The sequence below is a fragment of the Nocardia sp. NPDC059240 genome, from assembly GCF_042753865.1.
Lineage (GTDB): Bacteria > Actinomycetota > Actinomycetes > Mycobacteriales > Mycobacteriaceae > Nocardia.
In genome coordinates this window covers 901,859-959,529 of sequence record NZ_JBHZAC010000002.1, presented here as the reverse complement: position 1 = coordinate 959,529, position 57,671 = coordinate 901,859, and the positions used below count along the sequence as shown (strand labels likewise).

At 67.5% G+C, this 57,671-nt stretch carries 49 protein-coding genes and 1 pseudogene (2 of these 50 running past the window's edge); 30 read left to right on the top strand and 20 right to left on the bottom strand.

Translation table 11 applies throughout. The features are described from left to right. The 6 genes from ACFXHA_RS10100 to ACFXHA_RS10075 form a co-directional block, all read left to right on the top strand. Positions 1-2,466, top strand: the 3' portion of a protein-coding gene (locus ACFXHA_RS10100; protein WP_379354918.1) for a DUF2126 domain-containing protein. Its footprint begins 1,131 nt before the window's first position; only the last 2,466 of its 3,597 coding nucleotides appear in the window; its start codon lies off the left edge, out of view; it ends in the stop codon at positions 2,464-2,466. Between the two features lie 23 nt (positions 2,467-2,489). Then, complete coding sequence (locus ACFXHA_RS10095) at positions 2,490-5,291, top strand: circularly permuted type 2 ATP-grasp protein (protein ID WP_379354916.1); 2,802 nt, start codon at positions 2,490-2,492, stop codon at positions 5,289-5,291. Positions 5,292-5,294: 3 nt separating this feature from the next. Beyond that, positions 5,295-6,182, top strand: a complete 888-nt coding sequence (locus tag ACFXHA_RS10090) for a transglutaminase N-terminal domain-containing protein (RefSeq protein WP_379354914.1) — start codon at positions 5,295-5,297, stop codon at positions 6,180-6,182. A 2-nt stretch (positions 6,183-6,184) separates the two neighbouring features. Next, on the top strand, positions 6,185-7,150 hold the full coding sequence (locus ACFXHA_RS10085; RefSeq protein WP_379354912.1) for a putative zinc-binding metallopeptidase: 966 nt from the start codon (positions 6,185-6,187) through the stop codon (positions 7,148-7,150). Between the two features lie 200 nt (positions 7,151-7,350). Further along, the gene (gene leuA / locus ACFXHA_RS10080) at positions 7,351-9,153 is read left to right on the top strand and encodes a 2-isopropylmalate synthase (RefSeq protein WP_379354910.1); all 1,803 of its coding nucleotides are present in this window, start codon (positions 7,351-7,353) and stop codon (positions 9,151-9,153) included. 139 nt (positions 9,154-9,292) lie between these two features. Beyond that, positions 9,293-11,116: a MinD/ParA family protein gene (locus ACFXHA_RS10075; protein ID WP_379354908.1), complete on the top strand. Its 1,824-nt coding sequence runs from the start codon at positions 9,293-9,295 to the stop codon at positions 11,114-11,116. Between the two features lie 57 nt (positions 11,117-11,173). Here ACFXHA_RS10075 and ACFXHA_RS10070 read toward each other — a convergent pair whose 3' ends face one another. After that, positions 11,174-12,163 carry an LLM class F420-dependent oxidoreductase gene (locus tag ACFXHA_RS10070; protein ID WP_379354906.1) on the bottom strand — a complete coding sequence of 330 codons (990 nt, stop codon included), beginning with the start codon at positions 12,161-12,163 and terminating at the stop codon, positions 11,174-11,176. Positions 12,164-12,218: 55 nt separating this feature from the next. Beyond that, positions 12,219-13,115, bottom strand: coding sequence for a LysR family transcriptional regulator (locus tag ACFXHA_RS10065; protein WP_379354904.1), 897 nt, complete (start codon positions 13,113-13,115; stop codon positions 12,219-12,221). Between the two features lie 342 nt (positions 13,116-13,457). Between ACFXHA_RS10065 and ACFXHA_RS10060 the strand changes: the two genes are divergently transcribed. The 7 genes from ACFXHA_RS10060 to ACFXHA_RS10030 all read left to right on the top strand — a co-directional run bounded on the left by ACFXHA_RS10060 (position 13,458) and on the right by ACFXHA_RS10030 (position 21,623). Next, positions 13,458-14,426 (top strand): EamA family transporter, encoded by a 969-nt coding sequence (locus ACFXHA_RS10060; protein ID WP_379354902.1) that lies wholly within the window; start codon positions 13,458-13,460, stop codon positions 14,424-14,426. Positions 14,427-14,552: 126 nt separating this feature from the next. Beyond that, the gene (locus ACFXHA_RS10055; RefSeq protein ID WP_379354900.1) at positions 14,553-16,316 is read left to right on the top strand and encodes an FAD-dependent oxidoreductase; all 1,764 of its coding nucleotides are present in this window, start codon (positions 14,553-14,555) and stop codon (positions 16,314-16,316) included. Positions 16,317-16,380: 64 nt separating this feature from the next. Beyond that, the gene (locus tag ACFXHA_RS10050; RefSeq protein WP_379354898.1) at positions 16,381-17,001 is read left to right on the top strand and encodes a pyridoxamine 5'-phosphate oxidase family protein; all 621 of its coding nucleotides are present in this window, start codon (positions 16,381-16,383) and stop codon (positions 16,999-17,001) included. Between the two features lie 77 nt (positions 17,002-17,078). Continuing rightward, on the top strand, positions 17,079-18,305 hold the full coding sequence (locus ACFXHA_RS10045; protein WP_379355063.1) for a MurT ligase domain-containing protein: 1,227 nt from the start codon (positions 17,079-17,081) through the stop codon (positions 18,303-18,305). After that, positions 18,302-19,012, top strand: a complete 711-nt coding sequence (locus ACFXHA_RS10040; RefSeq protein ID WP_379354896.1) for a type 1 glutamine amidotransferase — start codon at positions 18,302-18,304, stop codon at positions 19,010-19,012. Before ACFXHA_RS10045 ends, ACFXHA_RS10040 begins: the two co-directional genes overlap by 4 nt. A gap of 90 nt (positions 19,013-19,102) precedes the next feature. Then, a complete protein-coding gene (locus tag ACFXHA_RS10035) occupies positions 19,103-20,755 on the top strand; it encodes a GMC oxidoreductase (RefSeq protein ID WP_379354894.1) in 1,653 nt (550 codons plus the stop codon). 76 nt (positions 20,756-20,831) lie between these two features. Beyond that, entirely contained in the window at positions 20,832-21,623 is a 792-nt protein-coding gene (locus ACFXHA_RS10030; protein ID WP_379354892.1) for an ion transporter, read from the top strand. A gap of 3 nt (positions 21,624-21,626) precedes the next feature. Here ACFXHA_RS10030 and ACFXHA_RS10025 read toward each other — a convergent pair whose 3' ends face one another. The 3 genes from ACFXHA_RS10025 to ACFXHA_RS10015 form a co-directional block, all read right to left on the bottom strand. After that, complete coding sequence (locus ACFXHA_RS10025) at positions 21,627-22,835, bottom strand: low temperature requirement protein A (RefSeq protein ID WP_379354890.1); 1,209 nt, start codon at positions 22,833-22,835, stop codon at positions 21,627-21,629. Positions 22,836-22,860: 25 nt separating this feature from the next. Continuing rightward, positions 22,861-23,439: an SRPBCC family protein gene (locus tag ACFXHA_RS10020; RefSeq protein WP_379354888.1), complete on the bottom strand. Its 579-nt coding sequence runs from the start codon at positions 23,437-23,439 to the stop codon at positions 22,861-22,863. A gap of 204 nt (positions 23,440-23,643) precedes the next feature. Further along, entirely contained in the window at positions 23,644-24,222 is a 579-nt protein-coding gene (locus ACFXHA_RS10015; RefSeq protein ID WP_379354886.1) for a TetR/AcrR family transcriptional regulator, read from the bottom strand. Between the two features lie 72 nt (positions 24,223-24,294). Between ACFXHA_RS10015 and ACFXHA_RS10010 the strand changes: the two genes are divergently transcribed. Further along, the gene (locus tag ACFXHA_RS10010) at positions 24,295-24,870 is read left to right on the top strand and encodes a dihydrofolate reductase family protein (RefSeq protein WP_379354884.1); all 576 of its coding nucleotides are present in this window, start codon (positions 24,295-24,297) and stop codon (positions 24,868-24,870) included. Here the strand turns inward: ACFXHA_RS10010 and ACFXHA_RS10005 are convergent, their stop codons facing one another. Then, entirely contained in the window at positions 24,871-25,347 is a 477-nt protein-coding gene (locus ACFXHA_RS10005; RefSeq protein WP_379354882.1) for a MarR family winged helix-turn-helix transcriptional regulator, read from the bottom strand. Positions 25,348-25,443: 96 nt separating this feature from the next. On the opposite strand from ACFXHA_RS10005, the gene ACFXHA_RS10000 reads away from it, so the two are divergent. The 3 genes from ACFXHA_RS10000 (at position 25,444) to ACFXHA_RS09990 (ending at position 28,257) form a co-directional block, all read left to right on the top strand. After that, complete coding sequence (locus ACFXHA_RS10000; protein ID WP_379354880.1) at positions 25,444-25,869, top strand: SgcJ/EcaC family oxidoreductase; 426 nt, start codon at positions 25,444-25,446, stop codon at positions 25,867-25,869. An 86-nt stretch (positions 25,870-25,955) separates the two neighbouring features. Continuing rightward, positions 25,956-27,221 carry an aspartate kinase gene (locus tag ACFXHA_RS09995; protein ID WP_379354878.1) on the top strand — a complete coding sequence of 422 codons (1,266 nt, stop codon included), beginning with the start codon at positions 25,956-25,958 and terminating at the stop codon, positions 27,219-27,221. A gap of 4 nt (positions 27,222-27,225) precedes the next feature. Then, the gene (locus tag ACFXHA_RS09990) at positions 27,226-28,257 is read left to right on the top strand and encodes an aspartate-semialdehyde dehydrogenase (protein WP_379354876.1); all 1,032 of its coding nucleotides are present in this window, start codon (positions 27,226-27,228) and stop codon (positions 28,255-28,257) included. A 93-nt stretch (positions 28,258-28,350) separates the two neighbouring features. Here ACFXHA_RS09990 and ACFXHA_RS09985 read toward each other — a convergent pair whose 3' ends face one another. Next, positions 28,351-28,551 (bottom strand): hypothetical protein, encoded by a 201-nt coding sequence (locus ACFXHA_RS09985; protein ID WP_379354874.1) that lies wholly within the window; start codon positions 28,549-28,551, stop codon positions 28,351-28,353. Positions 28,552-29,005: 454 nt separating this feature from the next. Between ACFXHA_RS09985 and ACFXHA_RS09980 the strand changes: the two are divergent. Together ACFXHA_RS09980 and ACFXHA_RS09975 are read left to right on the top strand one after the other, a co-directional pair. Beyond that, positions 29,006-29,194: pseudogene (locus ACFXHA_RS09980) on the top strand (helix-turn-helix domain-containing protein); the annotation flags it as partial. 27 nt (positions 29,195-29,221) lie between these two features. Continuing rightward, the gene (locus tag ACFXHA_RS09975; RefSeq protein ID WP_379355075.1) at positions 29,222-30,241 is read left to right on the top strand and encodes an XRE family transcriptional regulator; all 1,020 of its coding nucleotides are present in this window, start codon (positions 29,222-29,224) and stop codon (positions 30,239-30,241) included. Positions 30,242-30,255: 14 nt separating this feature from the next. On the opposite strand, the gene ACFXHA_RS09970 is transcribed toward ACFXHA_RS09975, so the two are convergent. Beyond that, positions 30,256-31,608, bottom strand: coding sequence for a serine hydrolase domain-containing protein (locus tag ACFXHA_RS09970; RefSeq protein WP_379354872.1), 1,353 nt, complete (start codon positions 31,606-31,608; stop codon positions 30,256-30,258). A gap of 264 nt (positions 31,609-31,872) precedes the next feature. Between ACFXHA_RS09970 and ACFXHA_RS09965 the strand changes: the two genes are divergently transcribed. The 3 genes from ACFXHA_RS09965 to ACFXHA_RS09955 all read left to right on the top strand — a co-directional run bounded on the left by ACFXHA_RS09965 (position 31,873) and on the right by ACFXHA_RS09955 (position 35,743). Beyond that, positions 31,873-33,150, top strand: coding sequence for an AAA family ATPase (locus tag ACFXHA_RS09965; protein ID WP_379354870.1), 1,278 nt, complete (start codon positions 31,873-31,875; stop codon positions 33,148-33,150). Between the two features lie 23 nt (positions 33,151-33,173). Continuing rightward, positions 33,174-34,169: a tetratricopeptide repeat protein gene (locus tag ACFXHA_RS09960; RefSeq protein ID WP_379354868.1), complete on the top strand. Its 996-nt coding sequence runs from the start codon at positions 33,174-33,176 to the stop codon at positions 34,167-34,169. A gap of 113 nt (positions 34,170-34,282) precedes the next feature. Next, entirely contained in the window at positions 34,283-35,743 is a 1,461-nt protein-coding gene (locus ACFXHA_RS09955; RefSeq protein WP_379354866.1) for a catalase, read from the top strand. Positions 35,744-35,789: 46 nt separating this feature from the next. On the opposite strand, the gene ACFXHA_RS09950 is transcribed toward ACFXHA_RS09955, so the two are convergent. Continuing rightward, positions 35,790-36,368, bottom strand: coding sequence for a TetR/AcrR family transcriptional regulator (locus tag ACFXHA_RS09950; protein ID WP_379354864.1), 579 nt, complete (start codon positions 36,366-36,368; stop codon positions 35,790-35,792). A gap of 95 nt (positions 36,369-36,463) precedes the next feature. On the opposite strand from ACFXHA_RS09950, the gene ACFXHA_RS09945 reads away from it, so the two are divergent. Beyond that, complete coding sequence (locus ACFXHA_RS09945) at positions 36,464-37,210, top strand: SDR family oxidoreductase (protein ID WP_379354862.1); 747 nt, start codon at positions 36,464-36,466, stop codon at positions 37,208-37,210. 18 nt (positions 37,211-37,228) lie between these two features. On the opposite strand, the gene ACFXHA_RS09940 is transcribed toward ACFXHA_RS09945, so the two are convergent. Next, positions 37,229-37,972 carry a TetR/AcrR family transcriptional regulator gene (locus tag ACFXHA_RS09940; RefSeq protein ID WP_379354860.1) on the bottom strand — a complete coding sequence of 248 codons (744 nt, stop codon included), beginning with the start codon at positions 37,970-37,972 and terminating at the stop codon, positions 37,229-37,231. 156 nt (positions 37,973-38,128) lie between these two features. On the opposite strand from ACFXHA_RS09940, the gene ACFXHA_RS09935 reads away from it, so the two are divergent. Then, positions 38,129-39,664 carry an MFS transporter gene (locus tag ACFXHA_RS09935; protein ID WP_379354858.1) on the top strand — a complete coding sequence of 512 codons (1,536 nt, stop codon included), beginning with the start codon at positions 38,129-38,131 and terminating at the stop codon, positions 39,662-39,664. Positions 39,665-39,685: 21 nt separating this feature from the next. Here ACFXHA_RS09935 and ACFXHA_RS09930 read toward each other — a convergent pair whose 3' ends face one another. Both ACFXHA_RS09930 and ACFXHA_RS09925 read right to left on the bottom strand, forming a co-directional pair. After that, positions 39,686-40,711 carry a phosphotransferase family protein gene (locus ACFXHA_RS09930; protein WP_379354856.1) on the bottom strand — a complete coding sequence of 342 codons (1,026 nt, stop codon included), beginning with the start codon at positions 40,709-40,711 and terminating at the stop codon, positions 39,686-39,688. 2 nt (positions 40,712-40,713) lie between these two features. After that, positions 40,714-41,829: a hypothetical protein gene (locus ACFXHA_RS09925; RefSeq protein ID WP_379354854.1), complete on the bottom strand. Its 1,116-nt coding sequence runs from the start codon at positions 41,827-41,829 to the stop codon at positions 40,714-40,716. A 107-nt stretch (positions 41,830-41,936) separates the two neighbouring features. Between ACFXHA_RS09925 and ACFXHA_RS09920 the strand changes: the two genes are divergently transcribed. Beyond that, on the top strand, positions 41,937-42,539 hold the full coding sequence (locus tag ACFXHA_RS09920; protein WP_379354852.1) for a TetR/AcrR family transcriptional regulator: 603 nt from the start codon (positions 41,937-41,939) through the stop codon (positions 42,537-42,539). Positions 42,540-43,015: 476 nt separating this feature from the next. On the opposite strand, the gene ACFXHA_RS09915 is transcribed toward ACFXHA_RS09920, so the two are convergent. Then, the gene (locus ACFXHA_RS09915; RefSeq protein ID WP_379354850.1) at positions 43,016-44,170 is read right to left on the bottom strand and encodes a nitrate/nitrite transporter; all 1,155 of its coding nucleotides are present in this window, start codon (positions 44,168-44,170) and stop codon (positions 43,016-43,018) included. A 128-nt stretch (positions 44,171-44,298) separates the two neighbouring features. Here ACFXHA_RS09915 and ACFXHA_RS09910 point away from each other — a divergent pair, with 128 nt between their 5' ends. Then, entirely contained in the window at positions 44,299-45,894 is a 1,596-nt protein-coding gene (locus ACFXHA_RS09910) for a PKD domain-containing protein (protein ID WP_379354848.1), read from the top strand. On the opposite strand, the gene ACFXHA_RS09905 is transcribed toward ACFXHA_RS09910, so the two are convergent. Together ACFXHA_RS09905 and ACFXHA_RS09900 are read right to left on the bottom strand one after the other, a co-directional pair. Further along, on the bottom strand, positions 45,891-46,883 hold the full coding sequence (locus ACFXHA_RS09905; RefSeq protein WP_379355061.1) for a TIGR03617 family F420-dependent LLM class oxidoreductase: 993 nt from the start codon (positions 46,881-46,883) through the stop codon (positions 45,891-45,893). The genes ACFXHA_RS09910 and ACFXHA_RS09905 overlap by 4 nt on opposite strands. 158 nt (positions 46,884-47,041) lie before the next feature. After that, on the bottom strand, positions 47,042-48,667 hold the full coding sequence (locus ACFXHA_RS09900) for a GMC family oxidoreductase (RefSeq protein ID WP_379354846.1): 1,626 nt from the start codon (positions 48,665-48,667) through the stop codon (positions 47,042-47,044). Positions 48,668-48,862: 195 nt separating this feature from the next. Between ACFXHA_RS09900 and ACFXHA_RS09895 the strand changes: the two genes are divergently transcribed. Beyond that, positions 48,863-50,095, top strand: coding sequence for a cytochrome P450 (locus ACFXHA_RS09895; protein WP_379354844.1), 1,233 nt, complete (start codon positions 48,863-48,865; stop codon positions 50,093-50,095). A gap of 62 nt (positions 50,096-50,157) precedes the next feature. After that, positions 50,158-50,622, top strand: a complete 465-nt coding sequence (locus tag ACFXHA_RS09890; protein WP_379355059.1) for a glutathione peroxidase — start codon at positions 50,158-50,160, stop codon at positions 50,620-50,622. Here the strand turns inward: ACFXHA_RS09890 and ACFXHA_RS09885 are convergent, their stop codons facing one another. Both ACFXHA_RS09885 and ACFXHA_RS09880 read right to left on the bottom strand, forming a co-directional pair. After that, positions 50,623-51,984 (bottom strand): cytochrome P450, encoded by a 1,362-nt coding sequence (locus tag ACFXHA_RS09885; protein ID WP_379354841.1) that lies wholly within the window; start codon positions 51,982-51,984, stop codon positions 50,623-50,625. Positions 51,985-52,022: 38 nt separating this feature from the next. Further along, positions 52,023-52,586 (bottom strand): TetR/AcrR family transcriptional regulator, encoded by a 564-nt coding sequence (locus ACFXHA_RS09880; protein ID WP_379355057.1) that lies wholly within the window; start codon positions 52,584-52,586, stop codon positions 52,023-52,025. A gap of 119 nt (positions 52,587-52,705) precedes the next feature. Between ACFXHA_RS09880 and ACFXHA_RS09875 the strand changes: the two genes are divergently transcribed. Further along, a complete protein-coding gene (locus ACFXHA_RS09875) occupies positions 52,706-53,122 on the top strand; it encodes a hypothetical protein (RefSeq protein WP_379354839.1) in 417 nt (138 codons plus the stop codon). Between the two features lie 8 nt (positions 53,123-53,130). Here the strand turns inward: ACFXHA_RS09875 and ACFXHA_RS09870 are convergent, their stop codons facing one another. Next, positions 53,131-54,216 (bottom strand): hypothetical protein, encoded by a 1,086-nt coding sequence (locus tag ACFXHA_RS09870; RefSeq protein ID WP_379354837.1) that lies wholly within the window; start codon positions 54,214-54,216, stop codon positions 53,131-53,133. Between the two features lie 110 nt (positions 54,217-54,326). Here ACFXHA_RS09870 and ACFXHA_RS09865 point away from each other — a divergent pair, with 110 nt between their 5' ends. After that, entirely contained in the window at positions 54,327-56,027 is a 1,701-nt protein-coding gene (locus tag ACFXHA_RS09865; protein ID WP_379354835.1) for a DUF222 domain-containing protein, read from the top strand. A gap of 208 nt (positions 56,028-56,235) precedes the next feature. Here ACFXHA_RS09865 and ACFXHA_RS09860 read toward each other — a convergent pair whose 3' ends face one another. Both ACFXHA_RS09860 and ACFXHA_RS09855 read right to left on the bottom strand, forming a co-directional pair. After that, on the bottom strand, positions 56,236-57,375 hold the full coding sequence (locus ACFXHA_RS09860; protein ID WP_379354833.1) for a hypothetical protein: 1,140 nt from the start codon (positions 57,373-57,375) through the stop codon (positions 56,236-56,238). An 86-nt stretch (positions 57,376-57,461) separates the two neighbouring features. After that, on the bottom strand, positions 57,462-57,671 hold the 3' portion of the coding sequence (locus ACFXHA_RS09855; protein ID WP_379354831.1) for an LLM class F420-dependent oxidoreductase. 651 nt of this gene lie beyond the right edge of the window; the window shows 210 of its 861 coding nt (coding positions 652-861); its start codon lies beyond the right edge, outside the window; the stop codon is at positions 57,462-57,464.

Here is a 57,671-nt window from a genome sequence, read left to right as displayed (position 1 = left end):
TACGCCCCGACCGGTCTGGTGCAGTACCGGCAGGGCAAGTGGTATCCGGGAGAGCCCTTGCCGCGCTGGGAAATCGCCCTGCTGTGGCGCGACGACGGCGAACCGCTGTGGCGGCATCCGGAATTGCTCACCCACCCGTTCTCGATCGACCCCGATCCGAAGCCCGACACGGCCGACACGACAGGGCCGCTCGAGACCGATACCGCCCGGCCGATCGCGACCGACGGCCCGGTGGCGCAAGGCAATGGCGGTACGCGGCGGCGCAAGAACGGAGTGCAAGGTCGTCGCATCGATGCCGCGCCGATGCGCGGCGCGAGCGATGCGCCGGGGCCGCGCGGTGCTGCCGCGGAGCCTTCCGGGCATCGGGCCACGTCCGGATTGTCGATCTCCGCGACCACCGTGGAGGACGCGCCGCAGACCGCGGACGCGCAGGCCGCGCGAGCGCTGATCGCCCACCTCGCCCAGGGTTTGGGCCTGCCCGACAGTCAGGTGCGCCCCGCCTACGAGGATGCGCTGCTGCGTCTGGCGGCGAAAGCCGCGGTTCCACACGGTGATCCGGTCCGGGCCGACGAGGATCTGGAGGCGGGCCAGGATTCGCTCTCGGCGCGCCGGAAACTGCTGGCGCGGTTGGACAATGCGGTCGACGAGCCCGCCGCCTACGTGCTGTCGCTGTATCGCCGCGATGACGAGGCGGGTTGGGCGAGTGCCGACTGGCGACTGCGCCGGGGCCGAATCATGTTGACGGAGGGCGATTCTCCGGCCGGTCTGCGCCTGCCGTTGGGTTCGATCACCTGGAACGCGCCCCCGCCGCGCCCCGAGGCGGACCCGTTCGCGCCGCGCCGGCCGCTGGGCGAGGACGAGCCGCCCGCGGTGGTGGAATCCGCCGAGCGCGCGCCCATCACCGCCGTGGTGGCCGAGGTGCGCGGCGGTCGGCTGTTCGTATTCCTGCCGCCCATCGCGGAATTCGGCGCCTATTGCGATCTGGTGCGCCGGGTGGAGGAGGCGGTCGTCGCCCTCGGGCGGCCGGTCGTACTGGAGGGCTATCCGCCGCCCGCCGACGGCAAGTTGCACACGCTGTCCGTCGCCCCGGATCCGGGCGTGATCGAGGTGAACGTCCAGCCCACTTCGGGTTTCGCCGAGCAGTCTCAGCTGCTCGACACCCTCTACGAACAGGCCCGGCTGGCCCGGCTGAGCACCGAATCCTTCGATGTGGACGGCACCGACCGGGGCACCGGCGGCGGCAATCACATCACACTGGGCGGTGCCACCCCGGCGCGGTCGCCGCTGCTGCGGCGACCGGATCTGCTGGTCTCGATGCTGACCTATTGGCAGCGGCATCCGGCGTTGTCGTATTTGTTCTCGGGGCGCTTCGTGGGTCCGACGTCGCAGGCTCCGCGCGTAGACGAGGGGCGCGAAGACGCCTTGTACGAGTTGGAGATCGCGTTCGCGGAGATCGCCCGGCTCAACCGTGCCGACGATTCGGACGCCGTCGCCCCACCCTGGGCGGTCGACCGCGCGTTGCGGCACCTGCTCACCGATCTCACCGGCAATACCCACCGTGCGGAGTTCTGTATCGACAAGCTCTTCAGCCCGGACTCGGTGCGCGGCCGCCTCGGCCTGGTCGAGTTGCGCGGGTTCGAGATGCCGCCGCACTTCCGCATGGCCATGGTGCAGTCGCTGCTGGTGCGCGCGCTGGTGTTGCGCTTCTGGGAAGACCCGTACACCGCGCCGCTGATTCGGCACGGCGCGAATCTGCACGGCCGTTATCTGTTGCCGCATTTCCTGCAGGCCGATATCGCCGAGGTCGCGGCCGATCTGCGCGCGCACGGTATCGAATTCGATACCAGTTGGCTCGATCCGTTCTCCGAGTTTCGTTTTCCGCGCTTCGGCACGGTGGTACTCGGGGATATGGAAATCGAACTGCGCGGGGCGATCGAGCCGTGGAACACGCTCGGCGAGCAGACCACCGTCGCCGGGACCGCCCGCTATGTCGACTCCTCGGTGGAACGCCTGCAGATCCGGGTGACCGGGGCCGACCGGGACCGCTATGTGGTGACCTGCAACGGTTTTCCGCTGCCGCTGATCGCGGCCGGCCGGGCCGACGTGCAGGTGGCGGGCGTGCGCTATCGGGCCTGGCAGCCGCCGGAGTCCCTGCATCCGACGATCACCGTCGACGCGCCCCTGGTCTTCGACGTGATCGAACTGGAGACCGGTCTGTCGCGGGGCGGCTGCACCTATCACGTGAGCCATCCCGGCGGCATGTTCTATGCCGGACCACCGGTGAATTCGGTGGTGGCGCAATCGCGGCGCAACCGTCGCTTCGAATCCACCGGCCACACCCCGGGTCCGGTGGATATCGCCGATTTGCGTGCCAAAATGGCTATACAGGCGACAGACATCGGCGCACCCGGGATACTCGATCTGCGTAGGGCGCGGACCGTGTGGGGCATCGTCGGCGATCGATAGGCATACCCGGGGAAGTGGTAGCGGTGACAGTGCTCGACGCAGTGCCGCCCGGGGACGCACGTCGCGAAGTGCTCGGTGAATTCGCGAATTACCGTGCCGCCGCGGCCGACACCGGCGCACGGGACGCCTGTGGCATACCCACCGGCGGCTACTACGACGAACTCGTCGATCGCGACGGCCGCCTGCGCAGCATGTGGGCCGACCTGTCCGCCGAGTTCCTCGACCAGGGCCGCGCCGGCCTGCACCGGATCGACGATCGGGTCCGCCGCCTCATCGAGGACGACGGCATCACCTACACCGAACTCACCACCGGCGAGGAACCCGCCACCCCGTCACCGTGGCGGTTGGATCCGATCCCGCTGCTGCTGTCCGACACCGACTGGGCCACGCTGGAATCCGGTGTGGTGCAACGCTCCCGGCTGCTGGACGCGCTGCTCACCGACATCTACGGCCCGCGCCGCACCCTCGTCGAGGGCCTGCTGCCGCCCCGGGTGGTGTTCGCCCACCGTGGGTATGTGCGTGCGGCGCACGGCATCTCGTTGCCGGGACGGCATCAGCTGTTCCTGCACGCCTGCGATGTGAGCCGCTGGAGCGACGGCGGTTTCCGGGTCCTCGCCGACTGGGCGCAGGCGCCCTCCGGCGCGGGCTATGCGCTGGCCGACCGTCGGGTGGTCTCCGCCGCCATCCCCGAGGCCTTCGAACTGGCCAGCCCGCGCCCGCTCACCCCGTTCGTGCGGGCCATGCGCCTGATGCTCATCGAGGCCGCCCCGCAAGCCGCCGACGAGGATCCGGTGGTGGTGGTGCTGAGCCCGGGCGTGCACTCCGAAACCGCCTTCGACCAGGCGTATCTGGCTTCTGTACTGGGCTTCCCACTGGTCGAGAGCGCCGACCTGGTGGTGCGGGACGGCCGGTTGTGGATGCGCTCGCTGGGCACCCTGAAACGCGTCGACGTGGTGTTGCGCCGGGTGGACGCCGAATTCTCCGATCCCCTGGACCTGCGGCCGGATTCGCGTCTGGGTGTGGTCGGTCTGGTGGAGGTGTTGCGGCGCGGCGCGGTCACGGTGGTCAACACCCTGGGCAGCGGGCTGCTGGAGAACCCCGCGCTCTCCGCGTTCCTGCCCCGACTGTCGCGGCGGCTGCTGGACGAGGAACTCACGCTGCCCGCAATCGACTCCTATTGGGGCGGTGACGATTCCGAACGGTCCCACCTGAGCACCAACCTGCACCGCCTGATTCTGCGCTCCGCGGTCGACGACACCACTGTCTTCGGCCCCCTGCTCACCGCCGTCCAGCGTGCGGAGTGGCGTGCCCGCATCGAGGCCGAAGGCTGGAAGTGGGTCGGCCAGGACCCGGCCCGATTCTCGGTCGCCCCGGCCGTCGACCCTGCGGGCGGACTGGCCGCCGCGCCCGTCGAGTTCCGGCTGTTCTCCCTGGCCGGCCGCGTCGGATACCGCGTCATGCAGGGCGGTTTGGGGCAGCTGCATCAACGCGGCGGACCCGACGGCATGATCGGCGAGGCCGCCGCCAAGGACGTCTGGGTGCGGGCCGCGCCCGCTGCCGTCCCGGCCGTGCCCGCCGTCGAGGTGCCCGAGGAGCGGGAGCGTCGCGTGGCCGCCCTCACCCCGGTGGATGTGGTCAGCTCGCCGCGCGTGCTCAACGACCTGTTCTGGCTGGGCCGCTACGGTGAGCGCGCCGAGGTGACCGTGCGCCTGCTCAGCGCCATCCACGACCGCCACCAGGACTACCGCTACCGGCCGTGGATGGAGGGCGCGGAGGCCATGCCGATCCTGATGGCCGCCCTCGGCCGGATGACCGGAGCCCCCTTGCCCGCACCGAAGCGAAGTGTGGCGCAACGTGAATCGGCGGAGCGGCGACGCACCCGCCGGCGTCAGGCGCAGAGCCAATCGCAGGGGCAGTCGCAGTCGCAGTCTCAGTCTCAGTCTCAGTCTCAGTCTCGAACGAAGCCCTCGGGCCGCCGCGAGTACTCCGACGAGCCGACCGTCCCGATCGCGCTGCCCGGCGCGTCCCGCCGCGATCACGACTACCTGGTCTCGCTCACCATCGACCGTGAACTCGCCGGTTCCGTCGCCTATTCCGTGGAGCGCTACGCGAAAGCCGCACGCGCCGTGCGTGATCAGCTCTCACCCGACACTTGGATGGTGCTCGGCGCCATCGACCGCGCCCTGGCCGAATACCGTGGCGGGCGCGGCGATCGTGGTGCGGCACTGTCGGCCGTGCACTCCAAGACGCTGTCGGGTCTGCTGGCCCTCACCGGCATCGACGCGGAGTCCACCGTGCGCGACACCGGCTGGCACGTCATGGATATCGGCCGCCGCATCGAGCGCGCGCTGGCGCTCTCGGCGCTGCTCGCCTCGGCCCTCACCGACAGCTACCCGCCCGAGTCCGGCCGGGTGGTGACCGACGCCGTGCTGGCCGCCACCGTGTCGGCGGTGAGTTACCGTCGCCGCCACCGGGATTCGGTCCGGATCGCCGCGGTGGCCGGGCTGCTGCTCTTCGACGAGCACAATCCGCGCTCGCTGGCCTATCAGCTGGACCGCCTGGACGCTGACTTCCTGTCCTTGCCCGGGGCCTCGGGATCCTCACGCCCGCAACGACTCCTGGCCGATGCCCAGCGCATGCTGCGCCGCGTGGACCCCGCGGACCTGGAGGCCACCGACGCCACCGGCCGCCGCACCGACCTGGCCGAACTGCTCGACGGCGTGCACCTGCGGCTGCGCAAGCTGTCGGACTCCTTCGAGGCGACCCGGCTCGCGGTGCCCCGCGACATCCAGCCCCTGTGGGGCTCCACCAGGGTGGTGGGCTAGCTCATGCGACGGCTCCGGGTGCTGCACCGCACCGTCTACGTGTACTCGGATGTGGTCAACAGCTCCTACGGCCGTGCGTATCTCACGCCGCGAGAGTTTCCGGGCCAGCGGCTGCTCTCGCACGACATCCGCGTTGATCCGGTCCCCTCGGACCGGTCGGTGGGCACCGATGTGTACGGCAACACCACCCTCTATTTCCATGTCACCGCCGAGCACCGCCGCCTCGAGGTGACCGGTGAATCCCTCGTCGAGATCACGCCCCCGTCGGCCCCCGACGACCAGCCCGCCTGGGAACAGGCCCGCCCCACCAGCGAAAACGGGCCGCTCGCAGTCGAATTCACGCTGGATCTGACGCCACCGGAGATCATTCCCGAGGTCGCCGCCTACGCGGCCGAGACCTTCCCGCCCGGCCGCCCGCTCCTCGACGCGATCAAGGAACTGACCGCGCGGATCAATACCGATTTCACCTACGAATCCGGGTCCACCACCGTCAGCACCCGCGTCGCCGACGTGTTCGCCGACCGCCGCGGTGTCTGCCAGGACTTCGCCCGCCTGGCCATCGCCTGCCTGCGCTCGCAGGGCCTGGCCGCCCGCTACGTCTCCGGCTACCTCGCCACCGACCCGCCGCCCGGCAAGGAACGCATGGTCGGCGCGGACGCCACCCACGCCTGGGCCGCCGTCTGGCTGCCCGGCGGCCATGGCGCCGACGGCGAGCCCGGCCACTGGATCGGCTTCGACCCCACCAACAATCAGTTCGTCGACGACCGCTACGTCACCGTCGGCTGGGGCCGCGACTACGCCGACGTGCCGCCGCTGCGCGGCATCATCTACACCGACGCCAAAAAATCCACCATCGCGGTCTCCGTGGACGTCGCCCCGGTCGAGGACTGATCATGCGCGATTTCGCCTGCCCCCACTGTGGTCAGCAACTGGCCTTCGAGAACACCGTCTGCCTCGGTTGCGGCGGCAACCTCGGCTTCGACCTCGCCGCACGGGCTTTGCTGCTCGTCGAGCCGGACAAGCAGGCCATGTGCGCGAATCAGTACCTGGCACAGTGCAACTGGCTGGTCCCCGCGCCACCCGACGGCACCGAACCCGAGTTGTGTGAATCCTGCCGCCTCACCCGTCGTCGCCCGGCTGCCCCGGAAGGCAAGTGGCTCACCGCCTTCGGCGAGGCCGAGGCCGCCAAACGCCGCCTCGTGCTCGAACTCACCGAACTCGCCCTGCCCCTGACCGGCCTCGCCTTCGACCTGCTCTCGAGCGCCGAGGACCCGGTCATCACCGGCCACGCCGACGGCGTCATCACCCTCGACCTCGCCGAGGGTGACGATCTGCATCGCGAACGCCTGCGCCTGGAGATGGACGAGCCCTACCGCACCCTGCTCGGCCACTTCCGCCACGAGATCGGCCACTACTACTTCGGGGTCCTCGTCACCGACCCGGACCGCTTCCACACCCTGTTCGGCGACCCGGCCGCCGACTACCAGCAGGCCCTCGACCGCCACTACGCCGAGGGCGCACCGCCCGGCTGGGAGAACACCCACGTCTCCCAATACGCCACCATGCACCCCGCCGAGGACTGGGCCGAAACCTTCGCCCACTACCTGCACATGCGCGACACCCTCGACACCGCAGCCGCCTTCGGATTCGCCCCCGCCGGGGCCACCCTGGAGCGCCCGCCGATCGGCGACGCCGCCTTCGACCGCCTCATCGAGCTGTGGCTACCCCTGGCCTGGGCCCTCAATATGATGAATCGCGCCATGGGCCACCGGGATTCGTATCCCTTCGTGCTGGCGGCCCCGGTTCTGGACAAAATGCGCTTCATTCACGAACTCTGCGCGTCGGCCGGGCAGGGGTGACACACTCGGACTGTGGTCCCCGCCTCCCCACCTTCCGGGCTCCTATTTCGGCCCTGTAAACTCTCGATCATCATGCAGCGGGCTCTTCTCCTCGGCCGCCGCGACGGGTTCTGATACGGACCGGCTTCCCGTCGCGGGGCTTCGCCGCGCCGGTCTACCCCACACCTGGGATCCAGCCACACCCTCGGAGATAAATCGCCATGTCACCCGCTGACGCTTTCGTATCCGGTACGCGCACCATCACCGCGCCGTCCAAGCCTGCGCCCGCCGACCAACCGGCCTGGAACACGCAGAAGAACTCCTCGATGCCGGTATTCCGGTACCGCCCGTTCGCCGAAGAGGTCGAGCCGGTCACCGTGCCGGACCGCACCTGGCCGGACAAGATCATCGATGTCGCCCCCGGCTGGTGTGCCGTGGACCTGCGCGACGGCAACCAGGCGCTGATCGACCCGATGAGCCCCGCCCGCAAGCGCCGCATGTTCGACCTGCTGGTGCGGATGGGCTACAAGGAGATCGAGGTCGGCTTCCCGTCCGCCTCGCAGACCGACTTCGATTTCGTCCGCGAGATCATCGAGGACGGCGCGATCCCGCACGACGTCACCATCCAGGTGCTGACCCAGTCGCGCGCCGAGCTGATCGAGCGCACCTTCGAGGCCTGCGCCGGCGCGACCAATGTGATCGTGCACTTCTACAACTCGACCTCGATCCTGCAGCGCAAGGTCGTGTTCCGCGCCGACCGCGCCGCCGTCAAGAAGATCGCCACCGACGCCGCCACGCTGTGCCTGGAGGTCGAGAAGCGCTACCCGGACACCAACTGGCGCTACGAGTACAGCCCGGAGTCCTACACCGGCACCGAGCTGGACTACGCCCGCGAGGTGTGCGACGCGGTCTCCGAGATCATTCAGCCCACGCCGCAGAAGCCGCTGATCATCAACCTGCCCGCGACCGTGGAGATGGCGACGCCCAACGTCTACGCCGACTCCATCGAGTGGATGCACCGCAACCTGGCCCGCCGCGACTCCATCGTGCTGTCGCTGCACCCGCACAACGACCGCGGCACCGCCGTGGCCGCCGCGGAACTGGGCTACCAGGCCGGCGCGGACCGCATCGAGGGCTGCCTGTTCGGCAACGGCGAGCGCACCGGCAATGTCTGCCTGGTCACGCTGGGCATGAACATGTTCTCCCGCGGCATCGACCCGCAGATCGACTTCTCCAACATCGACGAGATCCGGCGCACGGTCGAGTACTGCAACCAGCTGCCCGTCGCCGAGCGTCACCCGTACGGCGGTGACCTGGTCTACACGGCGTTCTCCGGCTCGCACCAGGACGCCATCAACAAGGGCCTGGACGCCATGAAGGCCGCCGCCGACGCGCAGGGCGCGGACGTCGATGACATCGTGTGGGAGGTCCCGTACCTGCCCATCGACCCGAAGGACGTCGGCCGCACGTACGAGGCTGTCATCCGGGTGAATTCGCAGTCCGGCAAGGGCGGCGTGGCCTACATCATGAAGACCGATCACGGGCTGGTGCTGCCGCGCCGCCTGCAGATCGAGTTCTCGCAGGCCGTGCAGAAGATCACCGACGGCGAGGGCGGCGAGGTCACCCCGAAGGAGATGTGGGACGTCTTCTCCGAGGAGTACCTGACCCCGATCCTGCCGCTGGAGCGCATCCGCCAGAAGGTCACCGCCTCGGAGATCGACGGCGGCGTCGACCACATCGAGGCCGTGGTCAAGGTGAACGGTGTCGAACAGGCCATCTCCGGTGAGGGCAACGGCCCGCTGGCCGCCTTCGTCGACGCCCTGGCCACCATCGACTACGACGTGCGGGTGCTGGACTACAGCGAGCACGCCATGTCCTCGGGTGACGACGCCCAGGCCGCCGCGTACGTCGAGGTCGCCATCGGCGACCAGGTGACGTGGGGTGTCGGCATCGCCACCTCGATCACCACCGCCTCGCTGCGCGCGGTGGTCTCCGCAGTCAACCGCTCGGCCCGCAAGGGCTGAGTGAAACCGCAGGTAGGAGAGCCCGTCTCGACGTTGTCGAGGCGGGCTCACCACGTCTTGAGGGCTCGGAAATGCTAGCGTTGGGACGCAATAGCGCCGCCGAGCTCTCTGTTCGAGCTGTCGAGCAGATGGGGGACACGTGACTACGAACGATCAGAATTCGACCTCGAAGCCTGTCAAGGGCGCGGGGGACGCCGACGACCCCGTGAAGGTGGCCGACGTCGAGGCCGAGCGAGACGGGGCGCAGGCGGACGGGCACGCCGAGGCCAGGGGCGCGAGCGATGTCGAGGACCAGGCGGCCGGGTTCTTCCCGCCGGTACCGGATTCCATGGACCAGACCGTGCATCTGGCCGGTGGCCCCGGTGGCCCCGGCCCGGGGCAGAACCCGTTCACCGTGCCCGGTGGCCCCTTCGCGGGTCCGGGCGGACCGGAAGGCTTCAACCCCTTCGCGCCCGGCGGTCCCGGACCTTACGGTCCGCCGGGCTTCCAGGCCCCCGGCGGCTTCCCGCCGCCGGATGCCGGGCAATTCGCGCCGCCGCCGAATCCCGGTGCGCCGAACGGCTTTCCGCAGCCGGGGGCACCGCTGGGTGAGGTGGTGGATCACACGCCGTACGGCGAGATCCGCCAGGAGATCGGCAGCGACGGCATGGTCCGGCGCGTATTCGCCGAGAACGGCGCCCCGGTCGAGGGCCAAAACCCCATGGAGCCGGGACATTTCGGGGGACCCGGGCAGCCGGGACAGTTCGCGCCGGCCAATGATCAGCCGGGCGGGCCGATCTACAGCTGGTCGCCGCCCCCGGCCGCGCCGCCGCAGCAGCAGTCGCAGCCGCAGCCCCAGGTCGGGTTCCAGCCCGGCTGGAATCCGCAGCAGCAGCAGGGTTTTCCGCAGCAGCCGGGCGGGTTCGGGCAGCAGCCGGGTTTCGGCCAGCAGATGCCGCCGGGACACTCGGTCAATGATCTGAACCTGTTGAAGCGGGCCAAGCGGGCGCCGCGCAGCGGGTGGCGGCGCGCCGTGCACAAGGCGTCCGGCGGTTCCATCAACCCGGGTGAGTCGGCCGCGGATGTGGTGTACCGGCAGCTGGTGGACCGGGTGAACCAGCCGGTGCGCGGGGACTACCGGATCGCCATCCTGTCGCTCAAGGGCGGCGTCGGAAAGACCACCACCACGGTCGGACTCGGCTCCACCTTCGCCTCGCTGCGCGGTGACCGGGTGATCGCCATCGACGCCAATCCGGACCTCGGGACGCTGGCGCACCGGGTGCCCCGGCAGACCCGCTCCACGGTGCGAAACCTGTTGGAGGACGGGCACATCAGCCGGTACTCGGATGTGCGGGCACATACCTCGCAAGCTCCGAGTCGGCTGGAAGTGCTGGCGTCCGAACAGGATCCGGCGGTGTCGGAGGCCTTCTCGGAGGCCGACTACCGCAAGGCCATCGGCATCCTGCAGCAGTTCTACAACATCATCCTCACCGACTGCGGCACCGGCCTGATGCACTCGGCCATGTCCGGGGTGCTGGATATGGCGAGCTCGCTGGTGCTGGTCACCTCCCCGGCCATCGACGGCGCGCGCAGCGCCTCGGCGACGCTGGACTGGCTCGACCACCACGGCTACCACAAGCTGGTGGAGCGAACCGTGGTGGTGGTCAACGCTTCTCGTAAGGGATCCTCGACGGTCGACCTGGATCAGCTGCGCAAGCTGTTCCTGGACCGCACCCGCGCGGTGCAGGTGGTGCCGTTCGACGATCACCTGGCCGAGGGCGCGGAGATCGACCTGGAACTGGTCGGCAAGCCGACCCGGCGCGCACTGCTGGAGCTGGCCGCCATGGTGGCCGACGACTTCGGCTATCACGCTGCCGCGCAAGGGTTCCCGCCGGGCCAGGGCCAGGGCGGCTATCCGCAGCAGCCCCCGCAGGGTGGCGGTTACCCGCCGCAGCAGCAGGGCGGCTTCCAGCCGCAGGGCTGACCGAGCACCGAAAAGCCCCGCAGTTCAATCGAACCGCGGGGCTTTCTCGTACCTTGCTCAGCCCTTGACCAGCGGAGCCAGCGCACCACCGGCGAGCTCGACGGCGCCCTCCTCGTGGCCGTTGGTCACCATGTTGACGATGATCCCGTCGATGCCCTGATCGAGCACGCGGGACTGGATCTGCTCGGCGACCTCGTCCGGGGTACCGACGAACTGCCGGTCGGCGGGCGTCTTGCGCAGTTCCTCGGTCGGGATGGCCGACAGGTCGGAGATGCCGATGCGGGCCAGCATGTCGGCCTGGGTCTTGCGGGCGCGATCGCCGTCCTCGTCCACGATGACGAAGGCCAGGAAGCTGGTTTCCAGGGTCTTCGGGTCGCGGCCCGCCTCGTCCAGCCGGGCATTCAGGGCCTCGAGCTTGCGGGGGAGTTCGGAGGCATTGCAGATGATGTTGAGGTGGTCGGCGAAGCGTGCCGCCAGCCCGAACGTCTTCTTCTCACCGCCGCCGCCGAGCATGATCGGCAGGTCGTCGCGTACTCGCGGCTCGTTCATGGCGTCCTGGGTGCGATACCACTTGCCGTCGAAGGTGGAGTGCTGCCCGCGCAGCATCGGGGTGATGATCTCGAGCGCCTCCTCCAGCTTCTCGAATCGCTCGGTGAAGGTGCCGAAGTCGTAGCCGTACGCCTGGTGCTCGAGTTCGAACCAGCCCGCCCCGATGCCCAGCACCGCGCGGCCCCGGCTCACCACATCGAGCGTGGTGACGGTCTTCGCGGTGAGGGCCGGGTTCCGGTAGGTATTGCCGGTCACCAAGGCGGACAACTGGATTCGCTCGGTCGAGGCGGCCAGGCCGGACAGCGCGCTGTACGCCTCCAGCATCGGCTCCTCGGGCGCGCCCAGCAACGGCAGCTGATAGAAGTGGTCCATCACGAAGGCCGCGTCGAAACCCGCCGCCTCCGCCTCGCGCGCCTGCGCCACCACCGCCGGGAACAAGTCCCGCGGCGCGACCCCGTAGCTGAAGTTCGGCATCTGATACCCGAGTCGAATGCTCATAGCGCCCACGCTAGGACCTGGAGTGCACTCCAAGTCAACCTGTCGATCCGAGTGTTCAGCTATTCGTTGCACGCCGGGCCGCGGCCTGGAACGCGGCGATGACCATGGCGACCGCGGGGCGTTTGTGGGCGTGCGGGCGCGTCGCCAGATCGTAGACCCGGGCGGCGCGGACACCCGCCAATCGCAGCATGACCAGATCGGGGTGGCGGACGGCGTAGCGGGGCATGAGGGCGACGGCGTAGCCGGTGGCGACCAGGGATTCGATGACGGCGAATTCGTTGAGGCGCTGCGCGATTCGGGGCTGAACGCCGGTGACGGTGGCGATCGACCGCAGTACGTCGTCGACCGGGAAGCCGGTGCGGACGCTGATCCAGGTCTCGTCGGAGAGTTCGGCGGGCACCACCGCGCCCTGCTTGGCCAGCCGATGGTCCGGGGCGACCACCACATCGATCGGTTCGCGCATCAGCACCCGGGTATCCACGCGCGGCCCGCCGAGCGCCGGAGCGCGCTCGTCCCGATGTGTGAGCACCATGTCGTAATCGGCCAGCAAACGCGGCACCTCGCCCGGCACCACGTCCTCGTCGGCCGCCACCACCTCGACGCCACTGCCCGCCAGCTCCGAGAGCACCTGCGGCAGTAACAGCGCCGCCCCCGACGGGAACAGTGCCACCCGCACCTGCCCGCGCGGCGACCCCCGATACTCGGCCATCTCCGTGACCGCCCGTTCCATGGCTTCCAGGACCTCATCGGCCCGCACCACCAGCGCCCGCCCGGCATCGGTCAGCCGCACCCGGCGGCCGTCCGGTTCGAGCAGCGCGACCCCGGCCTCCCGGGCCAGCACCTTGAGTTGCTGCGATACCGCCGAAGGCGTCATGGACAACGCCTCCGCCACCGCGGCAACCGTCCCGCGATCCGCGAGTTCCCGTAGGACACGCAACCTTTCGAGCGACATGAGCGGCCCGTCCGCGCGAACCGGGACAGGCCCTGTGGATGCGGCTACCGCCGCGTCGGGGGTAGGCGCGGTCGGCGCAGGGACGGACTCGGTCGCGGGCGCGCTGCTCCGCTCTGCCGGGTCGGTTCCCGCCCGTGGCGTCGAGTCGACGCGTCTCGCCCGGGCCGGGGTGGTTCCGGAGGCGTCGATAGGCTGCGCCGATGCGGGGGTGGCGCGGGTGACGCGACGCGGGGGCGGAACCGAGCGGGGCGGGTCTGGCTGGGGCACGGTTAAGTTCTACTACATAGTCGTTGCAGAATTATTCGATTGTGCTTACCTATTGGTGGCCGCAGGATTTTCGGTATGACCAATCGTGATCGACTGTTCGGCCTCGCCGTGGTGGTGTTGTGGGGGCTGAACTTTCTGGCCATTCATATCGGGCTGGAGCACTTCCCGCCGTTCTTCTTCGCGGGGCTGCGGTTCGCGGTGATCGCGATTCCGGTGCTGATCTTCGTGCCGCGGCCCAAGGTGCCGGTCAAGTGGCTGCTGCTCTACGGCGTGGGGTTCGGGATTCTGCAGTTCGCGTTCCTGTTCACGGCCATGCGGGCCGGCATGCCGACCGGGTTGTCCTCGCTGGTGCTGCAGTCCTCCGCGCCGTTCACCGTGCTGCTCGGGGCCGTGTTCCTGCGGGAGCGGCTGCGCGGGATCCAGTTGGCGGGCATCGCGGTGGCCATGCTGGGGATGGGGGTGATCGGCTGGGACCGTTCGCACCACGCTGCGCTGCTGCCGGTGCTGCTCACCCTGGCGGGCGGGTTGGGCTGGGCCTTCGGCAATATCGGATCGCGGTTGGCCGCAGCGGAATCCGAGGATCTCAACCCGTTGCATCTGACGCTGTGGATGGCCGTGGTGCCGCCGATTCCGATGTTCACGCTGTCGGTGCTGACCGAAGGGCCGACCACGGGCTGGAACGATCTCGTCGGGTCCTTCTCGGCGAGCGGTCTGCCCGCGCTGGCGGCGCTGGCCTACATCGTGCTGCTGGGCACCATCGCGGGCTCGGGGCTGTGGACGTATCTGATGAGTCGCTACCCGGCGGGCACGGTCGCTCCGCTGTCGCTGGCCGTGCCGGTGGTGGGGATCGCCGCCTCGTGGGCATTCTTGAACGAGACCCCGTCGGCCCTGGCGCTGCTGGGAGCCGTGATCGTCATCGTGGGCGCGTTCACCGCCACCTCGGCGGGCCGCCGCGTCGCCGAGCCGGTTCAACCCGCCGAGCCCATTCGACCCGCCGAGCCGACACGCCGCGTGGAATTCGACCCGAATCTCGCCGAGGTCTAGCCGACCATCCTGTTTGCCCGGTTTCCGTCAGGAATCCGGGCCCTCGGCATGAGAATTTCCACCCCAACCGACCATCTGTCTGCGACAGCTCCCTAGGATGCGGACCAGGCGTGGGAGGTAACGGGTATGGCAGGACAGCGTTTGTCCGTCACGCGGCGGACTGTGCTGCGTGGAGCGGTGGCGGCCGGAGCGATGGGCGCGGTGGCGGCGGGGGCCGCCCGGCGCACCAGTGCCCGGGCCGACACCGGACGTCGGGTGGCGGTGCTGGGCGGGGGTGTCGCCGGCCTGACCGCCGCGCACGAACTGGCCGAACGCGGCTTCGAGGTGACCGTCTACGAGCGGCGCGCCCTGGGCGGCAAGGCGCGCAGCATCGCGGTGCCGGGCACCGGCAAGGACGGCCGCCCGGAGCTCTGGGGCGAGCACGGCTTCCGCTTCTTCCCCGGCTTCTACCGCCATATCCCCGACACCATGCGGCGAATCCCGTTCGCGGGCAATGCGAACGGTGTGTGGGACAACCTGGTCGCGGCCGCCGAGGCCCGATTCGCGCGCAAGGACGCGGACAGCACGATCATTCCGATGGGCCGGTTCGGGAAACCCTGGGCCACCCCGGACGACTTCCGGGAGACGGTCGGTTCGGCCATCGCCACCTCGACCCGGATGGGCACCGCCGACGCCACCTACTTCGCGAACCGGCTGCTCGTCTTCAACACCAGCTGCGACGCCCGCCGCTACGGGCACTGGGACCAGGTCTCCTGGCGCGACTACGTGGGTGCGGGCCAGCGCTCCAACGAATTCCGCATGCTGCTCTCGCGCACGCTCACCACGCTGCTGGTGGCCGCGCGGGAGGACAAGGCCAGCACCCTGACCATCGGCACCATGGGCGAGCAGTTCCTGGGCAATCCGCTCGAGGTCGGCAATGACGGTGCGTTGGACCGGCTCTTGAACGGGGCCACCAACGAGGCCTGGATCGACCCGTGGGTGAACCGGCTGCGGGATCTCGGCGTCACCTTCGTCAACGCCGAGGTCCGCGGTCTGGAGCTGGACGGGGCGCGGATTTCCGGTGCGCAAGTGGTGGATTCGGCCGGATCGGCCCAGACGGTCACCGCCGACCATTTCGTGAGCGCCATGCCCGTCGAGGTGGCCCGCACCCTGTGGACACCCGAAATCCTCGCGCTGCGACCGGATTTGGCGGGCATGAACCAGCTGACGGTGGACTGGATGACCGGCATCCAGTTCTTCCTGCGCCGGACCAGCGATATCGCGCGCGGCCACGTCGCCTACGTGGACTCACCGTGGTCGTTGACCTCCATTTCGCAGGGCCAGTTCTGGAACCGGACCCCGTTCACCGGATTGGGCGACGGCACCGTGCAGGACTGCCTGTCGGTCGACATCTCCGACTGGAACACGCCGGGCATGCTCTACGGCAAGACGGCCAAGGAGTGCACCCACGACGAGATCGCGCGGGAGGTGTGGGCACAGCTCAAGGCGCACCTCAACGATCGCTCCGACCTGCTGCGCGACGACGACCTGCACTCCTGGTTCCTGGACACCGGGATCGCCTGGGATGCCGCGCAGCAGCGCAACACCAACGCCGACCCCTTGCTGATCAACACCGCGGGTTCCTGGGCGCTGCGCCCGGAATCGCACTCCGACACCCTCCAGAACCTGTATCTGGCAGGCGATTACGTGCGCACCAATGTGGACCTGGCCACCATGGAGGGCGCGTCCGAGGCGGCCCGCACGGCGGTGAACAAGCTGCTGGATGTGACCGGTTCGGATGCCGCGCGCTGCAAACTGTTCACGCTCTACCGCGCGGAGGTGCTGGAACCGTTCCGGCAACTGGACATCGCCCGGTATTCGGCCGGGCAGCCGAATATGTTCGACGCCTAGGGAATTCCTCACACCGGCGCAAAATCGCTGGTGCGTACGGGTGCCGGGCGCGTTGAATCGAGTCATGAGCGAGATCAGCGACCCGGCCCAGCTGCGTGAACTCCTCGGCGAGCCCGGCCCGCGGGCCGTCAGCAAGGAGCGCGTCGCACTGCACCCGCGCGACAAGCAGTGGATCGCCAACTCCCCGTTCATCGTGCTGTCCACCAGCGACGCCGACGGGAACTGCGATGCCTCGCCGAAGGGCGATCCGGCCGGTTTCGTGAAGGTGCTCGACGACCACACCATCGTGATCCCCGAACGCCCCGGCAATCGCCGTGCCGACGGCTACCTCAACATCCTGTCCAATCCGCATGTGGGCGTGCTGTTCCTGATCCCCACCCGCGGGGAGACGTTGCGCGTCAACGGCCGCGCCCGGCTGCTGAGCGACGCACCGTATTTCGACGACATGGTGGTCAAGGGCCATCGCCCGATCCTGGCCATCGAGATCGCCATCGAGCAGATCTTCTTCCACTGCGCCAAGGCCATGCTGCGCAGCGACCTGTGGAAGCCGGAGCGCTGGGCCGAATTCGATTTCCCGACCCAGGCCCGCCTGGTCAAGGAGTTGCAGCCCGCCACCGCGGAATCCGTGGAACAGCTCGAGGACTACTACACCAACCAGTACCAGGCGCTGCTCTACAAGAGCTGACTGCGGCCGGCGTCACCCCGCCCGCCGCACCCGCTACCGCGCCATCCCAATAAACTCGCGGCGTGGCAGACATTTCGATGCGGGGACAGCTGGCGTTGCGGGCGGCGACGGCCGCGTCCTGGGCGTCGCGGCGGGCCGGGCGCGGCAACGGTTCCATGATCGGCGGGCTGATCGCGCTGAAGATCGACCCCTCGCTCATGACGCAGTTGGGTCGCGGCAAGCGCACGGTGCTGGTCACCGGCACCAACGGCAAGTCGACCACGACCCGGATGACCACGGCCGCGCTACAGACGCTCGGCCGGGTCGCCACCCAGGCCGACGGCGCGAACATGGACGCGGGCATCGTGGCCGCGCTCACCGCACACCGCACCGCGCCGCTGGCGGCCATCGAGGTCGACGAGCTGCATCTGCCGCATGTGGCCGACGCGCTCAACCCCTCGGTCGTGGTGCTGCTGAACCTCTCCCGGGACCAGCTCGACCGGGTCGGCGAGATCAATATGATCGAGCGCCGGCTGCGCGAGGGCATGGCCCGGCATCCCGCGGCCGTGCTGATCGCCAACTGTGACGACGTGCTGATCACCTCCATCGCCTACGACCACCCGAATGTGGTGTGGGTGTCGGCCGGTAGCGGCTGGGCGGTGGACGCCACCAGCTGCCCGCGCAGCGGCGAGCCCATCGTGTGGGAGGGCGAGCACTGGTACAGCACGGGTGCGGATTTCAAGCGCCCCGAACCGCAGTGGCGGGTCGACGAGCAGGGGCTGCACGGGCCGGACGGCCTGGAAATCCCGCTCTCCCTTGCCCTTCCGGGGCGGGCCAATCGCGGCAACGCGGCGCAGGCCGTGGCCGCCGCGGTCGCACTGGGTGCGGATCCCGTCAAGGCCGCGGCGGCCACCGGCACCGTGCGCGAGATCGCGGGCCGCTACCGCAGCATCGATGTGGACGGCCGCAATACCCGCATGCTGCTGGCCAAGAATCCGGCGGGCTGGCAGGAAGCGCTGTCCATGATCGACCCGGCCGCAACGGGTTTGGTGATCGCGGTCAACGGCCAGGTGCCCGACGGCGAGGACCTGTCCTGGCTGTGGGATGTGCGCTTCGAGCACTTCGAGGGCACCCAGGTGGTGGCCGCCGGTGAGCGTGCCACCGATCTGGCGGTGCGCCTGACCTACGCGGGCGTCGAGCACATCACCGTCGCGGATCCCTTGCGCGCCATCGCCTCCTGCCCGCCGGGCCGGGTGGAAGTGCTGGCCAACTACACCGCGTTCCGCGACCTGAACCGCGATCTGGAGACGGGGACCAAGGCATGAGCGAATCCACCGTCCGCATCGGTCTCGTCCTGCCCGATGTGATGGGCACCTACGGCGACGGCGGCAATGCCGTGGTGCTGCGCCAGCGGGCCCGCATGCGCGGCTACGACGCCGAGATCATCGAAATCCCGCTCACCGAGCCGGTTCCCAACTCGCTGGACGTGTACACCCTCGGCGGCGCGGAGGATTCGGCCCAGCGGCTCGCCACCCGGCACCTGCAGCGCTACCCGGGGCTGCAGGAGGCCGCCGGGCGCGGTGCGCCGGTGCTGGCCATCTGCGCGGCCATCCAGGTGCTCGGCCACTGGTACGAGACGTCTTCCGGCGAACGGGTCGACGGCGTCGGCCTTTTCGACGTCACCACCTCGCCGCAGGACAAGCGTGCCATCGGCGAGGTCGCCACCCAGCCGATGATTCCGGGCCTCTCCGCGGCCCTCACCGGCTTCGAAAACCACCGTGGCGGAACCAAGCTCGGCGGCGACGCCAAACCACTGGGACGCGTCACCAAGGGCGTCGGCAACGGGGTCGGCGACGGCCTCGAAGGCGTCATCCAGGGTTCGGTGCTCGGCACCTACATGCACGGCCCGGCGCTGGCCCGCAATCCCGAGCTCGCCGATTACCTGCTGTGCCGCGCCCTGGGCGTGGATTCCCTTGCACCACTGGATCTCCCGGAGGTCGAACAGCTCCGGCGCGAACGGCTGCGGGCCTGAACAAGAAATAGCCGTTGGGCATATCCGGGAGTCTCTTCTCGACGAAGGTGTTGAGGCCCGGTCGGCTGACCGGTAATCTCGCGCGCGGCCATGGTCGATGAGGGAGGTGGCCGGTTGCGTAGACGCGCCGTGCTCAAGGCTGCCGGGATGGCGGCTCTGCTGGCGGGTGTCGGAACGGGTGCCGCCTACCGCGGCGCCGGAACCGCGTCCGCCGATCCGCTGTGGAACACGCTGTTCCAGGCGTGGGTGCCGGAAATCTTCGCGCCGCTACCGGATCCGCCGGAACACAGCGAAGCCATCGTCATCGGCTCCGGTTTCGGCGCCGCGGTCACCGCACTGCGCCTCGCCGAGGCGGGCGTGCAGAACACCGTGCTCGAACGCGGTTCGCGTTGGCCCAACGATCCCTGGCGCGAGATCTTCACCGGCGACGACCTGCCCGACGGGCGCGGCTTCTGGCATCGCACCAGCTTCACCGGTGTCAACAAGGTCCCCATGCCGTGCGGCGATTTCGGTGGCGTGCTGGATGTCACCCAGTACCCCGGCATCGACGTGTGGCGGGCCGCGGCGGTCGGCGGCGGGTCGATCGTGTTCACCGGCGCCATGGTCGCGCCGCCGAAGCACCTGTTCGACCAGGTCTTCGGGGGCGTGGTCAACTTCGACGAACTGGATTCGGTCTACTACCCGCGGGTCCGGCAGATGCTGCGGCTGTCCACCATGCCGCAGGACGTGTACGACTCCGCGCCCTTCGCCCATTCCCGGGTGTGGGATCAGCAGGTGCGGGCCGCGGGATACGAACCGCAGGCCAATGATTCGATCTTCAACTGGGATGTGGTCCGCTCCGAGCTCTCGGGCGGCAGCCGCCCGTCGTCGACGGCCTCGCGCAGCAATCTCGGAAACTCCAACGGCGCCAAGTTCGATCTGAACCAGAACTATCTGCGCTATGCCGAGGGCACCGGCCGCTCGGCCGTCTTCCCGGGCCACCGCGTCGACACCATCGGCCAGGACGGCAGCGGCAAGTACGTGGTCGCGGTGAGCAAGCTGTCCCCGGCCGGTCAGGTGCTGCGCACCCGCACCCTCACCTGCGATCGCCTGTTCCTGGGCGCGGGCTCGGTCGGTACCTCCGAACTGCTGGTGCGCGCGCAGGCCACCGGTGCGCTGCCGAATCTCAACGAGCATGTCGGCGACGGCTGGGGCACCAACGGCGATGTGGTGCTGGCCCGCAGCATCAGCTCGCTGTCGGCCACCGGCGGCGGCGTGCCCAGCGCCAGCCGCATCTTCGACGATGCGGGCATGCCGCTGCATCTCGAAAGCTGGTACGTGCCGGGCATTCCGGTGGACACCGGCGCGATCGCCTCGCTGGGCATCGTGCTGGATCCGACCCGGGCCCGCTTCGGCTACGACCGCGGCAGCAACGGCGTCGGCCTGAGCTGGCCGCGCGGGGCGCAGGACGCGGTGGTGGCCGCGTGCCGCGCGGTGGATCACAAGGTGGCGCAGGCCGGCGGCTCGGTGGTCGACTACTCACCGATCGCCTATGACGCGCAAGGCTTCTTCACCGCGCACCCGCTCGGCGGCGCGGTGCTGGGCCGGGCCACCGACGGCTACGGCCGCGTGGTGGGCCACCCGGGGCTTTACGTGATGGACGGCGCGGGTATCCCGGGCAGTACGGCGACGGTGAACCCATCGCTCACCATTACCGCTGTGGCCGAACGCAATATCGAGGCGATCATCCGGGCCGGGCACTAGGCCGTCTCACGACGCCCTTCCCCGGTCGTTTGCGCCGACTACGCTGGCGGGACCGTTCGATGAGGAAGGGGACGTCGTGATCGAGGCCGACGCACCGGAGGCGGGGGAGTTTCCACACAAGCCGCCCGCCCTGTGGACCGATCTGTTCATGCTCGCCCTCGCCGTGGTCTCGGTGGCGCTGGTGGTCTGGGTGACCTTCTTCCCGGTCGCCGACCAGACCTTCCGGACCATCCGGATCGTCGACTACAGCATCTGCGGCGTGTTCCTGCTCGAATTCCTGTGGCGCTGGCGGCGGGAGGGTTGGAGCTGGACCTTCCCGTTCATCTACTGGTACGAGGTGCTGGGCATGATCCCGGTCACCAGCCCGTTCTTCCGCGGCTTCCGGCTGCTGCGCATCGTGGTGATCGCGGTGCGCGTCGGCCGGGTCGCCGACCGCGCCTTCGGCGACCGGATCACCGCCGCGATCGTGAACCGTTCGGTCGGCGTGATCGTCGACGCCGTCAAACGCCCGGTCGCGGTGGCGGTGCTGGACGAGGTCGCCGAGGTGTTGCGCTGCGGCCGCTACACCCGCAATATCGCGAATGCGCTGGAGGAGAACCACTCCGAGATCGACGCGATGATCCTCGAGATCATCCGCAACGATCCCGCCCTGGGGAAGGTGCGCTACGTCCCGTTCCACGAGGAGATGATCCGCAGCGTGGCGGACGCCAGCTTCCGGGTCATCTTCCAGGTGCTCGCCGATCCGCGCACCGACGAACTGGTCGCCGATGCCTTGCGCGAGAACATCAATCAGATCCGCGACGCCGTGCATGCCGGCGAGCGGGTGGCGGAGTCGGTCGACAATCGGGTGACCCCGCGCATTCCGTGAGGGTCACAGCTGCCCGTGTCGGATCATTTCGCGCGGCTGGGCATAACGCACCACCTCGTACCCGATCAAGGTCGCCAGGACGGCACACAGCAGGCCCAGCGCGCCCAGTGCGGGCAGCAGCGACGCGACCGGAATCAGCACCACCAGAGCCACTCCCGTCACCAGTCGCGGCATCAGCACCTTGCCGGTCGCGTAATGCCGGAACCCGGTCAGCGCGAACACATACGCCGCCGTGCCGCCGTAGAGCGCGAACAGCGGAATCCCGTGCAGCTGATCGCTGAGCGAATGCCCCTGCGCCCCACCCACATAGCTGAGCACCTTCTTCAAACCCAGCGCCATGGCCACGATTCCGGCGATCATCGGGAAGTGCCAGAAGGTGTAGCAGTTGCGCGCGATCTGAATCCGCCGCGCACCGTCGGCATGGTGCATCGCCCGCTCGACCACCATGGCGGCGACATCGAAGTAGGCCCACCACAGCAGTCCCGAGACCGCTAGTCCCAGCAGCGATCCCACGGTGATGGACCACGAGATCGGCAGCCCGGCCACGCCGACGCCGATCTCGACGATGGATTCGCCGAGCGCGATGATCACGATCAGCCCGTACCGTTCGGCGAAATGCGAGGGCGAGTACAGCCGCCATTCGTTGCCCGCGAAGAACGTCCAGCCCATGTCCCAGACCAGCGCGGCCAGCCACAGCACCAGCTGGGCGGTGCCGTGCGAGACCGCGCCCACCACCAGCAGCACGCTGGCCACGCTGAGTGAGCCTGCCGCCCAGCGGATCACCTGCCGGCGCAACTGCGCGTCGTGGGAGCTGGCCATCCAGAACACGGCCAGGTGGATGAATCGCACGATCAGGTAGGCGATGACGAAGACCAGCGGCCCGTACCAGCCGCCGGGCAGATCGTGGAAGGCCTCGGGGACGGTGAGCGCGATGATGAAGACCGCGCCCATGGCCACGAACAAGGCCACCCGGGCGATGCCCTCATCGGCCTTGACCACATTGCCGAGCCACGAGTATCCGATCCAGGCCCACCAGAGCATGGCCAGGATCAGCAGGGCGCGCAGCAGATTGACCGCGGTGGTCTCGTGCGCGGCGAAGTCGGTGACCATGGTGAAGGCGAAGACGATCACCAGGTCGAAGAACAGTTCCAGCTGGGTGACCGAGGCATCCTCGGCGACCGGCATCAAGCGGGTGCGGGCGGGACCGGGCATGAGGGACATACTGCCCGGAATTGTGTCAGGCGGTGCCGAAGCCCGGCTCGAAATTCCGGCCGTAGTCCATACGCTGGGCGTATCCCGGCTGGACGTAGCCGCTGAAGTCCTCCGCGACGTTCGGTTCGGCGTAGGACGCCTCTTCCGCTTCGCCGAGACCCTCGATGCCGGTGACGGATTCGACGAAGGCGATGAAGTTGGTGATCATGACTTCGCCCTCGCGCTTGGCGCTGCGCTTGAGCAGCATGCCGGGCGCTGGAATCGGCAGGTAGAGCTCGGAGTGGTACCAGATCTCGGTGGCGCCGTCCTCGGTTTCGGCGAGGTCGAACCAGCCCTTGCCGCCGGCGCCCGCGCTGGATTCGCTGACCCGCCATTCGACCCGGTTCTCGGTGCAGGTGTACTCGACGACCTGCCGATCGGGGCGGCCCATCAGGTTGGCCGATACGTAAGCCCGCTTGGGCCTGCCGAATTTGTCGCGGGTGGCGACCCGCACGTCCTGATGTGAGGGCGACCAGTCGGGCATCTGCTCGACCATGAGCAACGCGTCCATCACCTGTTCGGGATCGATGTCGATGACGAACCGGTGGTCAGTTTTCGTGCGCATATCTACCCTCCACTCGGGCACCGATTGTGACCAGCGTCGCTGCGAGAGTCAACTGTGCTCGGAGCCGCTTCTTACCGACTGGTCGGTCTGATTACGGCGATTTGCCCTGGCTGGCAGGTGAATCCGCCGTTGCCGTAACAGGTAGTAAATATCTCGAAAAGGTAACCGCTCAGTGAGCCCGGCTTCGACGTGCGGTGATGCCCGTCACAGGGCCGGAATGACCCGCTCGACCGCCGCCCGGATCAGCCGCGCCGCCTCGTCGTCCCCGAAAATGCCGGGCAGCGTGAGCCTTTCGACTATGAGCCAGTTGAGGGCCAGATAGAGCAGCAATACCGCGTCGGCATCGCCGGGCAGCCCGGATTCCAGATGGTTGCGCACATTGGCATCGATATCGGCGCGCACTCGCTCGGTGAGGATGGCCTGCAGCCCCGGCCTGCGGGTGGCCTCCAGGCGCAGTTCGAGCAGGGCGAGGTAGCCGGTGCGGAATCCGCTCACCCGCGCGACGGTCTCGGCCATCAGTTCGGCGATGGTCTCGCGGGTGCGCGGCCCGGTGAACAGGTGGTCCATCGTCTCTTTGCTGGGCTGTAGCCGCTCGTAGAAGCGGTGTCCGGCCTGGACCAGCAGTTCGTCCCGGTTGGGGAAATAGTTGGACGCGGTGCCCGCGGGCACCGCGGCCTCCTTGTCGACCGCGCGGAAGGTGAGCCCGCGCGCGCCGTCGCGGGCCAGGACCTCGATTGCCGCGTCGATCAAGGTGTTTCGTCGTTCCGGGTTCGTTCGAACCATTGACACCACTCCAGTTGTAGTACTACGTTTGTAACCACTACGGACACAGTACTACGAACAAGGCGGTAAAGCATGCGAAAGCTCGTCTACTACGTGGCGGTCTCCCTCGACGGCTACATCGCGGGCCCGCAGGGGGAATTCGACTTCTATCCGATCAGTACGGACCTGGTGGCGTGGTTCGGCGAGGCCATGCCGGAGACCGTGCCGACCCATGTCCGGGCCCAGATCGGCATGCCGGTCGATACGCCGAACCGGCGGATCGACACGGTTCTGATGGGCCGGGGCAGCTACGAGCCCGGCCTCGCCGTGGGAGTGGAGAGCCCGTTCGATCACCTGAAGCAGTACGTCTTCTCTCGCAGCCTCGCGCCGGTCGGCAATCCCCGAGTGGAGATCGTCTCGGGTAATGCGGTCGAAGTGGTCCAGGGTCTGAAGCAGGAAGAGGGCCTTGATATCTGGCTCTGCGGTGGCGGAGATCTGGCGGGTCAGCTGCTCGGCGAGATCGACCAGCTGATCATCAAGAGCTACCCGGTCATCGCGGGCGCGGGCGTGCCGATGATCGCGGGCGACTTCAGCCCGAGCCTGTTCACCGTCGCCGAGCGGCGGGAATTCGCCAACGGCACGCAGGTGACCTGGCTGGACCGGGCCTGATCACCCGGCCGTTCGGTCGCCGTCGCGCAGCAGCGTGGTGACGTGCACGGCGGTCTCGTGTAGCCGGTTGAAGATCTCCAGCAACAAGGTCAGCTCCGCATCGCTGTAATCGCCCGCGATCTTGCCGAACTCGCGGGCCAGCACCTCGTAGTGCGGCGCGATCTCGGCGACGCGCTCGTCCACGGCGGTGATGATGACGCGGCGCCGATCCTTCGAATCATGTTCGCGCCGAACGAATCCGCCCTTGAGCAGCCGGTCGATCATCCGGGTGATGGCCCCGGTGGTCAGGCCGGTGCGCTGGGCCAGCTCGCCGGCGGTGGCGGGCCCGCTCGCCCGCAGCATGGTCAAGCAGCGCAGGTCGGTGACGTGCAGGCCGAGCTTGTCGGCCATGGCGCCGTGCATCATCACGGCATCGGTGGCGCTGCGCTGGGCGGCGAAGGTGAGTGCGGCCCCCAGCTCGTCGTGTTTTTTGCTCATCCCTTGACACCTTAGTCTTACTCGGACAATATCTTACTCAGTCAACTACTTACTGATTCACTTGATGCTTGATTCAGATATTTCGGGAGGGACACCATGACCACGCAGCAGTACACCGATGAAGCGGCCGTCCGCGATCTGCTGGCCGAGGCCGACCGGGCCTGGGCGGCCGGGGATGCCGCGGCGTTCGCCGCCGTCTTCGCGCCGGATGCCGATTACGTCACGTGGTTCGGGCAGCGGATCACCGGACGGGAGGCCATCGAGGCCTCGCACGCGCCGCTGTTCACGAAGTATCTGAAGGGCACCCGCACCGATGGCGAGATCACGTCGGTGCGCTTCGTGTCGCCGGACGTCGCCCTGGTGCACGGGCTCGGCGCGGTGGTGAAGGGCCGTAAGAAGCGCAATCGTTTCAACACCAAGATGGTCCTCTACGTGGTGGCCCGCACCGACGGTGCCTGGTCCGTCGCCGCCTTCCAGAACACCAAGTACCACTGGCTTTTCAACGCGCTGTTCGCCAAGTAACAGGAGGTAGGGGAAATCCGGGCGACCTGGGCCGGTACTCTTGTGGGTCGGTAGCAGCAGTTTGTCGATCTTGGAGGATTTCCGCCGTGGCTCTAGTCGTCCAGAAGTACGGAGGATCCTCGGTCGCCACCGCCGAGCGCATTCGTCGGGTCGCTGAGCGGATCATCGAGACCAAGAAGCAGGGCCACGATGTGGTCGTCGTGTGTTCCGCCATGGGCGACACCACCGACGAGCTCCTCGATCTGGCCCAGCAGGTCGCGCCGGCCGCCCCCGCCCGCGAGATGGACATGCTCCTCACCTCGGGTGAGCGCATCTCCAATGCCTTGGTCGCCATGGCGATTCATTCGCTCGGCGCGGAGGCCCGTTCCTTCACCGGTTCGCAGGCGGGTGTCATCACCACCGGCACCCACGGCAACGCGAAGATCATCGACGTGGCCCCGGGCCGGGTGCAGCAGGCGCTGGGTGAGGGCACGATCGTGCTGGTCGCGGGCTTCCAGGGGGTGAGCCAGGACAGCAAGGACGTGACCACGCTGGGCCGCGGTGGTTCCGATACCACCGCCGTCGCGCTGGCCGCCGCGCTCAATGCCGATGTGTGCGAGATCTACACCGATGTGGACGGCGTCTTCTCCGCCGACCCGCGCATCGTCACCGACGCCCAGAAGCTGGACACCGTCTCCTACGAGGAAATGCTGGAGATGGCCGCCTGCGGCTCGAAAGTTCTCATGCTGCGTTGCGTCGAGTACGCGCGCCGCTACAACGTGCCCGTGCACGTGCGGTCCTCGTACACCGACAAAACGGGCACCATGATTACCGGATCGATGGAGGACATCCCCTTGGAGCAAGCAATCCTCACGGGCGTCGCGCACGACCGCAGCGAGGCCAAGGTGACCGTGGTCGGCATTCCGGACAAGCCGGGCTACGCCGCCAAGGTGTTCCGAGCGGTCGCCGATGCCGAGATCAATATCGACATGGTGCTGCAGAACATCTCGAAGGTGGAGACCGGCAAGACCGACATCACCTTCACCCTGCCCAAGCTGGAGGGCCCGCGCGCCGTCGAGCTGCTCACCAAGCAGCAGGGCGACATCGGCTTCTCCCAGGTCGTGTACGACGACCACATCGGCAAGGTGTCGCTGGTCGGCGCGGGCATGAAGTCGCACCCGGGCGTGACCGCCACCTTCTGCGAGTCGCTGGCCGAGGCCGGGATCAATATCGACCTCATCTCCACCTCGGAGATCCGAATCTCGGTGCTGGTCAAGGATCACGACCTGGACGAGGCCGTGAAGGTGCTGCACGCGGCATTCGATCTGGGCGGCGACGAGGTCGCCGTGGTCCACGGCGGAACGGGGCGATAAGACCATGGGTGTACGGGTAGGCGTCGTCGGCGCGACCGGTCAGGTCGGCGCCGTCATGCGAAAGCTGCTGGAGGAGCGCAACTTCCCGGCCGACGAGGTGCGCTTCTTCGCGTCCTCGCGCTCGGCGGGTAAGACGCTGCCGTTCCGCGGCAAGGACATCGTGGTCGAGGACACCGAGACCGCGGATCCGAGCGGACTGGACATCGCGCTGTTCTCGGCCGGTGCCACCATGTCCCGCGTGCAGGCCCCGCGTTTCGCGGCGGCCGGTGTCACGGTCATCGACAACTCCTCGGCCTGGCGCAAGGATCCCGAGGTGCCGCTGGTCGTCTCCGAGGTGAACCCGGAGGCCACCCGCAATCTGGTCAAGGGCATCATCGCCAACCCGAACTGCACCACCATGGCCGCCATGCCGGTGCTCAAGGTGCTGCACGACGAGGCCGGCCTGCAGCGGCTGATCGTGTCCAGCTACCAGGCGGTTTCAGGCTCCGGCCTGGCCGGTGTGGAGGAGCTGGTCACACAGGTGCGCGCCGTGATCGGTGACGCCGAGAAGCTGGTGCACGACGGTTCGGCGGTCGATTTCCCGGCCCCGAACAAGTACGTCGCCCCCATCGCCTTCGACGTGATCCCGCTCGCGGGTTCGCTGGTGGACGACGGCAGCGGCGAGACCGACGAGGATCAGAAGCTGCGCAACGAGTCCCGCAAGATCCTGGGTCTGCCGGATCTGCTGGTGAGCGGTACCTGCGTGCGTGTGCCGGTCTTCACCGGTCACTCGCTGTCGATCAATGCCGAGTTCGCTCGCCCGATTTCGGTGGAGCGCGCCGAGGAACTTCTTGCCAAGGCCCCTGGCGTCACGCTGACCGATGTCCCCACCCCGCTGGCCGCCGCCGGTATCGACGAGTCGCTCGTCGGCCGCATCCGCCAGGATCCGGGCGTGCCGGACGGCCGTGGTCTGGCGCTGTTCATCTCCGGTGACAATCTCCGGAAGGGTGCGGCGCTCAACACCATTCAGATCGCGGAAGTTCTGCTGAACAACTGATCAGATCTAGCTGTAACGGACCGTGCACAACAATGTGCACGGTCCGTTTTCAGTTTTTACGCGGAGTTACGTCGAACGCCCGGCGAAAGTTGGTCAATCTGTCCAAAGTTCGGCGCAGGGGAGCGGGGGTAGTCGGTCGGTCTGCTGCACGTCGATGGTGACTTCAATGCGATGCGGTCGCAAATGCGCTGCGAGGCGTTCGGCAATTGCGCGCTCGGCACGGTAATCCAAGATCATTCCTCCGGGAAACCGCAGGCGCACATGGACTTCATCGGTTTTCGGTGCGGCGGTCATCGGGCCTGCGCTCGGTGGGTGGCTGGTTGACCTTTCACAGAACGCGAGTTCCGGATACCCTCGCGTTCGAGGCGTGCGGTGATGGATTGCACCGTCGCCCCGTCAGCAGTGGAGGAATACTTGGTGGCCGCAAGGGCGCACGCCGCGAACCACATTGCCGCGCCGCCGATTCCGGCTCCGAGTAGGAAGAAGAGAAGTTCGCCGGGCATGACCACCTCTTGTCGTCCGTTTGGTTCGACGGGTCCTCTTCAAACGTTAAACACAGAAAAATTGCGGTGCAATAAGAAAAATCCATGTTCCATACTGTGCGCCGTAAGCTCGCCCGGTCTGGAATCCTTGTCGACAGATCCCGTCTGGACGGAAAGGGCGGAAGGAGAAGGGCATGGTAGACATCGGCGAAACAAGCGGGCGGTGACGGCCGGGAAAGCCGATCAGGCAGAAGGAGTTTGACCCGGTGGCCGAAAGTACCCTTGGGGCACGGGTAGCGGAGTTGCGCCGGCGGCGGGGACTATCGCAGAAAGAGTTGGGAGCGGCGATTCGGCGCTCGGAAAGCTGGGTGTCGCAGGTCGAGCGAGATGTACTACCTGTCGAGCGACTGTCCGTTCTGCAAAGACTGGCGGACGTGCTCGGAGTGGCGGTACGCGACCTGAGACCCGAAGCAGCCGAACCGATGGCCGCCGACCGCGGTGACGGGCAACGGCCCGGCGCGGCGGTTTTCGAGCAGCTACGGCTGCTACTGACCGGACATCCCGCACTGGAACAGCTTTTCGGAGACGACACCGATCGCGAGTCGGAATTGAAACTCCAGGAGCTGCAGGAGCGTGTGGATACGGCCTGGCAGCTGGCGCACGAGTCCCGATTGGTCGAAGTGGGCAGCAGTCTGCTGGAACTGATCCCGGATCTCGAGCACGCCGCCCGGTCGACCGTGACACAGCGGCCGGAAGTGCTGACCCAACTCTCGCGGGCCTATCAGGTCGCCGCGACCGCGTTCACCCGTCAGGAGGAGGTCGACGCGGCGTGGGTCGCGGCCGACCGCGCATTGTCCGCAGCCGAGGAATCCGGTGACGCGCTCAGCGTCGTGGCCGGAACATATCGCATGGCACAGGCTTTCCTGCGCCTGCAACGTCTGGAACAGGCCGAACAGGCCGCACGAGTGTCGGTGGCGGCACTGGCCGCCCAGGTGGCGGCCGAGCATCCGAAGCCGGAAGTGCTGTCGCTCTACGGATCCCTGCAGCTCATGCTGGCCGTGATCGCCGCGACCGACGGCAATCGCACGGCCGCACGGGCCGGGCTGGCGGCGGCACGCGCCGCCGCGGACCGGCTGGGCGAGGGCCGCAACGACTTCGACACCGAATTCGGGCCGACCGGGGTCGCCGTGCACGCGGTGGCCGTGGCCGTCGAATTGGGTGATGCCGGCGAGGCGCTCGATACCGCGCGCACCGTGGACGCCTCGGTGCTGTCCGCGGAGCGGCAGGCCCGCTTCCTGGTCGACGTCGCCCGAGCGCACGCGCAGCGGCGGCAGGCGAGCGAGGCACTGGACGCGTTGCTCAATGCCGAGCGACTAACGCCCGAACTGGTGCACACCGATCATCGCGCCCGGGAGGTGGTGCGAGATCTGTTGCAGTTCGCCGGTCGCCGACCTGCCGACGAGCTGCGGGAGCTAGCGGGCCGCGCCGTGGTCAACCCGTAGGGGAGCCCGGCCGGTCAGCGAATACCCGGAGTGCGCGGGTCCGGTCCGACGCATGCCAGCAGTACACAGCCTGGCGGTGCGTCGCTGAACGGCGCGCGCAACGGCAGGTTCAGGCAGGACGTGAGATCGCAGCCGGGGTACGCGTCCGCGCCGACGCCGAAGACGGCGAGCGTGATATCCGGGTCGAAATACCCGCGATAGTCGACGGTCAATGGCGTCTCGACATAAGGACCCGGGTCGGGGATCGGGTTGTCGTGCAACGCCGCCAGCAGTCGGCGGAAGAATTCGTGCGGCGGTTCACCGCCGTACTGCAGCAGCCCGCTCGGGCCCTGCGACGAGTGGACGCCGAAGACGCCGGTCCACACCACCATGAGATCCAGACTGGGCACCACGTATACGTGCTGCAGACCGAACCCGGACATCGAATACATGTCGGCCGGTAGGAATTCGGGATTCTCCGCACAGCCGGGGCCGGTCCAGAACAGGTAGCCATAGCAGTGGTTGGTGGCGGATTCGGTGGTGGCGCGTTCGAGATAGGCGGCCGAAACAATGTCGCGGCCACGCCATTTCCCGTGCTCGGCCACCAGCATCCCCAGTCGCGCGAGATCATCGGGTGGGATGTAGAGGTGCGCGTAACCGTAGGTATGGCCGGACCGGTCGCGCGCCCAATAGTAGTCGGCGGACTGAATGCCGATGGGGCCGAACAGTTCTCGCTGTGCGAATTGCTGCAGTGGTTCGGCGACCGCCAATTCGACGATATAGGACAGCAGATCCACATTGCGCTGGCTGTATTGGAAGGTGGAGCCGGGCCGATCCTCGAACGGCACGCCCAGGGCCTGCACCGCGCTGAACGGATCGATGGGCACGATGCCGGTGATCCCCTCGGTCACCACGCCGACGCGCAGGCCGGAGGTTTCCTGCAGCAGGTTCTCCACTGTGATCGCGCGATGCTCGGCATCGCCGATGCCCGGCGGAAGATAACGATCCAAGGGTGCGTCGATATCGAGTTTGCCTTGATCCCAGGCAATTCCGGCCAGCAGTGACACGACGCTCTTGGTCACGCTCCACACATTCCATGGCACGCCACCGGTTTCGGCGTTGAACGGTCCCTCGCCGACCAGGCAGTTGTGCCGAAAGACCTGCACATTCAATCGGTTTCGGGAGGCGGCGAAGGCCAGGGCATCCGCGAGGCCCGCCGAATCCACGCCCATCTCTTCGGGTTCGGCACGCTGGAATTCGCGCCCCCCGGGTTCGGCGCAACGTGTGGGCTCCGGGGTCGCCGTCGCCACCCCGCTGCCGAGCAGCACGCTGCCCGCCGTCAAAACTGCCGCGATCGCACCGGCCAGCCCCCTGCGCATGCGCACCATGGCCTGAGGCTAACGCGGGCACCCGGATCAACCGGGGAAGTAGACGCCGACGCCCAACAAGCGCCTCTCGGCGAGTGGTCGCTCGTAGCGACAAAGGGTGCGGCCCGGGGCTGTTCCGACGCCGGCAAGGGTGATCAACCGGTGTCCCCGCGAATCTATTCCGGCCGGCCCGATGTGATCTGGGCAACGGTCGCCGGGAGGTGTCCGCTGTCACCCGGAGCGTTTAGCATTCGGCGCAGAACCATGTACTTCTCTGGGGGAGCTTTGACCGACGATCCGGTGATCACCAACCTGCTGACCGTGCTGGACGCCAATCCCGAGCTGCTGCCGGTACGGCTCAGCGTGATCGAGTTGCTGGCGGCCAACGGCAGGCACGCCGAGGCGCTCGCGCATTGCGCCACGGCGCTTGCCCAGGATCCGAGCAACGGGCAGGTGGCGGCGCTGCTGCAGCGGAGTACGGCGGCGCTGGCCGGGGCGGTGACCGCACCGGATCAATCCGGCACGGCTGCACTCGCTTCCGCCGACGGCCGTGAGTCGCAGGGCAACGGTCGCGAATCCCAGGGCAACGACTACGACTGGGATGCCGCCGAGCAGCAGATCGGCAACATCATCCAGCCGGCGTTCGTGAACGACAAGACGGAGGTCTATGTCGAGGGCGATGTCGGATTGTTCGAGAAACCCAAGCTCACCCTCGCCGATGTCGGCGGTATGGAGCACGTCAAGGCGCAGCTGGAACTGTCGCTGCTGGGCCCGGTGCGAAACCCGGAGCTGGCCAAGGCGTTCGGCACCAGCGCCCGTGGCGGGCTGCTGCTCTACGGCCCGCCCGGCTGCGGCAAGACCTTCGTGGCCGCGGCGGTCGCGGGCGAGCTGGGCGCGAACTTCTACGCCATCGAGATCGCCGACATCCTGAACTGGTACACCGGCCGCAGCGAATACAACCTCAAGCAGGTCTTCCGCAACGCTCGCCGCAAGGCCCCCTGCGTCCTGTTCTTCGATGAGATCGACGCCCTGGGCCACAAGCGCAGCCACCTGTCCGGCTCCAGTTCCCTGCGCTCCACGGTCAATCAGCTGCTCACCGAGATGGATTCGATGACCAGCGACAACGAGGGCGTCTACATCATCGGCGCCACCAACCACCCCTGGGACGTCGACGTCGCCTTGCGCCGCCCCGGCCGCTTCGACCGCATGGTCCTGGTCGCCCTCCCCGACCCCGAGGCCCGCATCTCGATCCTCCGCCACCACCTGAAGGACCGCCCCATCGAGGGCATCGACCTCCCTGCGGTCGCCGCCCGCACCGAAGGCTTCTCCGGCGCCGACCTCGCCCAAATCTGCAAATCCGCCACCCAACTGGCCATGGCCGACTCCATCCGCACCGGCACCGTCCGCCCCGTCCGCATGGACGACATCGCCGCCGCTCTATCCCAAACCCGCCCCAGCACCGGTGCCTGGTTCGAATCCGCCCGCAACGTAGTCGAATTCGCCAACAACGACGGCAGCTACGACGAGCTAGCCGCCTACATGCGCGCCCGCAAAGACCGATGACTGAAACATTCGGATAGGCGGGGATGAGCGAGAAGATCGAGAAGGCGCTGATTCTGACCGAGCTCGGTCGGTTCGAGGCGGCTAGGGAATTGTTGGCCGAGGTGCTGGCCAGTGAGCCGGAGGAGGCGCTGGCGCTGGCGCGCATGGCCGATCTGTGCCGTCAGCTGGGGGAGTACGAACGGGCGCTGGAGTTTTCGGCGTCGGCGCTGCGGGTGACACCGGATTCCATCTATGTCTGGCGGGTGCGGGCGCTGTCGGAGTTCCGGCTGGGTCTGGCCACGAGTGGGGAGGTGTCCGCCGGGCACCGGGCGCGGGCGGTGGAGGCGGCTCGGCACGCCGTCGAGCTGGATCCGAGCAGTGTGGACAGCCTGCGAGTTCAGGCGACCACGCAGTGGGATACGGATTCGACCGCGGCGCTGAAGCTTTTGGATCGAGCCCTGGAACTCGACCCCGACAATGTCCGCGTGCACGTGTTGCGCGGCTTGATCTTCCGCTGGCAGCGGCGGGGATCCGACGCGCTCGCCCGGGCCGAGGCTGCCTTCCGGGAGGCGCTGCGACTGGAGCCGGAGCATTCTCAGGCGCTCTACGAACTCGCGCTGATCACCCTGGTGCGCGGCGACCTCCGCACGGGTACACAACAATTGCGGCGGGTGGCCGAACTCGATCCCGAGTACGGCGACCAGGTTCGCGAGCAGCTGGAACGAGTCGATGCGCTGTCGAACAGTCGAACCACCAGGTGGGCGGCCCGGGTCGTCGATTCCCAGAACAAGCGGCGATCGGGTGGCTTCCGCTTCGGCCGCTTTGCCGCGATCTTCGTGGCGATCGCGCTGATCCGCGGTGTGGCCGCCGGGTGTTCGAACGACTCCCCGAGTCCGGCCCACGACTACCAGTACCCGACGCCGCCGCGCATCCCGTCCGAGTTCCTGCACCCGCCCACGTTCCAGCCTCTCCCGCCGGACTGGCGTTCGAACTTCCCGCAACTGACCATCGTGACGCCGGTACCGCCCCCGCCACGCTGACCCATCGCCCGATAACCGCTGGCCAGGGGTACCGGGACTGTATACACCTTTGTTTACTCAGACCCCGCTCAGTTTTCTTGACTAGTTCCAGAAAACTCGGCAGGCTCGAACCCATGACCAAGGCGACCACCACCAATTCCGGCGCCCCGGTGCCCAGCGACAACGAATCGCTCACCGCGGGCACCCAGGGCCCGATCCTGCTGCACGATCACTATCTGATCGAGAAGCTGGCCCACTTCAACCGCGAGCGGGTTCCGGAGCGTGTGGTGCACGCCAAGGGCGCGGGCGCGTTCGGCGAACTGGTGGTGACCGGCGATGTGAGCCGCTACACCAAGGCCGCGCTGTTCCAGCCGGGCACCCGCACCGAGTCGCTGGTGCGTTTCTCCACCGTCGCCGGTGAGCAGGGCAGCCCCGACACCTGGCGCGACCCGCGCGGTTTCGCGGTGAAGTTCTACACCACCGAGGGCAACTACGACATCGTCGGCAACAACACCCCGGTGTTCTTCATCAAGGACCCGATCAAGTTCCCCGACTTCATCCACTCGCAGAAGCGCCTGCCGGGCTCGGGCCTGCGCGACGCGCACATGCAGTGGGACTTCTGGACCCTGCGTCCGGAGACCGCGCACCAGGTGACCTGGCTGATGGGCGACCGCGGCATCCCGGCCACCCTGCGCCACATGGACGGCTTCGGCTCGCACACCTACCAGTGGATCAACGAAGCGGGCGAGCGCTTCTGGGTGAAGTACCACTTCAAGACCGACCAGGGCATCCAGACCCTGACCCAGGCCGAGGCCGACGAGCTGGCCGGTAAGGACGCCGACTACCACCGTCGCGACCTGTACCAGGCCATCGAGAACGGTGACCACCCGTCCTGGACCCTGAAGGTCCAGATCATGCCGGTCGCCGAGGCGGAGAACTACCGCTTCAACCCGTTCGACCTGACCAAGGTCTGGTCGCAGCAGGACTACCCGCTCATCGAGGTCGGCCGCTGGACCCTGAACCGCAACCCCGCGAACTACTTCGTGGACATCGAGCAGGCCGCCTTCGCGCCGTCGAATGTGGTTCCGGGCATTGCCTTCTCGCCGGACAAGATGCTGCTGGGTCGCGTGTTCGCCTACGCCGACGCGCACCGCTACCGCATCGGCGCCAACCACGCGCAGCTGCCGCCGAACCGCGCCAAGGCCGCGCCGGTGAACTCGTACTCGCAGGACGGCCAGATGCGGTTCTCGCACAACGCCGCCAGCGTTCCGGTGTACGCGCCCAACTCCTTCGGTGGCGCGCACGCCGATCCGGCGCGTGCCATCGACGACGGCGCGTGGGAGTTCGACCCGAGCATGACTCGCGCCGGGTACATCACCCACCGCGAGGACAACGACTTCGCGCAGGCCGGCACGCTGGTCCGCGAGGTCATGGACGACGCCCAGCGGGATCGCCTGGTGGCCAACGTCTCCGGCCACATCCTCGGTGGTGTGCGTGAGCCCATCCTGAGCCGCGTGTTCGACTACTGGAAGAGCGTCGACGCCGATCTCGGCAAGCGCATCGAGGTCACGGTCCGCGAGCAGCTGGCCAAGTAGCATCAATCGCAAAGACCCGCATCGCATTCGGCGATGCGGGTTTTTGTCATTCTCGGCCCAGGATCGAATCGGTGAGCCGCTCGGCCACCCCGTCGTCGATCGGTGCGTGTCCGAGAAAGAAGCGGTACCAGAACACCCCGTAGAACTCGTCGACCATGAGGCTCAGATCCGCGTCGGCCGCGATCTCGCCGCGCTGTTGCCCTCGAACCAGTACCGCGTGCACCGCGTCGCGCCGCTGCGCGGTGAAGGTCTGCAGCAATTCGGCCAGATGCGGGTCCTGCGCCGACTCGCGCAGCAGCGTGCGTAGCGCGGGCGCGGTCGAAGGTTCCTGTGCGCCACGGAATGTCGCCGCGATGATGGCGTGCAGATCCGCGCGCACCGAGCCGGTGTCCGGCGTCGGCACCTGCAGTTGTGACCGCTCGGTGAGCGCGTCCAGTAGCAGCGCCCCCTTGGACGGCCACCACCGATAGACGGTCTGCTTGCCGACACCCGCCGCGCGGGCGATGGCGTCGATGGTGACCGCCGCGCCCGCGGATTCGCCGAGCAGCCGCAGGGCCGCGTCGAGGATGGCCTGGTGGGTGGCCTCGTTGCGGCGTCGCCCGGTGTGTGGTCGGGGGTGAGACACATCACTCCTTTGTCGAGACTAAAAGTCTCGGTTTCCGCGTTGTCGAGACTGTCAGTTCCGTAAGAATAGACGGACAGCGACAGAGAGGTTCGACAATGACCACTTCACCGAGCGCGGCGACCACCACACAGCGCGTCGTCGTCATGGGTGGCAGCTCCGGCATCGGCGAGGCCACCGCCACCGCCTTCGCCGCCGACGGCGCCGAGGTCGTCATCACCGGCCGCGGCCGCGACAAGCTGGACGCCGCCATCGAGCGGATCGGCGGCAAGACCACCGGCTACGCCTTGGATGCCACCAGCCAGACCGATATCGACGCCTTCTTCGCGCAGGCCGGGATCATCGACCACCTGGTCATCGCGGTCAGCGGCTCGGCGGGCAGCGGCCCCTTCCTGGATCTCGACCTGGATCAACTGGCCGCCGGTTTCGACGGCAAGTTCTGGCCGCAGGTGCGCATCCTGAAAGCCGCACTCCCGCACATGGATCCGAACGGCTCGGTCACCCTGATCACCGCCGGTTCGTCCCGCTCGGCCTTCCCCGGGACCGCGGGCTTGGCCGCCATCAACGGCGCGCTCGACGCCATGGTCCCGCCGCTGGCGGTGGAGCTCGCCCCGCTGCGCATCAATGCCGTCTCCCCGGGTGTCATCGATACCCCGTGGTGGGACCGGGTTCCCGAGGCGCAGCGCCAGGCCCTGTTCGACGGTCTGGTGGCCACCACCCCGGTGGGTCGTGTCGGCCGTCCCGAGGACATCGCCCGTGCCATCCACATGCTGGCCACCAACGGCTTCATCACCGGCGTCGTACTCGACGCCAATGGCGGTACGAGTCTGGCAACAGGCCGCTGAATCGCCCCGCGCGGCAGGCTATTCCGCTGCCGCGCGGCCCCGCAGCAGTTCCAGTCCGTCGAGGATGAGGCCGAGTTCGTCGTCGAAGAAGTCGTCGCGGGACTGCGCGGAATCGATATCGCGATACAGGTCATAGCGTTTGGCGATGCGCGGGAATCCCTGCGCCGCTTGTTCGGCCATGGTGATCATCTTGGTGAACCATTCCTGCTCGGTCAGCCCGCTGCGCGCCACGCCGGTGAGCATGGAGGTTTCGGTGCCGGTGGAGCCGAGGACATAGGCGAAGACGGCATTGGAGGCCCGATCCGCAGCGCGGTCGTCGAATCCGGCGGCCTCGAGGACGGCCAGGATCGTGTCCGTCATGCGCATCAGGTTGGGCCCGAGGAAGGCCAGGCCCGCATTGGTCATGGCAATGCTGATCCACGGGTGGCGCAGGATCGTCGCGCGTAGATCGCGCCCGAGGGTGAGCACGTCGTTGCGCCAGTTCGCCGGTTCGATGTAGTCGGGCAGCTGGATCTCGCCGAAGACCTCGTCGGTCACCAATTCCAGGATCTCGTCCTTGTTGGCGACGTGGGTGTAGAGCGAGGTGGCCCCGGCATTGAGCCGGGTGCCGAGTTTGCGCATGCTCAGCGCGTCGTAGCCCTCGGTGTCGAGGAGGGCGAGCGCTTCGCCGACGATCTGGTCCCGGCTGAGTGCGGGCTGCTCGCGCCGTTCTCGCTGCGGGCGGGTCCACACCGACGAGAACTCCTGCGCATTTGCCGCCATGGCTCTTCCTCCTTTGTCCGGGGAACAGCATAACCCCAGCTAGAACGCCGTTCGTTTGACCGTACACCGTTCCTTCTTGCGAACACTGTACGGTGACCGTACAGTGTTCGACAACGCCGCACAGTGTGCGGACGAGCTTCTCGAAGGGGACGTGAAATGACTGCCGAAAACGTGACCGAGGCGATGACATCGCCTGCGGCCCAGCGCAATCCGAAGCGCTGGCTGATCCTGGTCGTGCTCTGCCTGGCCTCGCTGGTGCTGGTGATCGACAATATGGTCCTCACCGTCGCGCTACCGGAGATCGCGGTCGACCTGCATGCCGGCCCGCAGGCCCTGCAGTGGGTGATCGATTGCTACATCCTGGTTTTCGCCGGCCTGCTGCTCACCTCCGGCAGTCTCTCCGACCGCTTCGGCCGCCGGCTGGTGATGGTGCTGGGCCTGGTCCTGTTCGGCGCGGCCTCGCTCCTCGCGGCCTACGCCACCACCGCGGGCATGCTCATCGCCGGCCGCGTGATCATGGGTATCGGCGGCGCGCTCATCATGCCGAGCACGCTGTCCATCCTGATCACCGTGTTCGACGAGGAGGAGCGTCCCAAGGCGATCGCGTCCTGGACCGGCGTGTCGGTGCTGGGCATGGTCGGCGGCCCGGTGCTGGGCGGCGTGCTGCTCAACCACTTCTGGTGGGGTTCGGTGTTCCTGCTCAATGTGCCGATCGCGGCGATCGCCATCGCGGCGGCGTTCGGTCTGATGCCGGAATCCAAGGGCTCGCCCCGGCCCACCGATCTGCCGGGCATGGTGCTGTCGGTCGTGGGCATGGTGGCGCTGGTGTGGAGCATCATCGAGTTCCCGACCAAGGGCCTTGCGGGCACCTGGATTTCGATCCTCATCGCCGTGATCGTGCTGGCGGCCTTCGTCATTCGTGAGCTTACGGCCGCACACCCGATGGTTCCGCTGCACCTGTTCCGCAACCGCATCTTCACCGGTTCCAGCTTCTCGCTGGTGCTGGTCACCTTCGCCAATGCCGGTCTGACCCTGCTGCTCACCCAGTACCTGCAGTTCGTGCTCGGCTACTCGCCGATCAAGACCGCGCTGGCCTTCACCCCGCTGGCCATCGCCGCCCTGCTGTTCAACGGCCTGGGCGCCGGGCTGGTGGCCAAGCTGGGTGCGCGTCCGGTGACCCTCATCGGCATGGTGGTGCTGGCCGCGGGCTCCGGTGCGCTGGCCGCGCTGACCGTCGACTCCGGCTTCTGGGCCGCGGCCCTGGCCATGGCGGTGCTGGGTGCCGGTGCCGGTCTGGCCATGCCCGCCGCCATCGGCGCGCTGATGGGTGCCATCCCGCCGGAGCAGGCGGGTGTCGGCTCGGCCCTCAACGACACCATCCAGCAGACCGGTGGCGCGCTGGGCGTGGCCGTGCTGGGTGCGGTGCTGGCCGGAACCTACACCCGCGGAATGCCTTCCGAAGTCCCGGGATTCGCTCGCGACAGCATTGCGGGAGCCTTCGCCAGCGGCAACTCGGCCCTGCTGACCGTGGCCCGCGAGGCCTACACCCACGCGATGTCGGTCACCTTCCTGGCGGGCGGCGCGGCCATCCTGACCGCCACGGTGATCGCCTTCTTCCTGATGAAGGGTGCGAAGGCGGCGGGGCCGGAAGGGATCTCGGCCGTCGAACCCGAACTGGTCGACGCCCGGTAACCGACGACACAGTCGTTCAGGCTATTCGAGTAATTGCTCGATGCGGGCGGTGCAGAATCCGGTGATGTTCATTTCCGGCGGCAGCTGCACGCGATGGGTCATGCGCAGCAGCGGAACCGACAGCAACGCCGCCGAGAAGATCTCCTGGTACGCGAGATTGCGCACGCGCTCCCCGGTGATCTTCTCGTAGTAGGCGATGGTCTCCGCCCGCGACGGCGTCCCCGGCAGGACCGCATGCCCCTCGTACTCGCTGCAGGCCCAGTCCAGGAACAGCATCCATGCCAGGTCCGATTCGGGCGCTCCGAGATGCGCGATCTCCCAGTCCAGTACGCCGCGCACCCGGAAATCACTGTCGTACAGGATGTTCGACATGCGAGCGTCACCCCAGCACAGGGCGATCCGCTCCGGCTCGTAGAGATTGTCCCGCAGGTACGCGACGGCCCGCCGATAGATCTCGGGCGGATTGCCTTCGCAAGCCCAGGACAACGCGGCGTCGAGGTAGTTCACCCCTTGCTCGATGACCCCCGCGCCGTGCTCGGGGAAGGCGAGGAACTCCAATCCCAGTGCCCGCCAATCCAACTGATTGACCTCGGCGATGGTGTCCACGCATCCCCACCACATGCGCTCGCGCTGCTCCGGTGTGGCCTCGAAGTAGGTCCCCGCCACGTGATAGGACGGATAGTCGCTCGGCGCCTGCCCGGCCAGCCGGTTCATCACGAAATACGGACTCCCGAGCGGATTCTCGCCGCGTTCCAACCAGGCGACATTCGGCACCGGGAGACCGGTCGCGGCCAGTCGTCGCATGACCAGCACCTGCCGCAGCAGGTCGTAGTCGGGGAACAGCGACAGATCCGGTGGCCGCCGCAGCACCAGCGGCGTGCTGGCGGCCTCATCCTGCACCTCGAAAAGATATGTTTCGGTGGCGAACCCGCGCTCGGTACGGGACAGATTGCGAACCCGTGCCGCCTCCGATACCGGAAAATGCTCGCGCACCGCCGGTTCGAGTGCTTCGCCCAGTTGCTCCGCGGGAATTCGGTTGGTGCTCACCGTCAGAACCCCGCGTACCCGTAGCGCGCATTGCGCCCCATGAACACCATTTCGACCAGCCCGTAGCCGACCTTGCCGTCGGTCTCGATCCGGCAGAAGGTCTCGCTGAGCATGCTGACCTGCCGCAGATCGGCGGTATCGGTGAGATCGGCGGTGAAGCCGTCGCTCCAGTCGGCCCCCTTCCACAGCCCCGAGGCGTATCCGCGGTAGTGGTCGTATCCCGCTATCCCGGGCCAGAAGTCGGAGATCGGCGTAATCCGGAATTCCCGCTCCCGCCCGTCGGCCGAGCGCACGGTGAAGCTGCCGCCGCTGACGATGCGGAAGTCGTCGCGGAAGGTCAGCGCGTGGTCGGTGCCGAGGATCGGTGTCGCCTGCCCGCCTGCATCGAGCGGCGCGAGCACGGTCCCCTCGAAGTGCCAGCGCTGTCCGTCGGCGGTCTCGCGCTGCGCGAAATGCACCAGTTCGTCATCGAATTGGAAGATGCCCATGTAGTAGAGGACCCCGTCGGGGATCTCGCCGGGCTGCAGCCCTTCGCCCTCGCCGAGGCTGCCACCGCCTCCGCCGTGCCGGGTGCCCCAGGAGTGATCGCGCCCGAACCACCAGGTCTCGGGGTCGATCTCGACGCGGTTGCCCTCGACCTCGAGCCAGCCGGAGATGCGCCCGTTCTGGTAGTACCGCCTGGCGTCCTCGCGCACCCGGCCGCGCGAGCGGAAGAACGCGGGTTCCTGTTCGTAGGCGGGGAATTCGCCTTCGAAGTCGAGCTGTAACCGCACCCCGTGCTCATTGTCGCCGAGCGTGGCGCGCACCTTGCGCAGCGGTTCGACGACCTCGTAGGTGAACGGTCCGACGGTCCAGTCCGCGATTCCGTCGTAGCGCGAGCCGATCTCGCGGGAGAGCCGCACCACGTGGGCGGTCTTGCCGCCGACGGTCACCATGGCGTAGGCGTCGAGCACATTGCGGTTGGGGTAGCGGGCCATCCCGGTCATCACGCTGATCTCGCCGGTGGTGTCGAAGCCGTAGAGCACGACGCGTTCGGTCCAGCGCAGATCGCTCTGCTGCACGTGGTCGAAGGTGGTGGCGAGTTGGTGGGCGAGCAGTTCGTCCTGCGGCGTCAGCATGCGACGGTCCTCCTGAATTAGAATACGCGGCGCAGCGTATTTCAATTACACCCGCGATGTAACCTGTTTCAGAATTTCCACCGATTGCAGCAAGAGGGGAACCCGCCGTGACCCAGGCGACCGCCCGCACCGGCCCCGGCCGCCCGCGTGACCCGCACCTGGACGCCCAGGTACTCAAGGCCGCCCAGGAACTCCTGGTCCGTGACGGTTACCAGGCGACCACCATTGCCGCGGTGGCCCGGCGCGCCGGTGTGGTCACCACCTCGATCTATCGCCGCTGGCCCGGTAAGCGGGCCCTGGTGGAGGAGGCCGTCTTCGCCCTCGATTCGGAGAACCATCCGGTCCCCACCGGCGATCTGCGCGCGGACCTACTGGCTTGGACGCGGCTGTTCCTCACCGCGGCCGCGCACCCGGCGGCCCGCTCGGCCATACCCGGTCTGCTCTCGGAATATCACGATGATCAGGAGAGCTATCGCCGCCTGCTCGACGGCGGCGAGCGACCGACCATCGCGGCGCTGCGCGAGCTGCTCACGGCCGCAGCCGATTCCGGTCAGGCGGCGCCGGATTGCGATGTCGAGGCGGTCTTCGAGTTCCTGCGCGGCGCGACGCTGATGCGCGCCCTCACCCACGGCACCGAGGATGCCGACCACTTCAGCCGCCGCATCGCGGACGCGCTGTACGCGGTCGCGCAAACTCCCACGTCAGATTAGTCCCCACCAATAGATCAGGCAGGCCAGTGCGAAGATGACCACGGTTTCCATCGGCAATCCCAATCTTCTTGGCGCTCTTGCCTTCAATGATGCCGTGCGGTGGGCGGCGGAGGCCACAAATCGGACGAACAAGATCGCTGATCGTTAGCCTCGGACGCGAAGAACCCGCTGTTATCCGCCACCCCTCGTGGGTGGATAACAGCGGGTCCGCGCTGGCCTACCACCCCCTTCGCGGTAGGCCATGTTCCCGGATCGAGTACCGGTTGGTTGGTTTGCTGTGGTCGACCCACCACCCCTCGTGGATGGGTCGGCCCCAGCGTCCCCACCCCCGGATGGTGGCTCGTCGGTTCCGCCGTACGTTCCGGCGTTGACACAAACGATGCCCAGCCGCGCTTGGCACGGCCTTAACAAGATCTTGTAGTTGCGAACATCCCTGGCAGGGTGCCGTTTTCGCGCATGAGGTCGAGCGTTAGCTCTCAATTGCGAACCTCACGGCCGACTTTCAGCGTGTAGAGCAGTGCCGCCGCCGCGGTCAGCGCGAGCAATACATAACCGAGCGAGTAGTCGTGCCGCGAGCTGTACACCAGTCCCATGACCAGCGGCGGGAAGTACCCGCCCAATCCGCCTGCAGCACCGACCAGTCCGGTAACCGTGCCCACCCGGGCCGGTTCCACCAGCCGCGCGATGAGCGCGAACACACCACCGGTGCCGAGCCCGAGGAAGAACGCCATCAGTACCAGCGCGGTACCGGCCGGCAGTTCCGGTCCGGGCTTGAACGCCAGCACCACGGCCATGATCGCGGTGCCCGCGAAGGAGACCATCAGCACCCGCGCCGGTCCGATCTTGTCCGACAGCGTGCCGCCCAGCGGTCGCGCCAGCACGCCCGCGATGGAGAAGCCCGCCGTCCGCAGTCCCGCGTCGGACTGGGTGAACTCGTAGACGTTCTTCAACACCGTCGGCAGGTAGGTCGAGAATGCCACGAACCCGCCGAACGCGACCGCGTACAGGAACGATCCCTGCCAGGTCGCCTTGAGTTTCAACGCGTCCCGGATGCGCGGCAGCGCCGGTTCGGTGGCCGGCTTCCAGTCGGGGGAGTTGCGGCTGAACAGCCACATCACCGCGCCCAGCACCGCCAGTGCGACGGCCATCAGCACGTGGGTCTGCGCCCGCCCGAGATGGTCGACCAGGCGCGGGGTGAACAGCGCCGAGAGTGCCGTGCCGCCCATGCCGAGGCCGAACATGCCGGTGGCGAAGCCGCGCCGGGCCGGTTCGAACCAGGAGTTCACGAACGGGATGCCGACCGCGAAGGAGGTGCCGGGGATGCCCAGGAAGAAGCCCCAGAGGATCAGCGCCGCAAAGGAATTCGACCAACCCACCAGCAGGGTCGGAATGATCGACACGAAGCAGATGACGGTGAACATGAGGCGCCCGCCGAACTTGTCGGTGAGCACACCGGCCGGGATGCGGCCCAGCGAGCCGACCAGCACGGGGGTGGCGACCAGCAGGGACTGCTGGCCGGGGGACAGGCCCAGCTGCTTGGTATAGCTGCTGGATAGCGGACCTATGAGATTCCAGGCCCAGAAGGTCAGGCCGAAGGCCAGTGTTGCGAGTGTCAGATTTCTCGCGTTCATCCCCTTTGTCTAGCAGATGTGCAGGTAGAACGCGCCTAAATTGGGCCATTCCGGCGCGCCTCACGAGGTCGCGCCGCGCCGTCCGCACCATGTCTGCTGTCAGATTGCGGAACTCCCAGGAGGAGCATGTGAAGTTGTGGCGATCCCGGCAAAGCCGTGCAGCGCTGCTGCCGACATTGACGGGTGTGCTCGCGTTGGCCGGAAGCGTTGCCGGGGCCGGTGGCCCCGCGATGGCCGACCCCCTGTCCGACCTTCCCCTCATACTCGACGTCAGCACTCCGCACGACGGGCCCTGCAACGGCCCGCTACACGGCACCACCGCCGTCTACTTCCCACCGGGCGTCCCGGAGCACGCCGAGGTGGAATGGCGAATCCTGGGCGGCGGTCAGCCGATTCGCAGCGGCATCACCGTGGTGCAGAACGAGGTGATGACCGTCGGCTTCGACATCCGCCGGGATGAGCTACCCCCCGACGGATTGCTACGCGTGGACGCCCGCGCCCGTGTCCCCGGTGGTGACGTGAGCGGCTACGGCAAGCCGTGGAGCTTCCGGGTGAACCGGGAATGTCAACCGCTGCATGTGGTTTCCGTCGGCGACTCGGTGCTGTGGGGGCAGAACCTGGACAAGGATCGCACCTTCGCCGACCTGTTCGCCGAGACGCTCGGCACCCGGATCGGCCGCAAGGCGCAACTGCACGACTACACCAGTTCCGGCGCCACCCTCGATTCCCCGCCGCAGCACCCGCATTGCCCGACCGGCGACGACGCCACCCTCGATGTCTTCTGCCAGCTCGAACAGGCCGCCGCCGACGCCACCGCGAACGGCTACCAGGTGGATCTGGTCGTCATGGACGGCTGCCTCAACGATCTGGACCCCTTCTTCGGCATTCCGGTCGGCGTCACGCCCGGCACCCAGGACCTGGCGACAGCGGTGCGCCGCGAATGCGGTGGCGTGGGTGCGGAATCGGTGAATCCGGCCGCCACCGTCCCCTACTTCAGCGGGGCCAAGCTCGGCTACGGCGGACGCGGTGCGCGCGAGGCCCTGCAGGCCGCCCACCAACTGCCCGGCGCGCCGAAGGTTCTGCTGGGTGACTACTTCCACGGTTACGACGCGGGCCGGGTGCCGCAGGGACTGACCCAGCGCTGGTCGGAGTTCGTGCGGCTGTCGGGAGAGACGTTCCGGCAGGCGGTCACCGAGGCCAATGCCGCCGCGGGCGAGGTTTTCGCGGCCGCCGCCGACGGCCTGTTCACCCAGGACGCCGTGCAGACCGGGGATCGTCGTCCGGCCATGAATCCGCTCGGCGACGAGGCGATCTCACTGCGCCAGCTGGCCTGCCCCAAGCCCGGTGAGCTGCCCCAGTGCATGACCGTTCCGGCCGCGGGCCGGCCGGATTCCGACGGTGCGCGCAAGTATGCCGAGGCCTTCCTGCTCAATCCGCGGCTGGCCGAATGGTTCGGCGGCGGTGAGCCGCTCGGCGCCGGCTTCACCGCGTCCCGGGCGAAGGTGGACGCGGGCACCCCGGTCGGCTTCGACGCCAACGCGGCGGGCGCGGCGATCCGCCAGTACGACTGGTACTTCGGTGACGGCTCGCACGAGACCACCACCGACAGCGTGACCTCCCATGCCTATTACGGTCGCGGACCGCAACTGCCGCGCCTGGTGGTGACCGATATGACCGGCCACCGCAGCCTGTTCGAACTCGATCGGCCGATCACGGTCGGCTAGCGCAACGCGGCTACCAGGTCGGCGATCGCGGTATCGGCGACCTGGTAGCCGGGGAAGTAGCAGCAGACGCGAGAAGCGCTGTCCCCGAACCTGGTTCGGAGCTGTCCGGCGCATTCGGCGGGTGTCCCGCTGACGGTCAGCGCGTCCACCATCGAATCATCGATCAGCCCGGCCATCTCGGCCCAGCGCCCCTGCTTGGACAGCAGATTGAGTTCCGGCTGCAGCTCCACCCACCCCTCGACCTCCAGCACCGGCCGATACGAGGGCGTGGAACCGTAGAACGCCAGCAGATTCCGCACCGCCAGCCGTGCGGTCGCCACTTCTTCGGGTGAATCACCCATGGCCACAATCGCTTCCACGATGATCTCGAACGGCCGCTCCGATCCGGCCAGCCCCTTGTCCACCGCCGCCAGCGTCCGCTCCCGGAAATGCCGCTCGGTATTGAACGGCATGACCAGCAGCCCGTCCGCGACCTGCGCCACCATCTCGGTCATGCGCGGCCCGAGCGCCCCGACCAGAACCGGTGGCGCCCCATACGGATTCGGTCCCGGATCGAACTGCGGTGTCATCAACGTGTGCTGCCAGAACCGCCCCCGGTAGTCCAGCCTTTCCCGCTCCTGCCAGGCCCGAAGAATCGCCTGCACCGCCAGCACGGTGTCCCGCATCCGCTCCACCGGCTCTGACCACGTACTGCCGTAGCGCCGCTCGATATGCGGCCGGATCTGACTTCCGAGCCCGAGCCGGAATCGCCCGCCCGACAACGCCTGTAGATCCCACGCGGTATGCGCGAGATGCATGGGGCTGCGCGGGAACGCCATGGCCACATTGGTCATGATGTCGACCCCGGCGGTGGCGGCCAGGCTCAATGGCAGGAACACGTCGTGCGCACCTTCGAAGGTGAACACCCCGTCCACCCCGGCCGAGCGTAATTCGCTTGCGCGAGCAGCGGATTCGGCCAACGGCGCGTTCAGCCAGACATCGATGGGCAGGGACACGATGACTCCTCGGGCGGGACGTGGAATGACAACAGCCCCGGGCCGAGTGGTAGCAGGCCCGGGGCTGTCTCGAATCGGCGGTGGTCGTGAGCCGCCGATCCGCGCGGCGGAGCTACCAGGGAAGTAGCAGCACTCCGCCGCGAGAGTTGTGGCTACCCGATCAGTTCGGCTGCCTTCTCGCCGATCATGTAGCTCGGCGCGTTGGTGTTGCCGCCGGTGATGCTCGGCATGATCGAGGCGTCGGCGACGCGCAGCCCCTCGATGCCGTTGACCTTCAGCGTCGGGTCGACGACCGCGCGCTCGTCCACACCCATGCGGCAGGTGCCGACCGGGTGGTAGATCGAGTGCACGCGGTTGGGCAGCTCGCGGCGCAGCGCGGTCTCGTCGGCCCATTCCTGGCCCGGGAAGAAGTTCTCGGTGATGTCGCCCGCGATGCTCTTGTGCGACATGACTTCCCGGATCATCTTGATGCCCTCGATCAGGAACTCGGTGTCCCACGGATCGGTCAGGTAGCCGGGATCGATGAGCGGCGAGGCGAACGGGTCGGCCGAGGCCAGCTTCATCTCGCCGCGGCTCTTCGGGTAGATGAGCGACGGCATCACGGTCAGCGCCGGGCGGCGGTCCACCAGGTGCAGCTTGTCCTCGTCCTGGTTGGGCGTCGGGTAGCTCCACGGCAGGGTGTGGATCTGCATGTCCGGGTGGTCGCCGGTGGCGAACTTGGTCTTGACGAAGCCGGCGGCCTCGAAGACGGTGCGGCCCATGAAGGAGCTGCCCGGATTGCGCATCTCCTTGAGGATGCCGCGCGCGAAGTAGGTGGGGATGCCGCGGTGGATGGCCTTCTTGGACACGAAGGTCATCGGCACGAACAGGTGGTCGTGCAGGTTCTGACCGACCGGCAGGTCCGCGACCACGTCGATGCCGAGCTCACGCAGGTGTCCGGCCGGGCCGATGCCCGAGAGCATGAGCAGCTGCGGCGAGCCGATGACACCGCCGGAGACGATGACCTCCTTGGCCGCCCGCACGATGCGACGCTGCCCGTTCTTCTCGGCGATCTCGACGCCGATGGCGCGGCCGTTCTCGATCACCACGCGGGTGGCCTGCACATGCGTGAGCACGGTCAGGTGCGAGTTCGGCATATTGGTGATGAAGCCGCGCGAAGAGCTGTAGCGGACGCCGTCTTTCACGCTCTGCTGGAAGATCGACAGACCTTCCTGCGACGCGCCGTTGTAGTCCTTGATGATCGGCGCGCCGAGGGTCTCGGACGCGGCGGTCATGAATTCCTCGGCGATCGGGGTGATCTCGCGCGGACGCGTCACCTCGATCGGGCCGCCGGTGGCGCGGTAGTCGTCGGCGCCGTCGACCCAGTTCTCGAGTCGCTTGTAGGCGGGCAGGATCTCGTCGTAGCTCCAGCCGGTGTTGCCCTCGGCCGCCCACGAGTCGAAGTTGGCCTTGTTGCCGCGCACGTAGAGCATGCCGTTGACGGAGCTCGAGCCGCCCAGCACCTTGCCGCGCGTCATCGGGATGAGGCGGTTGTTGGCGTGCTTCTGCGGGACCGAGTACTGCTTCCAGGTCACCAGCTTCTTGAGCTGGGGGACCGTGTGGACCATCGAGATCATGCCGGGGCGGGTGACCAGCTGGGTGTTGTCCTTGCGCCCGGCCTCCAGCAGGATCACGCTCGCGCCGCGCTGGGCGAGCCGACCGGCCAGCACCGCACCGGCGCTACCTGCGCCTACGACGACGTAGTCGGCCTCGTTCGCTGAGCCCGGGGAAGCGGTCATATCAGTTACCTCATCTTCGAGTGTGCCTGGCATCACTGTAGAACAAGTTCTAGTCTGTCGATCCGCTGGACGCAATGTCCAGTGGCGAGATCAACTGGCTGGAAACGCTGCCCCACCGCAGGTCTACGTGGTTCAATCGTTGTGAAACACGTTCCAATTTCGTGATCATAGTGGCACCATGCCCGAGGAGGAACAGTGTCTGTTCCGTCATTGCCGGCCGGTTTCGATTTCACCGATCCCGCGCTCTGGGCCGACCATAGTCCCGCGGAGGAGTTCGCGCTGCTGCGGCGAACCGCGCCGGTCTGGTGGAACGCGCAGACGCCCGCTCAAGCCGCACCCATGGACGACGACGGTTACTGGGTGATCACCCGGCACGAGGACGTCAAGGAGATCTCGCGGCGACCGGAACTCTGGTCCTCGAATCTCAAGGGCTCCATCATCCGCATGCCCGCCGACTCCGAACCCGAACAACTGGAACTGGGTCGCGAAGCGCTGCTGGTGAATATGGATCCGCCGAAACACACCAAGATTCGCCGGATCGTCTCCAAGGGATTCACCCCGCGCGCCATCGAAGGTCTGCGTGCCGCACTCACCGAACGCGCCGGGAAAATCGTCCGTGAGGCCAAGGCGGCGGGCAGTGGGGATTTCGTCGAGCAGGTGGCGTGCGAACTGCCGCTGCAGGCCATCGCCGAACTGCTCGGGGTACCGCAGGATGACCGGCACAAGCTGTTCACCTGGTCGAATCAGCTGCTGAACTACGACGATCCGGAATTCGCGGGCAACAATATGGCCGCCAATGCCGAGCTGCTCGGCTACGCCTACAACATGGCCGAACAGCGTCGCGCCCGTCCGGCCGACGATATCGTCAGCCAGTTGGTGAACGCCGATGTCGACGGCGAGATGCTGGGTTCGGACGAGTTCGGATTCTTCGTCATCCTGCTCTCGGTGGCGGGCAACGAGACCACCCGCAATGCCATCGCGCACGGCATGAAAGCCTTTGTGGACAACCCGGATCAGTGGGAGTTGTACAAGCAGCACCGGCCCCGCACCGCGCCCGACGAAATCGTGCGCTGGGCGACTCCGGTCACGGCCTTCCAGCGCACCGCGGTGCGCGATACCGAACTCGGTGGGCAGAAGATCCTGGAGGGACAGCGGGTCGGGTTGTTCTACAGCTCCGCCAACTTCGACGACGAGGTCTTCGAGCGCCCCTTCGAATTCGACGTCATGCGCGATCCCAATCCGCATGTCGGGTTCGGCGGCACTGGAAACCACTTCTGTGTCGGCGCGAACCTGGCCCGGCTGGAAATCGACCTGATGTTCAATGCCATCGCCGACGCCATGCCGGATATCGCCGAGGTCGCGCCGCCGCAGCGGCTGCGGTCGGGGTGGATCAACGGCATCAAACACTGGCAGGTGCGGTACTCCTGAACCGCGGCGGTCGCCGAACCCGTTCTATATTCGTGCTTGTGACCAATCTTCGCGAGATTCCGCTGCGCACGTTGTCCGACAAGCCCACCACCCTGGCCGAACTGGCCGGCGACAAGGTCGTGCTGCTGGTCAATGTCGCCTCCAAGTGCGGGCTGACCCCGCAGTACTCGGGCCTGGTCGAACTGCAGCAGACCTACGGGCCGCAGGGGTTCACCGTCGTCGGCGTGCCGAGCAACCAGTTCATGGGCCAGGAGCCCGGCACCGCCGAGGAGATCGCCGAATTCTGCTCGACCACTTACGGTGTCGACTTCCCGCTGCTGGAGAAGAGTGACGTCAACGGTGAGGGGCGGATCCCGCTGTACACCGAGCTGACCGCCACCGCCGATGCCACCGGTGAGGCCGGGGACGTCCAGTGGAACTTCGAGAAGTTCCTGGTCGGACGCGACGGGGCGATCCTCGGCCGCTTCCGTCCGCGGACCGAGCCCAAGGATCCGGCCGTGACCGGTGCCATCGAGGCTGCGCTCTAATCAGCTTTCCGGCCGTGCGCGGCGTCGGTATCGCACCGCGCACGGCTGCTGCAGCTGCACGACCATCTTGGAGTGGTCGTTGCGGTAGCTGTCGGCGGGCTGGGCCAGTTCGAATTCCCAGTCCCGCAACAGGATCGAGAAGATCGCCTGTAGCTGCATGAGCGCGAAGGCCGCGCCCACGCAGCGGTGGCGGCCCGCGCCGAAGGGGATCCAGGTCCAGCGGTTGGCCAGATCCTGCTGATTCGGGTCCAGGTAGCGGGCTGGGTCGAAGCGCTCGGGATCCGGGAAGGATTCCGGAATCCGGTTGGAGACAGCGGGACTCGTCGCCACCAAGTCGCCGGTTGCGATGCGGTGACCGCACACCTCGAACTCCTCGCGGGCCACCCGCATGAGAATGATCAGCGGCGGATGCAGGCGCAGGACCTCTTTGAGCACCGCTTCCAGGTTCGGAATTCGGCGCAGCGCGTGATAACTCACGTCGGAGCCGTCGGAGTAGAGCGAATCAAGTTCGGCGACAACGGTGTTCAGGATTGCCGGGTGTCGTAGCAGCTCGATGATCGTCCAGGCGGCGGTGCCGGACGTGGTGTGGTGACCGGCGAACATCATCGAGATGAAGATGCCGGTGATCTCGCTGGCCGAGAAGCGGAGATTGCCCTGCTCGTCGGGGACCGACAGCAGCACATCCACCATGTCCCGATCGTCTTTACCCGTAGCGGGATTCGCGAGCCGTCCGGCCATGATGTGGCGGACCAGCTTGACCAGTTGCCAGCGTGCCTCGTCGCGGCGGCGGAAACTTTCGATGGGCGCGTAGGGGTCGACGTAGCAGTAGGCGTCGGTACCGCGCTCCAGCTCGTGATAGAGGTGCGCGAAGCGGCCGTCGAGCTCCTCGCGGAACTTGGTGCCGATCAGGCACGCCGAGGACGTGTAAATGGTGAGTTCCGCGAAGAATTCGAGCAGGTCGATCTCGCCCGCGTCACCCCAGCGGGCCACCATGCGATCCACCTCACGCGCGATGGTGGTGGCGTGGCCGCGCATCTGCTCCGCGCGCAGCGCGGTGTTGTGCAGCATCTCCTTGCGGCGTTCGGGCGGGGCGTCGAAGACCACGCCCTCGCCGAAGATGGGCTTCATGAACGGGTAGGCGGCGGCCTGATCCAGCTCGTCATCGCCGGCGCGGAAGAAGAATTCGTTGGCCTGCGCACCGGTCAGCAGGATGACGTCGCGATCGGCCAGCCGGAACGAGCCGATGTCACCGCATTCGCGGCGGACCCGGGTCATCAGGGCGATGGGGTCGGTGCGGAATTCCTCGAGGTGGCCGTACTCGTGCTCGCCACCGGATACCGCGCGCGGTTGTACCAGGGGCATCTGCGACCTCCCGGATAGACGCCTGGCTTTTCAGACTGTCAGCTTTTCAGCACGCGCAGTGCGGATTTCTCCATGCGGTCGGCAATTTCGGCATACGAGGCGTAACCCATGCCCGCGCGCACCAGTGCGCCCGCGTAGATCATTTCCAGGGTCTCCACGAGTTCCGGGTCGGCGTCGGGGCCGAGCGCGTCGATCAATCGCCGCCGGATCTCGCCGCCGATGCGCAGGCGCAGGTGTGCCACATCCGGATCGGTGCCCAGCAGTGCGGAGGTCACCGCACCGGCCAGGGTGGGCTCATCCGCCATCAGCAACGCGATCTGTCGCAGCACCGCGAGCACACGTGCGGTGGACTCGGGCTCGTCCCCGGCGGGTGCGTCCGTAGCGGCCAGTCGCCGCCAGAACATCTCCGCGACCAGGTGTTCCTTGGAGGAGAAATAGGTGTATGCGGTAGCCGTACCCACCCCGGCCTGCGCGGCCACCATCCGGACGGTCAGGCCCGCGAAACCCTCGCGTGCCAGCACATCCATGGCCGCCTGCGTCAACCGGTCCACGGTATCGGCCTGCTTCTGCGTGAGCCGCCGCCGAGTGGCCTCCATGCTCACCGCTGAGCGGTCGGAAAGGGGATCAGACACGTGTCCGGATGCTACTATGGCCGGGCACGTCTAGCAACTCGCGGTATGCGTGAACCGTATGAATGAGTGCGCAGGAGAAAGGCTTTCGAATGACTCCCCCCGCGCTTACGGCCGTGCGCCGCGAATTACCGGCACTCATCGAGCAAATTTCCGCGACGCTGCCGGCGGACGAGAGCCGGGCCCTGGCCGAATCCCTCCGCGCATATGTGGGCAAGGGCGCGATCCTGGAAATTACGAGCCGCCCGGACGAAACCTCGGCCATCGACGAAAACATGGTGCGCGACTGGCGCACTCCATTACGGCTCCTCCTGATCGTCCACCCGGACTCCGACGTGGCCGCCGACCGTGCCTACGACGACTGGGTCCACTGGATCGCAGGCGGTGGCCTCTTGGCCCTCCGCAACACCGACCACCTGTACCGGCGTGCGGTCGCCGGTGGGAAATTCCGCGACCTCGGCACCACCGGGCGGCTCCAGATCCTCCAGCGCACCGCCGCCTGCGGCTGACGAAACCCTCAGCGACCGGGGCTCGTCCGCGCGGCAGCCGTGGGAATGGCGGCAATCATGTCGGCGGGGAACAGCTCTCGCGGGTACGGCATGAGAAGACCGGCCGACAGCATCACGGCGGGGCCGTGGAACCGCAGCGAACGGACCGCCGAATATCGGTGCCGGACAAAGCCGGTCGCGGTGTGGATATCGAACGCCTGCGCACCGAATTGTGTCGCCAGGAGTTGGCCGGGTGGCATGGCCAGGACGAAACTGGCTTGCAGTCGCCGTTTGCCCGCTGTGGCGGTGACCAGCAGCAGGCTGCCGAAGATCGCGGCCAGGACGGCGCCGATGACGAGAAGCAGTGGGCTGAGCATGATCGCGCCGACCAGCAGGACGGCTCCGACGACGATGGCCATCGCGATCGTGCCGGTCCGCAGGATCGCCCGTGTGTATGTCTCGGCCATCTGCGGGGCCGTGTCCGCGGTCGCGACGAAAACGGCCGACGGCTGCGGTGTTCCTGGGAGCTCGGACAGTGCGGGCAGGCGGTGTGACCCGACCGGGCTCTCTCCTCGCATTCCGGCGCGGATCAGTTCGATCGCCCAGTCCGGGAAGAGTTCTCGTGGATATCCGGTCAGTATCGGGCCGTGGTGCAGGATGACCACATCGGGCCGGTCGGCGAAGAACGCGCGAAGATCGGCGTACCGAAATCTGCTGTAGCCCTGCGCGCTCACGATATCCATTGCATCGGGACCGAATTTCGCGGCCAGGGTCATCCCGGGTCCGCTGAAATTCGCGGCGTTTGCGGTGAAACTCCGCACGCGCTGCCGCCTCACGGCCAGTATCGCCACCGGTGAGATGCCGATGACGAACACGGCTTGCACGGCACCTGTGATCCCGTTGAACGCGAGCAGCACGGCAGCTGCCGCGACCCAGAGCCCGCCGAAATACGCCCGCGCATGCGGTCTCCGAAGCATCTGCCGGACCACCGTGTCGCCGATCCGCCCGGCAGTGTCCGCCTGTGCCACGAATACCGCGTGCGGCTCGTCCAGCACGGGGATCGGTGGCAAATCCCACCTCGGATACGCCAACGGACCTTGATCAACCCCACCCATGCGGTGAGCGTAACTCGTGGTCGCCAATTCCTATATTTGCCAGAATGTTTCGCAGCGTGTCCCTCGTATCGTGCTGTCGTGTCGCATTGTTCGAAAGTATGATCGATTGTATGAGTGATATCGCAGATGAGATCGCCGCCGCCAACGAGTTGGTGGCGCGTCTCCGTGGCGTGCACTCGGAAATAGCTGTGCTGCAAGCCGAAGAGACCGCGTTGATGACCGGGCTCTACCACCTGCGCCGCGCCCAGCAGCTCGATCTCGGCGTCAGCAACCTCAATGCGGGAGAAGATGCCGCCACCGAAATCGGTATCGCACTGAAGGTTTCGCAGGGGACTGCAGACGGTCTCATCGGGTTGGGCCTGGATCTGGAGAACCGCTGCCCGGCCACCCGCGAGGCCTTCGCCGCCGGCCGCATCGACCTTGCGCAGGCCCGCGCGATCAGCAAGTCGCTCTCCAACGCCTCCGACGAACTGCTCACCGAGCTGGAGCCCGCCCTCGCCGCCTACGCGGAAAAGGCTGACCCGCAACGCATTCGCCGCACCGCCCGCCGCCGTCTCCTGGAGGCAGACCCGGCCGGTCAAGCTGCCCGCCGCAAGGCCGCCGAAGCCGACCGCTATGTGTCGATCACCGCCCACGACGACGGCACCGCTCTGTTGGACGGGGTCCTGCCTGCGGCCGGTGGCCAGGCGTTGTACGAGCGCCTGCGCGAGATGGCGTCCAGTCAGTGCTGCCGTAAAGACCCGCGCACCGTCGCCCAGCGCCGCGCCGACGCCCTCGTATCTCTCGCGGACGGCACAGGCCGCCTGGTCTGCCAGTGCTGCCAGCCGGACTGCCCGCGCGCCCTCACCGGCGAAGCCCCGGTCGCCCGCAAAGCCCTTGTGCAAGTGGGCGTCTCCGCCGAAACCCTGGCCGGCCTGCAAGACAACCCGGCCCTCCTCTCAGGCCTCGGTGCCATCGACCCCGACCTGGCCCGCCAGATCGCCCGCCACGCCCGCTTCGAAATCATCACCGCCACCGGCATCACCACCCCCACCGAGGCTGCTGCCGGTATTGCGGAAACCGGCTCCGCCGCCACGACTGCCCCCACCGCAGCCACCATCGGTGGGTTGGCCGCGATCCCCGCCCTTGCTACGGTCGGGCCCATCGCGACCGCCGCTGGTGCGGAAACCGGCTCCGCCGCCCCGGCTGCGGCCACCACCCCGACTACCGCCACCGCCACCAGCATCACCACCGGCCGCCCCGCCCCCAGCGCTGCGGCCGCCACCACCCGTCACGCCGAAAACACCGACAGCGCCACCGAATTGCGCTACCGGCCCGGTGCCCGCACCGCCCGGCAAGCCCGCGCGATCGACGGGATCTGCCGCGCGCCCGGCTGCCACATCCCTGCCGCCGCCAGCGATCTCGACCACCAGGACCGCTTCGACCACGCCAACCCGCAAGCCGGTGGTCACACCACCGAGGACAACCTTGGAGCGCGCTGCCGCCGTCACCACCGGCTCAAGACATTGGCCGACAACCATGCCAACGGGTGGGAAGTCCGTCACCACCCCGGGCGCGTGGTCGAATGGCGCACGCCCACTGGGGAATCGGTCACCACCGAGCCCGAAGGCAGCCTCTACCTCTTCCCGACCATCGCCGTGCCGCCGGTCACCGCCGCTGGGGTCCCTGACGCGGAGCCGACCGGGTCGATCTTCGATCCGGGTGTCGCGGTCAACATCATGACCGAGCTGATGCAGGTGTACACCACCCCGGAGCAACGTCGTCAGCAGGGACGCGCCCTCGCTTCGCGTCGGGATCGGATCAACATGTGATTCGGCGGCTCGAGGCCAGGTAACTCGGGGGGACGACTACTTGCGTGGTTGTGCTGCAACGGGATTGCGTCGAGGTGGCATGTACCGGGCAGTGTGGTTGCGTCGCCTGCCCTACCGGACTTTCGCTGACGCGACTTGGGAGACGTGGCCTCGCCTACCGGCCCACGGACTGCACGGATCACCTTTCAGAGACTCGAGGATCTTTTGATCAGCGTTTGATGATGATTCGTGGGTTTATCGCGCACATGTGGGCGATGGCGTGGGCTGGGATCAGTTCTCGTGGGCAGACGGTGGGGCGGGAGGTGGTTACTACGGTGATGGGGCCGCGGAGGGTGATTGAGCGGATTGTTGAGTAGGGGGTGCGGGTCCAGGCGTCGGCTTGCTGAAAATCTACGGCGTCGGGGCCGTAACGGGCGGTTATGGGGAGGCCGGGGGGCACGGCGTGGGCGTAGGACTGGTTTGTTTGCCGGGAGGTGATGATGGCTACCAGGGCAAGGAATCCCGCGACTACCGCTAGGAGGGCGAGGGCTACCGTGAGGCCCAATCGGTTGTGGGCTATCAGTGCGATGCCCAGGGGCATGCCTGCGAGGATCGCGGCGGTGCGCAACAGCGGGCGCAAGGCGTGGGGGGTGTAGGCGCGAGCCATTCTGCGGGCCGTGTCGGGCGTGCAAACGAAGGTTGCAGTCGGATTGGTGATCGTCGGGATCGGCGGCAGCGGGGGGACCGTTGTTTCGTTCGCCGGTTCTCGGACCTGGCGTGTCTGGGTGATGAGTTCGATACTCCAGTCCGGGAACAGCTCTCGGGGAAAGGCGAGCAGGCCACTCCGGTAGCGCATCACCACTGCGTTTCGATCCGTGAACACGGATCGAATTTCGTTGTAGTGCATCCTCGTACGGCCACGTTGACCACTGCCGTCCAATGCGTCCGGTCCGAATCGGATGGCCGTTACCGTGCCGGGCACGGAGGTCGTTGCGGCGAGTGCGGTGTACTTCCGGCGCAGGCGGCCCTGATCCAAGGGCCGGGTTACCAGAGCCGTGACCAGGAGTACGCCGCCGAGGATCGCGCCGGGACGACCCATGAAAAGCGTGACAACCCCGGCAATGCCACCCCACAGCAGTACGGTCCACATCCAGAACGTTGGGGTGCGTAGCATTCGGGCAGCCAGTGCCGCTCCCATCCGGCTCGCGGTGTCGGACTGCACCGTGAAGACGGCGTGTGGCTGTTCCAGCGGCGGAACCGGTGGTAGCGGACCGAATTCCGTCGCGGTGGCATCGCTCGATGCTCCTGGCGGTACCTGGTCTTGCTCCCAGCCCGGAAACTGCATCGGGCTGTCTTCAACTCCACTCACCCGGTGAGCCTAGGGGTAGGCGTGTGCTCTTGCAGACCGAGCGGTCTCGTGGGCTGGGGTGGGTGTTCCAGCCCACGGTCTGGACATCAGGGCTTGGTCAGGCCGAGGGGGACCAGCTTGTCGGAGAGGCGGTCAAGGTAAGCGAGGACCTCTGCGTCCGGCTTGTCGGGGAGACCGTAGAGGACGTCGGTGACGCCTGCTTCGGCCCAGGAGGCGAGTTGGTCGGGGTTGGGTTTGAAGGCTAGGGCTACTACGCGGGGCTTGCCCTCGCGGCCTGCTTCTTCCCAGTGCTTCAT

Coding starts and splice junctions, on each gene's coding strand:
- ACFXHA_RS10035 (WP_379354894.1), top strand. CDS start 19,103: ATGGTCGATGAGGGAGGTGGCCGGTTGCGTAGACGCGCCGTGCTCAAG.
- ACFXHA_RS10040 (WP_379354896.1), top strand. CDS start 18,302: ATGAGCGAATCCACCGTCCGCATCGGTCTCGTCCTGCCCGATGTGATG.
- ACFXHA_RS10010 (WP_379354884.1), top strand. CDS start 24,295: ATGCGAAAGCTCGTCTACTACGTGGCGGTCTCCCTCGACGGCTACATC.
- ACFXHA_RS09870 (WP_379354837.1), bottom strand. CDS start 54,216: ATGGGTGGGGTTGATCAAGGTCCGTTGGCGTATCCGAGGTGGGATTTG.
- ACFXHA_RS10065 (WP_379354904.1), bottom strand. CDS start 13,115: ATGTCGCTCGAAAGGTTGCGTGTCCTACGGGAACTCGCGGATCGCGGG.
- ACFXHA_RS09975 (WP_379355075.1), top strand. CDS start 29,222: ATGGCCGCCGACCGCGGTGACGGGCAACGGCCCGGCGCGGCGGTTTTC.
- ACFXHA_RS10000 (WP_379354880.1), top strand. CDS start 25,444: ATGACCACGCAGCAGTACACCGATGAAGCGGCCGTCCGCGATCTGCTG.
- ACFXHA_RS10050 (WP_379354898.1), top strand. CDS start 16,381: ATGAGCGAGATCAGCGACCCGGCCCAGCTGCGTGAACTCCTCGGCGAG.
- ACFXHA_RS10020 (WP_379354888.1), bottom strand. CDS start 23,439: ATGCGCACGAAAACTGACCACCGGTTCGTCATCGACATCGATCCCGAA.
- ACFXHA_RS09925 (WP_379354854.1), bottom strand. CDS start 41,829: ATGCTGACGCCGCAGGACGAACTGCTCGCCCACCAACTCGCCACCACC.
- ACFXHA_RS09915 (WP_379354850.1), bottom strand. CDS start 44,170: ATGAACGCGAGAAATCTGACACTCGCAACACTGGCCTTCGGCCTGACC.
- ACFXHA_RS10070 (WP_379354906.1), bottom strand. CDS start 12,163: ATGAGCATTCGACTCGGGTATCAGATGCCGAACTTCAGCTACGGGGTC.
- ACFXHA_RS09960 (WP_379354868.1), top strand. CDS start 33,174: ATGAGCGAGAAGATCGAGAAGGCGCTGATTCTGACCGAGCTCGGTCGG.
- ACFXHA_RS09875 (WP_379354839.1), top strand. CDS start 52,706: ATGACTCCCCCCGCGCTTACGGCCGTGCGCCGCGAATTACCGGCACTC.
- ACFXHA_RS10060 (WP_379354902.1), top strand. CDS start 13,458: ATGACCAATCGTGATCGACTGTTCGGCCTCGCCGTGGTGGTGTTGTGG.
- ACFXHA_RS10005 (WP_379354882.1), bottom strand. CDS start 25,347: ATGAGCAAAAAACACGACGAGCTGGGGGCCGCACTCACCTTCGCCGCC.
- leuA (WP_379354910.1), top strand. CDS start 7,351: ATGTCACCCGCTGACGCTTTCGTATCCGGTACGCGCACCATCACCGCG.
- ACFXHA_RS09970 (WP_379354872.1), bottom strand. CDS start 31,608: ATGGTGCGCATGCGCAGGGGGCTGGCCGGTGCGATCGCGGCAGTTTTG.
- ACFXHA_RS10085 (WP_379354912.1), top strand. CDS start 6,185: ATGCGCGATTTCGCCTGCCCCCACTGTGGTCAGCAACTGGCCTTCGAG.
- ACFXHA_RS10025 (WP_379354890.1), bottom strand. CDS start 22,835: ATGCCCGGTCCCGCCCGCACCCGCTTGATGCCGGTCGCCGAGGATGCC.
- ACFXHA_RS09900 (WP_379354846.1), bottom strand. CDS start 48,667: ATGACCGCTTCCCCGGGCTCAGCGAACGAGGCCGACTACGTCGTCGTA.
- ACFXHA_RS10055 (WP_379354900.1), top strand. CDS start 14,553: ATGGCAGGACAGCGTTTGTCCGTCACGCGGCGGACTGTGCTGCGTGGA.
- ACFXHA_RS09885 (WP_379354841.1), bottom strand. CDS start 51,984: ATGCCCCTGGTACAACCGCGCGCGGTATCCGGTGGCGAGCACGAGTAC.
- ACFXHA_RS09990 (WP_379354876.1), top strand. CDS start 27,226: ATGGGTGTACGGGTAGGCGTCGTCGGCGCGACCGGTCAGGTCGGCGCC.
- ACFXHA_RS10090 (WP_379354914.1), top strand. CDS start 5,295: ATGCGACGGCTCCGGGTGCTGCACCGCACCGTCTACGTGTACTCGGAT.
- ACFXHA_RS09945 (WP_379354862.1), top strand. CDS start 36,464: ATGACCACTTCACCGAGCGCGGCGACCACCACACAGCGCGTCGTCGTC.
- ACFXHA_RS10015 (WP_379354886.1), bottom strand. CDS start 24,222: ATGGTTCGAACGAACCCGGAACGACGAAACACCTTGATCGACGCGGCA.
- ACFXHA_RS10045 (WP_379355063.1), top strand. CDS start 17,079: ATGCGGGGACAGCTGGCGTTGCGGGCGGCGACGGCCGCGTCCTGGGCG.
- ACFXHA_RS09940 (WP_379354860.1), bottom strand. CDS start 37,972: ATGGCGGCAAATGCGCAGGAGTTCTCGTCGGTGTGGACCCGCCCGCAG.
- ACFXHA_RS09865 (WP_379354835.1), top strand. CDS start 54,327: ATGAGTGATATCGCAGATGAGATCGCCGCCGCCAACGAGTTGGTGGCG.
- ACFXHA_RS09955 (WP_379354866.1), top strand. CDS start 34,283: ATGACCAAGGCGACCACCACCAATTCCGGCGCCCCGGTGCCCAGCGAC.
- ACFXHA_RS09985 (WP_379354874.1), bottom strand. CDS start 28,551: ATGACCGCCGCACCGAAAACCGATGAAGTCCATGTGCGCCTGCGGTTT.
- ACFXHA_RS09935 (WP_379354858.1), top strand. CDS start 38,129: ATGACTGCCGAAAACGTGACCGAGGCGATGACATCGCCTGCGGCCCAG.